This is a genomic window from Nostoc sp. T09, assembly GCF_002154695.1.
Lineage (GTDB): Bacteria > Cyanobacteriota > Cyanobacteriia > Cyanobacteriales > Nostocaceae > Aulosira.
In genome coordinates this window covers 1-57,671 of the sequence record NZ_MTAV01000046.1, presented here as the reverse complement: position 1 = coordinate 57,671, position 57,671 = coordinate 1, and the positions used below count along the sequence as shown (strand labels likewise).

Sequence of the window (57,671 nt, the reverse complement as noted above, 5' to 3'; positions counted from 1 at the left end):
GTATCCAGCAGGATAGGTAATGCTGGTTCTGCAAGTCCTGCTAGGAGTACGCGCTTGCCTTGGTTAGCTAATAGCTTGGCAGCCGCGATCGCAATTTTGGTACGAGCAATGCCGCCTTTGCCCAAAAATGTCAATATCAGGGTCATTACTTGATTTCCAGTTACCGCCGATGTTGTCAACTCCAACTTAGCACTCGGCAAATCTTCTCAGCTTCCGCCTACTGTACGAGTTTAAGTTCATCTTCAAAAAACCAAGTGGAGAAATTGTCTTCAAATTGCACCACTACACCAACACCGCTAGCATCTGTCATTTTGTAGCCGAGGATAATGCCAACTTGACCTAATCTTTTTACAACAGGGGGAGATACGCGATCGCGCAAACGAAAGACCTTAACCTTCTGTCCGATTTCCATGCCTAGATACAATGCAATAAACCAAGTCTCAGTTTAGCTGAATCCGTGGCTCACCTGTAATAGATTTCAAAAGCAACAGGGGGGATGAGGTGGATGCGGGAAATAACAAAAGGGGACGCGGTGACGAAGTCGGAGTCTTGGACGCCACTTGCTACCCTGCGGGAAGCTGCTTTCCGGGCGTCTACAAACCAGGGAGCCCGTCCAACGTAGTGGCTCCGCTTCCCGTCGAGTCCGAACTTCCGTGAGCGAACCAGTAGCGAAGTACTCCTACAGTGAAGCAAGCTACGCGTAGCGTCTCCGTCAGGATAAGGAGCGTCACCCGAAGCAGGACGCAAAGACACGGAGATTTATTTATGTGTTGCCAGATTTAAGAGAAAGGGTATTAGAACTAGAATGCGGATTGTGGCCAACTTATCAGCAGGCAACAGATTTATGGTTGCGTTGGTATAATGCACAAGGTTCGGTGCCGACGCTGGCAGAACAAACAGAACAGGAACGGCAACGAGCAGAGAGATTGGCAGACTATTGTGCGATCGCCGGGAGTTGCTTCAAATGTCTGTCTTGAAGTGAGTAAAACTTAGCAATTAGACCCTTAGATATTTATATTTTATGAAATTTAGATATAAGTAAAGATAATCATATTGACTTTTTAGAATATATATAGTGATGAAAAGATTGCTCACTTTTGGCTAGAGGACATTAGGAACTAATCGATAACTTAACTAGTCTTGCATGAATAGTAAAATATGCTTATGAGTTTAAACTGTAAGCTAAATTTTTTGCTTGAGATTTATGCGAAAAATTGCGCTCCGATAAGATAAAATTCGCGGTTAGCCTGCCTAGTAATATGTAGTGGTGTTCGGGGATGAAGTTTTCGCTTAAAAGTAATGTAACTTGGTTGCAAGTGCAGCGATACGGGGAATTATTACAAGTTTTAGTAGCCAGGACTTTAAAGGTACGCTATCGTGGCTCCTTCTTGGGTGTTTATTGGTCGATGTTAAACCCTTTAATTATGACGGGGTTGTATACTGCGATTTTTGGAGCAACTTTTGCATCCTATTATGGTAATTCTTTAGTCAACTATGTATTGGCAGCGTTTACAGGACTGATTGTGATCAATTTTTTCTCAGCTTCTACTACTCAGGCATTGACTAGTGTAGTTGGAAATGGCTCACTTCTGAATAAAATTCATTTGCCAGTAAGCATTTTTCCAGTATCGATGATTGCAGCAAATGTGTTTCAGTTTTCAGTGGGAACTTTACCGTTACTTGCAGTGATTACTTTAGTAAAGTCTAAGAGTCTAATAAATGTTTTAGCACTAGGTTTTCCCTTTTTAGCACTAGTTTTAGTTTGTACAGGAGTGGGATTTTTAGTAAGCGCTTTGTACGTTTTTTTTAGAGATCTACCTTACTTTTATGAGTTACTTGTGTTTGTAACTTGGGTCAGTAGTCCTGTATTTTATCCAGCCGCTATTGTTCCACCGCAGGTAAAGCAATTTTTAGGATTAAATCCATTATCACCAATTATTGAAAGTTTACGTCAAATTACTTTATCTGGAAGTTCACCAGACTTAAGTTTAATCTCGTATTCACTATTGAGTGGCATAATTATTTTGTCACTAGGATGGACTTGTTTTCACTTGTGGCGACATCAATTTATGGATTTGCTGTAAATGGAAGTAATTCGTCTGGATCAAGTTTCGCTTTGGCGACGAACGCAAGAAGAGTTTTCTTATGACCTCAAGAAAACTTTGCTATCTATTGTTGAAGGTAAATATCGCAAGTCTGCAAAGAAATTAGTACTGGACAAAATTGATTTTGTTGTTGAACAGGGAGAAAAAGTAGGTATTATAGGAGCAAATGGCTCTGGTAAATCAACCCTGTTGAAAATAATTTCTGGAATTCTTAAATCAACAAGTGGAACAGTACGGGTAAGAGGAAAAATTGCTCCGTTGATTGAACTGGGAGCAGGATTTGATCCTGAAATTTCTGTTAGGGATAATATTTTACTGTATGGTGTGTTACTGGGATTTTCTCAGGATGAAATGAGAAAAAGAACACAGTCAATTTTGGAATTTGCAGAATTGCAGGACTATATATTAGTACCAGTTAAGGGTTTATCTTCGGGGATGGTAGCACGCTTGGGATTTGCTATTGCTACAGAAATACAACCAGATATCTTAATTTTGGATGAGGTGTTATCAGTAGGTGATGAAAGTTTTAGGAGTAAGTGCAAACAAAGAATAGATAAGTTTTGGAATTGTGATGCGACAGTTTTAGTAGTTTCTCATGATTTAGGTTTTATCAAGCAGTCTTGTCAACGAGCAATTTGGCTAGATAGAGGTACAATTCGCACTACTGGCAAAGCTAGTGAAGTAGTCGATTGTTATTTAAAATCAGTGTAAATATTGAGCTTGTTTTTTATAAACTGGTATCTTGTCAATTGCTGGCTAAGCATTAATAGCTTGGTTATTTATCTATTGCTGCAAGGCTCAAATCATTAATTATAAATTAATAAATTTGGCATATTCTTAGCAAAATGATATGATACTAAACATTTAAAAACTTGGAATTGTAAACTTGGGCAGGAGTATTAAATTAATGGGTTTTAGTAATTTACTGTATTCAGTTGCACGCCGTGGCAAAGCTTTATTACCACAGAAAATCAAAAATAAAATTACTCAGAAAATTATCGAAACTAGATCTGCAAGTTTTAGTGAAGTTGGGGATATAGAGAGATTTAATCCGTCATTAGAGGATTTACAAGCTAATGAAGAAGTCACTTCTAAGCAAGAAAAATATTTTGGTGAAAAAATAACTTCGGCTACTTGGTTTGTACCTTATATTCCATTTCCATATTATGGGGGAATCTTTACAATATACAGATTCTGTAATTATTTAATTTCTAAGGGTATTAAGGTCAGATTGTCGGTTAGGGACTGTCCTCAAGCAGAACAGAGCGATTATGCAGAGCGCATTTGCAAGACATTCCCAAATCTTGACCAGGCTGAGATTTTCTTTCAAAAAACTATAGACGATGTTTCTAAAATTCCTGATTCTGATATATCCTTTGCAACAGATTGGCCCTCTGCATATTCATCATTATCATTTAATAGAGTCAAGATAAAATACTACTTTATTCAAGACTATGAACCTCTGTGTTACCAAGCAGGAGCAATTTCAGGTTTAGCTGAATTAACTTACCATTTGGGATTTATTCCCATAATAAATACACAGGGTTTGTACGAATATTATAGTAGAAGACACAATCCTGATAGAGGAGTTTACTTTAATCCTTCGGTAGATAGAAATATTTTTCACTACGAAGCTAATAGAGTCGCAAATGAAAGTTTACCTACTAGAATATTTTACTACTGTAGACCTAATTCTGGGCGCAATGGCTTTTCTTTAGGCATATCTACCTTAAAAAGAATTAAGGAAAAATGGGAAGATAGAGTAGATATAGTTTTGGCAGGAAGTGTATATAACGATCCGCTTTTAGATCAATATCCTAATCACTTTAGTAAACTGGGTTTACTGCCTTATGAAAATACAGGAAGCTTGTATAGAAGATGTCACATAGGACTAGTAACTATGTATACTCCTCATACCTCCTATCTACCTCTTGAATTAATGGCTTGTGGTGTATGTGTTGTAACTAACAAATCAGATGCAAAAGATTGGCTAATTCAAGACAATTATAATGGTTTGTATTCAAAACCAATTATTTCGGAGTTAGAAAGTAAAATTGACCGCCTTATAGAGAATCCTAATTTGCGCAAAGAGATATCTAATAATGGTGTGAAATTTTTAAGTAATTTTAGCTGGGATGATGCTTTAGAAAAAGTATATATGTTCCTGACTACGGCATAACATTCCTTTTCAGTTCTGTGTAGTGAGTTTGATTAATCTGAAGCAAGAATGTTGAAAGATTGTCTTCATGTATAAAAAGCTATAGCAATCCTAGGCTTTTGGGAAAGGAAGAAAAGCTGAAAATACTATTCACACATAGTTTTAATTTCCAGTTTTTTTCTCTGTTTGATGGGATTGCTATATAAGTTTAAAACAAAACAATCATCCCTATTCTAACCGTCAAGGTGACAGGCTTGAATAAATTGGAATCTCCTCATTTAATTCTGCTTGATATTTCTCTAGTTACTTATAATTCAGCTAAATGGGTAGAGCAGTTTTTTAGCAGTCTCTTAAAACAAAGTTACCCTATCAATCTAATTAATATTTTAATAACAGACAATCAATCAACAGACAATACAGTTAGATTATGTGAAACAATTGCCGAAAAATATTCAGACTGCTTTTATAGTTTTAAAATATTTGAGCGCTCTAATTTAGGATTTGGTTGTGGACATAACTACAACTTAGCGCAAGGGAATTCTCCCTATTTTTTAGTTTCTAATATTGATTTAGAGTTTGCAGATGATGCTATTTTAACAGCGATAAATACTGCGATCGCAGATGACAGTGATGTAGCTTCTTGGGAATTTCGTCAAAAACCGTTTGAACATCCAAAATATTATAATCCTGTTACTCTAGAGACCTACTGGTCATCTCATGCTTGTGTACTTTTTCGTCGTTCTGCTCTTGAAAGCGTCAAAGGATACGAAGAAAAAATTTTTCTTTATGGAGAAGACGTAGAGCTTTCTTATAGATTGCGAGATAAGGGTTTTCGGATTAAATATTGCCCTGCGTCTGTATGTTGGCATTATACCTATGAATACCCTAATCAATTTAAAAGACTGCAATTTTTAGGTAGTACTTTAGCAAATAGTTATATCAGACTCAGGTATGGCTCTTGGAGACAAATAGTTGTTATACCTTTAATGTATTTAAAATTATGCTTATCAACATCTTTTATTTATAATGTACAACCAGATTTACTTCAGAACCTATGGAAACTATTGCAAAATTCGATATATTTTTTAAGCACACGTAAACAAAGCCAAAAATTATTTCCTATCCACAAGTGGGATTATGGATTAACTAGAAATGGTGCTTTTTATCAGTATCCGCAGCAAGCCCATCCTTCTCTTCCTTTAGTAAGCGTTATTATTCGTACTTATCAAGGAAGACTTTCATATCTCAAAGAAGCTGTAACCTCTGTACTAAATCAAACATACCCTCATATAGAGTTGATAGTTATAGAAGATGGTTCAAATACAGCCCAAGATTACATAGAGCAGCTTGCAAAAAACAGTAAATTAAAAGTAATCTACAAAGCAGAACCAAAGAATGGGCGCTGTCATACAGGAAATTTAGGTTTGTCCCAAACTACTGGTAAATTTATAGTGTTTCTTGATGATGACGATCTATTTTTTGCAGATCATATAGAAGTACTAGCTAATGAATTATTAAGTAATCCAAATATTGCAGCTACTTATTCGACATCTTGGGAAGTTGGTACAAAATTGATTTCCGTAGAACCTTTAAAATATATAGAAATTTCATATAAAACTATTTATCAGCAACCATTTTCTCGAGATTTGTTGTTTCAGCATAATTTTATTCCCATACAGTCTATTTTATTTGATAGAAAATTGTATGATTATCATGGAGGTTTTGACGAAGCTCTAGAAAATTTCGAAGACTGGAACTTATGGACTCGTTACTCTTTGAAAGATGATTTTTTATTTATTGACAAGACTACATCTATGTATCGAGTTCCTGTAACTCTCGATGAGTGGATTGTACGAAAACAATCTTTAGATGCTTATTACACAATTGCTATAGAAAAGCAAAAAAAGTTAAAAATGGCTACATCTATTTCACAAATAGCAAACGAACCAATTAATTTAAATAGCCAAGTTCAAATTGGATTTAAATATAAGTTAAAATCAATTTTCTTAAGATTTATTCTTTTTAAATGGTTATATTACCACTTTACTAATTTCAAGCGTCTGAAAAACTTACAATTCAAGAATAAATAATTTCTATTTTTTAATAGCCATTACTTGTGTTAATTTATCATGGATTATGGTAAAAAAAATTATCTATCCCTTAACAGAGTTTTTCAATTAAAAATTCTTCCTTTGATAAAGTACACCGTATGACTAAATTTTAATGAAATAATGAATCAAGAATCACCAATCTCTGTATCAATTATTATAGTTAACTATAACGGCATCAATGTTTTACCAGATTGCTTGAATTCTATAGAAACATTTGTTAATACATCTAATTACGAAATAATTGTCGTAGATAATGGCTCTAACGATGGCAGCCCAGAATTAATTTTAGAGAAATATCCCTATATTCACCTGATTAAACAACCAGAAAATCGTGGTTTTGGAGCAGGGAATAACGCTGGTGCTAAAGTAGCATCTGGGGAATTTTTATTTTTATTAAACACTGATACAATTCTAATAAGTAATATTTTGCCATATTTGATTGACTTGATGTATGCAAATCCACAAGTAGCAATTATTGGGCCAAAATTATTGAATTTAGATGGAAGCTTACAGATTTCTGTATCCCCAGCATTAGGTATTAAAGGCGAATATCAAGCTCGTCGGCTGCACCAAGCTTATCAAAATGCCTCTAAATTAAATTTTATTGCGCAGAAATTCCAAGAAATACAAGAAGTAGATATTGTTGTGGGTGCTGCTTTCTTTATTCGTTCTAGTCTATTTCATGCTTTAGGCGGGTTTGACGAAAACTTTTTTATGTATTTTGAAGAGTCAGACTTGTGCCAGAGAATACAAAATCAGGGATATAAAATAATCTACACACCTCATGTATCTTTAATTCATTTAAAAGGATACTCAATCCAAAAAACTGCAAGCTTAATGGCTCTTGAATATAGGCGTAGTCAACTTTACTATTATCAAAAACATCGTCCTTTATGGGAGCAGTTAGTATTGCGTTTATATCTTTTTTATAAATTTTTTGGAGAGTTTATCACTACAGCTAATCCTAATTGTTTAAAAATTATTATTTTATTATTTACAGTTAAAAAACCTGCTTTTACAGTATCGTTGTCTAGTCAATAACTGAATTGTTTTTTTATGACTATATTAGCCAATTTATCTTTTGCTCCAACACAACAAACAGGTTGGCTAAGCTATAGTTTAAATTTATTAAAAGTGCTAAAAGATTTAGATATAGACGTATTAAGCCCAATTGAAATTACAGAACTAAAATGTCACCAATCTCCTCTTAATATTACGACAGAGTTTGGTATAAAAGGACATTTAAAGCGCCTGATATGGACACAATTTTATTTGCCAAGGCTTTATCTTCAGCTTAAATCTAGAGTATTATTTTCTCCTATTCCAGAAGCTCCGTTATTTTCTTCTTGCTCTTATATTATTACTGTTCATGATTTAATTCCTTTAAGGTTTCCGCAATATTTTTCCGCAGTACAGAAAATTTATTGCAGTTATTATGTTGCTGCTGTTATCCAACAGTCAGAACACGTTATTTGTAATTCGATAACGACGGCTCAAGATTTAAGTAGTTTTTTGGGAGTTGCAGAGGATAAAATTAGTCCTATTCCACTAGCGTATGACAGTAAAAATTTTACTTTTTTAGATTTACCAAGACAAAATTATTTTCTATATTTAGGACGGCATAATCCTCACAAAAATCTTGAGCGCTTAATTACTGCATTTGCGGCCCTACCTAACAAATATGACTACGAATTGTGGTTAGCAGGGCCAACTGATCCACGTTACACCCCAAATTTAAAAGTACAAGTTCAGGAACTGGGGATAACTAATCAAGTCAGGTTCCTCGATTATGTTTCTTACAACGAATTACCAAAAATCATCAATAGCGCGATCGCGCTTGTCTTTCCTAGTTTATGGGAAGGCTTTGGCTTACCTGTTTTAGAAGCAATGGCTTGTGGTACTCCCGTCATTACTTCTAATATATCTTCCCTTCCTGAAGTAGCTGGCGATGCTGCAATCTTGATCAATCCCTACAATCCAGGAGAAATAACAGAAGCTATACAGGCTGTTGCAAATGATTCAAGCTTGGGATCGCATCTTTCTACTCAAGGTATTGCTAGAGCAAATCAGTTCAGTTGGGAGAAAACAGGACAAGCCACCGCCGAAGTTTTATCACGCTATCTGTGAGTGCTAGGCTAAAGTAAACTTGCTAAATATTTAGCCAATAAATCTTATGGTTGTGCAAACTGCCCCCCGCTTATATTCTATTGAGGAATACTTAACGCTTGAAGAGAGTGCTGAGTACCGCAGCGAATACCGTAACGGGGAAATCGTACCAATGACTGGCGGCTCGATTAATCATAATCAAATTATGATTAATTTAATAATTGCTCTCGGACTTGCTCTTAGACAACAAGATTATCTCGTCTACACTAGCGATCTACGTCTATGGATTCCTCGTTATCGGGAATACACATATCCAGATGTCCTGATAATCAAAGACGAACCCATCTTTCAAGAAGGACGCACAGACACAGTTATCAATCCCAGTCTTATTTTTGAGATACTTTCTAAATCTACTAGTAGTCGAGATAGAGGAGATAAATTTACTTATTACCGTTCAATTCCAGAATTCCAAGAATATATTTTAATTGACCAATATCAATTTCATATTGAACAATTTAGCAAAACATCAGAGGGTAACTGGCTGTTTAAAGAATCTGACGATGAAGATGGAGTTTTAACTTTAGCTTCAGCAAACTGCCAAATTCCCCATCGCCAGATTTACGAACGAGTTAAGTTTGAAAATGAACCAGAGTAGAAATAGAGATTTTTCAGTAATTCATAATTCGTAATTATGAATTTTTTAAGGTGTTCCCACCGCCCCAGAGTAAATCAAACCCCGTTGCATATCCAGCGTTAAAATTGCCCCATCCCGAATTACTTGCGTCGCTTTCTTCACCCCGACAATTACTGGTACACCTAGACGCAAGCCAATTACTGCTGCATGGCTGGTGAGACTTTCTTCTTCTGTAATAATCCCTGAAGCTTTGCGAATTGCTTCGACAAAATCGGCAGTCGTGCGGGGGGCAACTAGAATATCTCCAGGATTAAAGTTACTTGCATCCATACCCGTGTGGGCAACTCTGGCGCGACCGCTTACAGAACCTTGTCCTAATCCAATTCCCTGACCGAGAATTGCTGTTACCACTTCAACTTTAATTAAATCTGTAGAGCCGGAAACACCTTGGAGTGTACCGGCTGTCATCACAACCAAATCACCCTCAGTTAGTAGCTTATTCTCTTGAGCGACATTGATTGCAGCTTGAAAAGTCTGACCAGTAGAAGGTAGTTCTAGGACTAACAGCGGTTTGACTCCCCACACCATTTGTAATTGTCGCGCTACATTCACATGGGGGGTGATAGCCAAAATTGGTGTTTGAGGACGGAACTTAGACACATTTCGAGCAGTTGCTCCAGTTTGGGTTAGGGTCATAATTGCCGATGCACCCAGCTGTTCTGCAATTTGTCCTACAGCTTGACTAATGGCGTTGGGAATGGAACGACGCGTATCTCTTAACTGACGATTGGCGTTTTGCCGTTCTTCCTGTTCAATGCGCTCGGCAATTCTAGCCATAGTTGCTACAGCTTCTACAGGGTAATTGCCTACAGCCGTTTCATTAGAGAGCATGACAGCATCTGTACCATCTAAAATCGCGTTTGCCACATCCGACACCTCGGCACGAGTGGGGCGGGGATTACTCACCATACTATCTAACATTTGCGTGGCAGTGATGATGGGAATTCCCAAGCGATTTGCTGTAGCAATTAGTCGCTTTTGTAGCACCGGAACGTCTTCTGCTGGTAGTTCAACTCCTAAATCACCTCTAGCAACCATAACGCCATCACACAAAGCCAGAACTGCTTCCATTTGTTCAATGGCTTCGTGCTTTTCAATTTTGGCAACTACGGGTACATTCTTGCCTGTGCTGGAAATTAGCTCTTTAATTTCGATGAGATCCTGAGGATTGCGCACAAAAGAAAGTGCTACCCAGTCTACGCCCTGATCTAGACCAAACATTAGATCCTCGCGGTCTTTGTCGGTCATTGCCTTAATGGAAAGGTAAACTCCTGGAAAGTTCACACCTTTATTGTTAGAAAGTTTACCTGCTACGGTAATACGACAATGTAAATCACCTTTATCACGGTTAATTTCTTCAACTAGCATTTCTACTCGCCCATCATCAAGGAGAATTTTTGCTCCTACAGGGACTTCTTCGGCCAAGTAGTCGTAGGTAACACAGCTAATGTCTTGTGTGCCAATGACTGGGCGATTTGTCAAGGTAAAGCGATCGCCTTTTGCTACAACTATAGACCCATTTTCAAACCGCCCCAAGCGAATTTTTGGCCCTTGCAAGTCTTGGAGAATTGCCACTGGCTGATTTAGTTCAAAAGCGGTTTGCCGAATTAAGCGGATACTACGCTGATGGTCGGCATGAGTTCCGTGGGAGAAGTTTAGCCTTAGTGTCGTTGCACCCGCTTCAATGATCGCTTTGAGCATTTCTGGACTGCTAGTGGCAGGCCCAATCGTAGCGACAATTTTTGTGCGGCGTAGAGAATCTCTTAATTGCATAGGGGCTGATTCTAGGATCTATCTAGGAAACCATCGTAAATTAAGGGGCATTTTCATTTCCGTCGCTGCTATATCAATAAGATGGCAGCAGTTAGAAAGGGGAATAAAGGCTAAAATCCCGCTGCGCGGAACTCAACAGCCTAAAATCTTGTGTTCTAGGCTTTTGCGCTGTCTTGAATAGTATATTTATTAATGCCGCGCTGCATTAGTAGTGGGCTAATAAAGACTCCTTTTAACGGGGGCTTCAAAGGAGTAGGATAGACTAGTTATCGTACACTAATCTTGGTTCCATCCATCCCCAGGATGATATCCTTCCATTCAATTCTTAGTATTGCTACACCCCTACTAATAGCAAATACTCAAGTCTTGTTTGGAATCATAGCGTTATTTATCTACACTATCCGCAAAACTGCTGATCAAGCTTGCTATACAAAATTTTATAAAAGTTTATTATTTACTAATCTTTATCGTATATTCGTAATGTTTGATAAAGAAGGAGATCAGAATGCTCACGTCGGAGGCAAAGAAGCCACTGACAGTCCCTCCCAAGGAATTTTTAGCACCTCCCGGTGATTTTAACCCGACAATGCTGCTATTTTTTGCAGCAGTGACGATGCTAGTTCTATCTAACTTTGGTTACTGGCTGTGGGAATGGCCGCACTGGCTATGCTTTAGTGTTAATACTTTGGCCTTGCATTGTTCCGGGACTGTGATTCACGATGCTTGCCACCAAGCTGCCCATCGCAATCGGGTAATTAATGCGATGTTAGGGCATGGTAGTGCCCTAATGCTGGCCTTTGCCTTTCCAGTGTTTACACGAGTGCATTTGCAGCATCATGCCCATGTCAATCATCCCAAAGATGATCCAGATCATTACGTCTCAACTGGCGGACCGCTGTGGCTGATTGCGGTAAGGTTTTTGTACCATGAAGTATTTTTCTTTCAAAGGCAACTGTGGCGGAAATATGAGCTACTAGAATGGTTCATCAGTCGCTTGATTATTGGTGCAATTGTTTATATTTCAGTTCAGTACCACTTTTTGGGTTACATTCTCAATTTTTGGTTTATACCAGCATTTATTGTGGGCATAGCACTGGGATTATTCTTTGATTATCTGCCTCATCGTCCCTTTGAGGAGCGCGATCGCTGGAAAAATGCTCGGGTCTACCCTAACCCAATTCTCAATATCTTGATTCTGGGACAGAATTATCACCTAATTCATCATTTGTGGCCTTCAATTCCCTGGTACAATTATCAGCCTACCTACCATTTAATGAAACCACTGTTAGATGAAAAAGGTTGTTACCAAACTTCAGGATTATTACAAAAGAAAGATTTCTTTGAGTTTGTTTACGATATATTTTTAGGAATTAGATTACATCACCACAAACCAACTGAAATTAACAAAACATAGCGGATGGACTAATGGTTAATGGCCTTTCATCTTGCCCATTAACCATTGGCTGACTCAACCAGTTTTCTGCCTAACTGCTTATTTTTCGGCTAAGAATGTGGCATTAAAATAGCGGTAAAATAAGGTAGTGTAAATTAGGTTATTGTGGAAAAAACCATGAACCGCAAATCCTACCCAACTGACTTAGCTGATAACCCAACTGACTTAGGAAATAGCTCAAAGACGAAGGTTTGGATATGGAGCGCTGTTGGACTTCTAATTACTAACTTAGTTGTAGTCGGGATTGTAGCGTTTTTGATTCACAGAGATAGCGTGCAATCTAAGCCTAATCAACCAGCAACCCAACAAAGGCAACTATAACCGAAGGTTAACGTTACTCCTTTGGCATTTGCAGTCGCAAATCTTGGACTTGAGGAGCAGGAGTAACTATCTGCACAGACCAGTAGCTAACAATCATTAGAACTAATCCAGAAAACACGCCTACTACTAAGCCAATCAGCAAAGCAGGCTTCTTAGAAAAAACAGAAACAGTGGTATTGGATGTCTGATTGCGCTGATGCTCTTTTATTGATGAGGAGATTTCAGACTGCTGTATTGGTTGGTAGATATTAGTTGCTGGTAACAGCGTATCCGATAGTGTAATATCGCTGGGGTAGTCATCCTCATCCCAAGAAACTTGGTTCGTCGTATCCTGCCCAGCTAAAAGCAGTTGATATTCTAGTTTAATATTGACCGATGCCGGAGAAAAAGCTGACTCCTGCGTTGGCATATTTAAATTACTTATTGCTAGGAGCGCCTCCAATACTTCTTTTGCCGACTTATATCGGTCTTGAAAGTGATAGTGCACCATTTTATTCAGTACTGAGGCTAGCCCACTACTAACTTGTGCCAAGTTTTGCCAAATTATCTCACCTGTATTGGAATCTTCTGGCAATTGTGTTGGATGTACACCCGTTAGGGCTTGAATGCCAATCATGCCAAGAGCATAAATATCACTATTCAAGCGTGGTTTACCTCGCTGTTGCTCATTAGGCATATAGCCAGGTGTACCAATTGCAATGGTGGTGTATTGTTCAATTGGGGTAAAGATTGCAGTTTTTTCTTGACCTCTAATTAATTGATTCCAAATTGGCTTAACAGCACCAAAATCAATCAAAATTAATCGATTATCCTGCTTCCTTCTAATAATATTGTTCGGCTTGACATCGCGATGAATCAGCCCATGACTGTGAACAAAATTTAGGATACTCAAGACCTCGTACAAAAGTTGAAAAACTTTGCTTTCCGACCAGCAGCGACCAGGCGACAGTTCGGCACTCAGGGAATGTCCTTCAATGAACTCTTGTACTAAGTAGAATTCAAGGTTATCTTCAAAATCAGCTAAAAGTTGAGGCACCAAGTCATAGTTGCTCAGTTTTTTTAGGGCATCTACTTCTCGTGTAAATAGCCGTCTGCGTATTTCTACGGGAATCGAATATTTACTACTAGGTAAGAAATGTTTGACGACGCGGGTGGGATGATTGGGAAGGTAGGTGTCTTGGACTTTGTATGTTTGACAAAACGCTCCTTGACTCAAAACTTCAACAACCTGGTAACGCTCCCCTAGTAACTTGCTGCTTAACATGTTACGGTATCCCTGACGGTTGTATTAAGTGATTTTACTTAAAAAAATACAATATAGCAGGAATATATAGTTTTCTTAAGGAAATTAACCGTAATTTACTGGAAGTCTTATCTAAACTTTATGAAGAGTGCATTTAGCTGTTGCAAGAAAATTAGAAAATAGAAGAAATGAGCATTCAACCATAAAGTTAAGCTTAAGCTCAATCCTGATTCTATCTTACTGAAAACCAGCTAAATGAGCGGAAGAAAAGCAAAATGACCAATGATAGCAAAAAAAGCGTGCCACTCAGCCAAGATGCCGTACAGATGATTAGAGGACTGATTATTGGCGAATTAGTGACAGTTGCAATCATTGGTGGACTTTGGTTATGGCTGAGACCGCGCCTCCAGGTCGATAACGGTGCTTTTGCTTCCTCTGGTCAAGGTGCAGCAACTACTTCTGCTCTTGCAACTTCAAACTTTAAGACTGTAACTAATGTTCCCATAGGATCGTTCAATTACGGTGGGAGCACAGCATGGGCACCAATCAGACAACTGGTTGATTCTCAGATTCAGATTAGTCGTCCGGAGCTACAGTTGCGCTACGTTAACCCTGCTAGCACTAGCCCTGGTTCAGGCTCTGGTATTCGTATGTTGCTTGATGGGAAGCTAGATTTTGCTGAGTCTTCCCGTCCCCTCACAGATGAAGAAAAAGATATAGCTAGACAGCGAGGCTTCATACTAGAGGAACATCAGGTTGGTATTGATGGGGTAGCAGTAGTAGTCAACCCAGCACTCAAAGTGCCAGGCTTAACTGTTGACCAATTGCAACAGATTTATTTGGGACAAATTACTAACTGGAAGCAGGTAGGCGGGCCAGACCTTGCTATTACTCCTTTCTCTCAACATCCAGAAAATGCCGATGTGGTATTAATATCTGGCAAGCAGGTTTTGGATAAGCAAGCCCTTGGCTCTAATGTGCAGTATGTTTATTCCACAACGGAAGCACTGCGCCGTGTTAACCAAACCCCTGGTGGATTATATTACGCTTCTGCGCGAGGAGTGGTTCATCAATGTATGGTCAAGGCTCTACCTTTAGGTCTTACTTCCACACAGCTAACTTCTCCCTATCAAGAACCCTTTGTACCACCAAATGAGTGCCCACAAAAGCGCAATCAGCTGAACACGGAAGCAATCAAAAATGGTAGTTATCCCATGACCTCTAAATTATTTGTGGTGATTAAACAGAACAAGGGTAAGGAACAACAAGTAGGAGAAGCGTATCTCAGACTTTTAGCAACAGAGCAGGGACAAAAGGCAATTGAGCAAGCTGGGTTAGTGGCAGAAAGAAGCCAAGAACCAATAGCCAGAGGTCAAGTGAATTTAAAGTAGTCTTATTACTTTGTTCCTACACCAATAATATGAGGGCTAACAATCGGAAATGGTGCCTCGAAATGCTGATAATTTACGTTGGAGAACCCAGCATTTTCTATGGCTAGCCAAGTTTCTCGATCTGGATTACAACCATCACCCAACACTTTCCAAATTGGGCGAATTATAGTTTGTAAGCGTCGCAATAAAGTTCCATTGGGTGCTGCGACGTGTTCAATAAATAAGAAGCTTCCACCTGGTTTGAGAATTCTTAAAACCTCTTGTAATGTACTTGCTAAATTTGGAACTGAACACAAAACTAAAGTACTAACAACAGCATCCATACTGTTATCTTCTACTTTTATACATTCGGCTATATCAGTACGAATCTCGATATTTAAACCCAGCTTTACTGCTGCTTGCTGGAGGTAAGGATGCATGGATGGATTTGGTTCAATTCCTATCCAGTGAATATTTTTAGGGTAGTAGAGCAGATTGGGACCAGTTCCTGGGCCAATTTCTAAAACATTACCGTAGAGGTTGGCAAAGAGGGAGCGTTTGCGATCGCCTACTGCTTTCTCATATCCGTCGCTACCTTTAGCCATCATCCAAGCAAATAGGCGTTGTCTACAACTGCCACAAATATGATTTGGTGATTGTCCACAAGCTTGGTTTCTAGTCATTTTTGACTTTCCTAAATGTTTGAGCCTCTCTTACTCATTCCAAATTACAATTTGCTATAAAAAACTAACCTCAGCCAATAGACTTAGGTGATTGTACAAAACCAGCAAAAAGCTTTTTGTTCTAGTCTTTATTTTAGGCTTTGTTCAAATTTTGCCTTTCTGCTAACCAAGTAAATAACACGATACCGCAAAGGTCAGCAGCTAAATCAACTAAATCAAAGGAACGGTAGGGTACAAAGAATTGAATTACCTCGTCAACTACACAAAAAAATATCACAATCATTGGTGCCAGTGGCAGAGAAATATTTAAAATTTGAATTTTACGCTTGTTGAACGCTAAATGGCTTAAAAAAGCTGCGATACCTAACAATAAAAAATGCAAAATTGTATCGTAATGCGGAAATTCTGATAGTTCAGTTGGGATAATTTTCAGATAAGCTGATAGAGAGATGGACATCAAAATTCCAAAGTAAAGCCAAAATGCAAAAACCCAAGGCTGATTAACTTTCATTGTGAGCGCTGAAAACCGTAATATTTATAACTTCAAAAACAACAAAGAGCATTCCATAATTGGGAACGCTCCATTTTTAGAAAAATTATTAAGATAATGAAAACTTCATTTGAAGATTTGACATGAGCCGGATGCCTAATTTATGGCAAAATTAGGCATGAAGATTCACTTGTTCTTGTAACCACGGGTCTACAGGTTGTCCATCTTTACGACGTAATTCAATTTCTACTACCATGACTTCTTTAGAACCAGGGGGAGCAGGTTTTTTATGGAAGATAATGTCATATTCCAGTGGATCGTGATTGCGTTCTTTCAACCAATCCTGCACTTTGGTTGTGGCGAAGAATGATTGCCCTTGCTCAAACATGCGAGTAATCTGCATCTGTAGCGTGTAGGGATTTATGCGACCCATTTTCTACCACCTTTCTAAAATAATTCGTAGGTTTAGCGTTGCCTACCCTACTGGATACATTCATGTTAGTTGTATCACAAGCAAGATTCCTACCCCACAGGATATTAACTCAAACTTCATATTTAAAGCCAAACCATTGTGCGTCTATACAGTATAGGGAAAAAGAAAGTTACTCTTCATCAAATTCCCCAAATACCCTAGAAGAAAGACTTTGCCAAATGAGTTCTCCTTTGGAAGCAAAGCTGCACGAACATAAAACTTGCTACTCAGTACATAATAGACCACGGGGCGATCGCTTTCAACTTTACTTTAGTAAGGGGTTCGGTAAACCTCATAATCTATAGTTGATGAGTACGAGTCAAAGTTAATCTATCTCAAGGGAAAGCGGTAAAACACCTTGAGTACGGTAAACTCCAATACTATATCTATTAAGCAACCGTTACAATTAAAGCTATAAAGCAAGTGGAGGAGCCACCAGGATGCAAGTTACATACGATTCTGATAAGCGTAAATTGCTATCCTCTCTATCTCATGGGGCGATTTTCTTTAGTACAACATTGTTATCGATTGGGGTTCCAATTGTAATTAACTTAATTTCTGATGACCCAGTTGTGAAAAGCAATGCCAAAGAATCGATTAATTTTCACTTCAATGTTTGGTTTTGGGCAACTGTAATTGGAGTACCAATTGCGATTTTGTCTTGGCTGACCTTTGGTTTGGGCGGAATTTTGTTTTTCCCTGTTGTGGCTTTAGGCTTTGCCCTGCACTGGGGACTGACAATTTGGGCGCTGTTTCACTGTCTCACTAACCCAGATCAACCATTCCGTTATCCATTTATTTTTAGAGTTTTTTAATTACGTTGACTACAGATATAATTTATTTTCGCAAAAGGGATTGAGGATATCATCCCTTTTTTTATGAATTATGCGATCGCTCTGTGCGATAACCTGGCTGGAGCGACAGTATCATCTATAAGAGGCTATTTATAAAGTAAATCTAAAGATGGCTAGCTCAGAGAAATTGCAAAGATAGGATACTTTTAAAACGGTACAACTACTTAGAAAGCAATGGCTCGAAAGGCTTATTCTACAGACCTTAGTGACTTAGAATGGGAAATTCTCGCTCCATTAATTCCACCAGCAAAATCTGGAGGACATCCTCGCACAACTGATATGCGGGAAGTATGTAACGCCATCTACTACCACTTAAAAACGGGATGTCAATGGGAGATGCTGCCAGGAGATTTCCCTCCAAGCTCAACGGTATACAGCTACTACCGCAAATGGCAGCGCAAGGGTGTTTGGGAAAAATTAAACCATACACTGCGCGGTCAAGTTCGCTCAAAGTTAGGTAAATCAACACAACCAACAGCGATCGCCGCAGACAGTCAGTCGGTAAAAACGACTGAAAAAAGGGGGATGTTTACGGCTTTGATGGTGGCAAGCTAGTTAAGGGAAGGAAACGTCAAACGATAGTAGATAGTCTAGGACTATTGCTCAAAGTGGTTGTAAGTGAAGGCAATGCCCCTGAAAGAGTACTGGCAGCATATGCTTTGATGGAATTACTGGAGGAACGACCAGAATTATTGGAAAAAGTTGAAGTCATGTGGGTTGACTCAGGCTATGACGGTGACAAGTTTGCCCTGGCGGTATGGCTGATGATTCAAGCTCATGTTGAGGTCATACGCCGTACTGATAAAAGGTTTGAGGTTTTACCCAAGCGTTGGGTAGTAGAAAGAACATTTGGCTGGTTCAACCAGTATCATCGTCTCAGTAAAGATTACGAACGTCTTCCTGACATGAGTGAAGCTGCTATATATGCTGTTATGACTCGTATTATGCTACGTCGTCTAGTCGCCTAAAGATTTACTTTATAAATGGTCTCTAAGTGATGAGGCGGAATATGATATAACAAGCCTAATGACAATAAGTGTATTTACTAATTGATGTGTAATAATTAGTTCCATAAGTTTAGGCTAATTTCATAATAACTTTATAAAGTTTCATGAGCTTTAAATTTCTTTTATTGAAATCAGGCAAATATTAGAAACCCCAATATCTCATTTTTATAATATTGAATTTTTAGTAAAGATAGCATATTTACAAAACCTAGCATATATACAGTTGATTTCTAAAATAGATGAATCTATTGTCAATATATAGAGTTTGTAATGTTTTTATTAATTATGAAGTTTGGTGCATTAATATCTACTCTTATCGTCACAACAGGTGTTGCTCTGGCTACAACTTCTGTGCCAGCTGCTGCTGTAACTTTTGGCTTTAACAATATTGCTGGGGGTGATACAGTTGGTGATGCTTATAAGTCCGACTTTTCATTTGATGTAACTCAAAGTGGTAGTGATAAAGTTCTGTTCAAATTTTTAAACAACAGTTCTGGTACTAATGCACTTAAACAATTTGCCTTCAGTGTTGACAATAGTATATCTAGCCTTCTATCTAATATGATGGTCGATATAGGTAATGTTGGCATTGTAGATTTCGATGCTAATCCCCAAAATTTATCCCAAAGTAATAATATTTCTGGATGGGATGGTACAACTTTTGGCGGAGGAACATCTGGCGCTAACAAAAATTCAGTGCAATCAGGGGAGGCTTTAGGCGTTAGTTTCAGCGCTAACTATAATAATGTTCTTGCTGCTTTGAGTGCAGGTAAATTACAGGTAGGTATTCATGTGGGTAGTCTGCCAGGGGGAGCTAGTGATACCTACGTAAGTAATAGCTACTATGTTCCTCCAGGAAACCCCCCTGTTATCACTCAACCTGTTCCTGAATCTGGCAGTATCCTTGGCGTTATTGCTTTTGGAATTGGTGGCTTGTTGATACGGAAAAGGGATAAAAATATTCAGTTAGAAACAGTAAAGCTGGATTAAAGGTAAATTCAGAATTACGAGTTTTGAGATTTTGCAACTGTCTCAATCAAAACACTGTTATAAATCCATGAATTCTACCAGTTTTAAAAAAGAATGCAAACAATACATGAGGTAGGGGCGCAAAGCTTTACGCCCGTAAACTAGCTGCCCCTAAAAGCAGAGAACTCTTAATGGAATTTCCTATTAAGAGTTCCTTTTTTGTTAATAACATTATTTATTTCATGTATTATGCGATCGCTGTTGGTGTACGACGCAGAGCAATCTTCCTAGTGGGGATGCTATCCTTCGCTGTAGGTTGAGTGAAGCTCGAATACACTTGCCATAGCTAATTAAGCTAATGGAATTTGCAGATTTTCTACTTTGATCAAACTTTTGAGTAACGCTACTACTCCAATTTGGGCAGAAACGGCACTAGCATCCCATTGACCATCGCTTTTGTACTTACCTTGGGTGTAAAAATTAGTGCCTGACCATAAGTAAGAAGTCAGAACTTCTGGATGGTACTGCCTATAGCCAAAACCATTATATTTCTCTATCTGCCAAAGCTGTGCGGCTAGGCTCCAGTCTTTTACTCTGTCGAATTCTTGAAAAATTAAAGCATCTATTGCACTCTCTTCCCACGTATATCCTATTTCCCAGCCGTTGATTGGTTCGGCAATTGGTCTACCTGATGGTACGTTGAATGTGCGTTTTTTTAGGGAGTCACCGTTATGCAGATGTTTGGTGAACTTCAGGGAGGATTCCATGTTGTGGATGACTGCAATAAAGTACCAGGGCACATTAATTTCTCGCTGCACGGCTTGATATCGACGGCGATTTAAGCGGATTTTCGCCACTATCTCTTGAGTCTGGTTCAAATTCTCAGGTTTGATTTCACAACTATTCCAAAGTTTCTGATATTCCGGTTTGAGATCGCGAAGGCGAAGTGATATTTCTGTGGTCATTTCTCTAGGCACTAAGTAATAGCACTGGATTTTTTAGTGCCATAAAGCTAACTTATTTTTCTAAATTTGAAATTTATTGATACAAAAAATTAAATTTTTTGGAGGGATGAGTCAGTGACTAATGCTACGATCTCCAAGAGTTCGGCTCAATCTCAAAAAATGTAAATTGATTGATACAAAAATTAGTTTTTTTGATAATAATAGTCTTCCGCTATTACTTAGTTTTATAGCGATAATTGAATTTACATTACGTAACTACGGAAATATTGTATTTAATCACATTCTTCCAATACACTATATAAGTGCTTTTTCTGGATTAAATATGTACTTATATATACTAATATTGTATATGATAAGTAAGAATTTTGACGAGAATTTTTATCCAAGGGTATGTTCTCAAACAGAATTATTCTACACAACTATGTTTGTACCTACCTAACAAATAGATAAATGGAGGCAAGTACGGGATGAAACTACAAGATTTCTTAGGAAAACAAGAGAAATGGAACTTCGAGGCAATTGGTCAGGATACAGAATTAACTCGTCAGATTCAGGTACTTTTAATTGGCTTAGGACTATTAGATCCTCCAGCAGATGGTAAATTTGGACCAGTCTCAGCAGCGGCTCTGAAAACATTTCAAGAATTAACTAAGTCTGGAGAAAATGATTATTTAGGAGCAGCCACAGCCAAAAATCTCATTGAAACTAAACCAGATGAACTACCTGAACCACCTTTAAAACTCAGCAATAGCATTGCCAGCAGAATTGTAAAATATTTGCTTAAGAAAGATTATCAGGTATTCACAGGAGTTAGAAAATACAACATTGTTTATATAGAGGGCATGAATGAAGATTGGGATCTCAATAGTGATACACCTAATCAATTTAACGATCGCAGGGTTGTCATTGAAATAATAGAGGGTGTTCCCAAAATTGTGAACCATTGGCAAGCTACTACTGAGCCAGGCAGCTATTATACCTACAATCCTATGAATCCAGCAGGAGCTGCCAGAATTAAGTTTGGGCAATATAAAGCTTGGGCAGTAGGCTACCACGGCAATGCAGACCGCCACGAAGCTTTAATACAAGTTGCGCCGATTACTGTTCACCGAGATTTCAACAAAGATTTTCAACGCACCGGCGATAAACTTGACACAGGTCTTTTCCAAGTTAATCAACACTGGGGCTATGATGCTCCAGCAAATGATATTAAAAATGCGAGTGCAGGTTGTTTAGTTGGGCGTAGGCGAGAAGGACATCGGGAATTTATGGCAATTATTAAACAAGACCGCCGCTATCTAGCTAATAATGACTACGTCTTCTACACTTCAGTTATTCCTGGGGATGATTTATTGAAGAGTTTCCCAGGATGAGGTTTGGCATCTTAATTTTGCTGTAATTTGACTTCTTTAAAATTTCACAATATTTGCCCACCCTACCAGGTCAATCAGGTAAGGGTGGGCATTGCTTATTCGATCTATCCCCTGGATAAGAATGCGATCGCATATTGAACCTAGATCAAGTAGTATTAGCTATTAATCCATGACTGCTGCTTTGCAAGAAAACTTCTACAAGTTTTACGACAAACGCCTTGTCCCACTATATGGATGAAGTGGAGTATTTATGTGATGCTTTTGCTTCAGTCAAGCCAGGACGCATTTAAATTATGGATGGTGGTAGTTAATTTCTTTGGTAACTCTGCAACAATTACGCACTGCTATGGCAAAGGTTTGGTGATGATGCAGCTAAATGTTACTGAGGTGCAAGGTAATAGTGCACTTCGCTGGGAATATCTACTTTTCCCCACTTTAGAGGCAGCTCATATCTACCTGGAATAACAACCTAATAAAACCGAGATGATGGTCATCCCTCTAACTTGGAAGATATTTTCGTAGAACTAACAAGACGCCAGTTAGATTAACCTCATCCTCCTAAATCTCGCAGTAATGCTTCTACCCTGGCGACGCCATCGAAGTCATTGCGTCGCTGGTATAAGTCACGAGCTTTATTTAGCAAGTTGCCAGCTTGCTTGGCTTGCCGTCTTTGCTTATACATTGAACCCATTAACTCATAAGTTTGGGCATTATTGCGATCGAGGTTGATTGCTTGTTCGTATGCCCAGCCAGCTGCTTGGTAGTCTCCCAGACGGGCCTGAGTGACAGCTAATCCCAAATAAGCATTAACATTGTTGCGGTTTAGTTGAATAGCACGACGGTAAGCTTCTTTCGCCCCAGCTGTATCACCCATATTACCTTTGATGTAGCCCACAGCGTAGTAGAAATCGCCATTGTTGGGATTGATGGCAAGAGCACGACGATAAGCTGCTAGTGCTGCTTGAAAATTTCCTTGTTGAGCATATAAGTAGCCAATGCCCGAATGAATCTTCGCATTCTTGGGTTCTAGTCCTGCTGCTTGTTGATAAACGGAAATTGCCCCACTATAATCACCAGTATCGACCAACCTGCGCCCTTCTTCTAGCATTTGCTTTACTTCTGGATTTCTAGCTTGTGCTAACAAGACTTGAGCTTGAGCCGCTGGAGATAGAGTGGCGGCGAAACAGCCCAATAACAAAATGCTTACTATAAGTGAGATCCGTTTGTACATAGTAAATTTCCTGAGATGAGAGCGAACTTTTTTCTTGTACATTAAAACAGAAATGTTGATTTTTGAAAACTGTATTTTTTCACTTTTATAAAATATTAATAATCTCTTATAAGTACTGCCAGTACTGGTGCTATAAAACCCGAGTTTTTACTGAAGTTTTAAGTAAGAAGTAGCTGAAGGAAAGTATATTCCACAGTATGGTGAGCCAAAATGCTTTGCTAGCATAATAGGTTAAATTTATACATTACATATAAATTTAAGTAATATAAAACAAATCAAATTTGCAATATTCTCTTAAAGATAGAAACAGGTGTAATTGATATTTTGGCGGCAGCGTTAGCCTGCACATGGGAATGCATTTTACTCATAAATAAATTCAAGCAGCCTGTATCCAATTTTCAAGAGCTGTTGACCTTTGCATTCATCCTCATCTGGTGATTATCTGGATTAGATCGATTTAAACTCCAAAATGTTCCCTCACTTCCTGCTCTCTGCACATGGCTATAACTGATATAAAAATTTATAAGCGTATATATACAATCCCATTTGAGTTGTGAAATTGTGTATGGAGGCTGGCAATAGCTAACAGGCAATAAAGAGTATATTTTTTCACGAATGATTTAGGATTGTTATAGTTAATCAACTCACAAACTATTTATGAGGCTAAATTATGATTTTGACTACAACTGATGTCATTCAAGGAGCAGTTATTCAGTCATATCTGGGCATTGTAACGGCGGAAGTCGTATATGGCAGCAATTTCCTACGGGATTTTTTGGCTAGCATTCGCGATATTGTCGGTGGACGCACTGGCAGCTATGAACGTTTGTTTGAGCAAGGCCAACGCAAGGCATTACAAGAGCTAGAGCTACGAGCACAGCGTTTAGGCGCAGATGCTGTGATTGGCATTGAAATTGATACAGGTACAATTAATGTTGACCAGTCAGGAGTGCTATTACTGATTACTGCCACAGGTACTGCTGTGAAGATGCGTTAGTTTTTATATGCTGATAAATCTAAATGTCATTTTTTGCTATAAGCAAATAAATAATTATCAGTAAATTTTCTAAATTAAATCTTTTTTATTAAACAGTAACTACCTAAGACAAATTCAGGACTTACGCAAAATTATGAAAAAACGTAAACGTGTTGGCGAAGCCGTTCTCTTACCCCTACGCTTAAGCAAGCTACGCGTAGCGTCTCCGCAGGAGAAGGGTAGGACACAAAGGAAAGAGAGTTTCAGAGAGTTCTTGGGTAAGTCCGAAAATTAATAATTATTTGTTTTCAGAGTATAATTAATTTCATTTTGATAATCTAGCTAATACATTTAAAACTTAAGTATTAATATTTAATTAAGTAGGCAATAATTTTAAAGAAAATTTATTTCTATACATAGTTTGACTTAGCTTGGACAAAAGAATAAGACAAAATTTATTACTACTAAAGATAGAGTATATAACTCTTTCTGCTGATAGATAGAAAAAATTATATTTAGCAATTTAATCTTAATCACAAGCAAAAATATACCTAGAAAAAATTTTGCTGAAGCAGTAAAGGAGAAAATAGTTTATGTCATATGCAAATCGGGTAGGAGACCAAGTTATTCCTCCTGAGCCTGTGGTGGGGGGTCGAGTTGCTGAATACCACGACCTTGTGCGTTGGGGTCCAATTATTTCTGGTGTGTTGGTTGCCTTAGTTACGCAATTAATTTTAAGTGCATTGTTTGGTGCGATCGGCGCTGGCAATGTTGCCGGTTCAGGAGCACCGAGAAGTGTTGCACCTAATGTTGCTAGTAACGTCGGTCTTTGGTCAACGATTGGTTTGTTAATTTCCCTGTTTACTGGTGGTTGGGTAACAGCGCGTGCTTGTGGTCCGATGAACCGCAACACAGCATTACTTAACGGCGCAATCCTTTGGGCAACAACTTTAGCCCTTAGCTCTTGGCTATTAGCAAGCGGGGTATCGGGTGCTTTTGGTGTAGCTGCTTCTAACGCAGCAGCAGTTCTGAACCAAACACAACAGCCGATTGGCAATGTGCCACAAAATATACCAAACGTATCTGCTCAACAAGCTCGTGATATTGCTGCTGCAACCTCTAGAGGCTTGTGGTGGTTTGTATTCGGTTCTTTATTGGGTTTAGCCGCGTCGTTGATAGGAGCAGTTGCTGGTGCTCGTAAACCTAGAACTAATACTTACAATCCTTAAAAAGTTGTCTGGAAAAGCACACTTCATTAGATTTTAATAGCGCCTTTTTTAAGGTGCTTTTTAATATCTAAAGACTGATTTGCCGATCGCGATCGCCTATTGCTTTACCATCTTTTTTTATAAAGGCGAGCTTGATAATTATCAAGAGTTGGGAATGCATAATCTTCCCATAGCCCCACCTATGGCACAATAAAGAACGGTAATAAGAAAAATATTGATAAGGTAATTTAGTGAGTCTTACTGCTCAAACCACAGCGAGTACGCGACGTGTGGTATTCCCGTTTACAGCAATTGTCGGTCAGGAAGAAATGAAACTGGCCCTGCTGTTGAACGTGATTGACCCCAAAATTGGTGGTGTGATGATTATGGGCGATCGCGGCACCGGCAAATCCACAACTATCCGGGCCCTTGCCGATCTGCTACCGGAAATCTCTGTTGTTGCTAATGACCCCTTCAGCAGTGACTCCAATGACCCCGATTTGATGAGCGATGAAGTCCGCCAACTGTTAGAACAAGGGGCAGAAATCCCTGTAGTTCTCAAAAAAGTGCAGATGGTAGACTTGCCTTTAGGAGCCACAGAAGACCGAGTTTGCGGCACAATCGACATCGAAAAAGCTTTATCTGAAGGTGTGAAAGCCTTTGAACCGGGACTTTTGGCAAAAGCTAACCGGGGTATCCTCTATGTAGATGAAGTTAACTTACTAGATGATCACCTAGTAGATGTGTTGCTTGACTCAGCCGCTAGCGGTTGGAACACAGTAGAACGGGAAGGGATATCTATCCGTCACCCGGCACGTTTTGTGCTTGTCGGTTCTGGTAACCCGGAAGAAGGTGAACTACGTCCCCAACTTCTTGACCGTTTTGGGATGCACGCAGAAATCCACACAGTGAAAGAACCAGCGTTGCGAGTGCAAATTGTCGAGCAACGGGCAGAATTTGACCAAAATCCGCCCGCATTTGTCGATAAATACAAACCCCAGCAAGAAGCATTGCAACAGCAAATCGTCAACGCGCAGAACTTGTTACCTGAAGTTACAAGCGACTACGATCTGCGAGTCAAAATTTCGGAAATTTGTTCGGAACTAGATGTGGATGGTTTGCGAGGTGACATTGTTACTAACCGCGCCGCCAAAGCCTTAACCGCCTTGGAAGGACGTACCGAAGTCACAGTTGATGACATCCGCCGTGTAATTACTCTCTGTCTGCGTCACAGGCTGCGGAAAGACCCCTTAGAGTCGATTGATTCTGGCTACAAAGTAGAAAAAGCTTTTGCGCGGGTCTTTGGTGTGGAACTACCGGAAAATAATACTGCACAAAAAAACGGCACGGGTCAAAAGTTAGGGGCCAGGAGTTAAGCATTTTTAGTTATGAGTTATGAGTTTTGCATCAAAAATAGCTTCATAACTCCTAACTCCACACTCTTAACTCAGCACTCTTAACTCAGCACTTGTTATGAGATATTGGCATTTTTGGTTAAACAGTTTTATTTTATCTAGCCAATACAATCCACCTCGGTTTGTAGAGTTATTAATGTTAATGCTAGCGATCGCCATGCTAGGAATTGCCACTATTATGCCAGATAGACCTTACATGGTACTGGGCTTGAGCTTAGTAGTGGGGGCATCTATTTCAATTTTAGTTAGAGAAGCGATCGCTCCCTCACCCCAAACGAAAATTACCCAACTCACAGCATTGATATTGCTCTTTATTAGCCTGTATGGCTTTGCTGACTTGTTACAAACTCTTTAATTAGTCAAAACCATCCCTTGACTATTAACTCCATCCTTGCATCTCCACTAGTTCCATAGACAATTCATTAATTTGTTCTAAGTCTGGTTTATGGGGAAGGGTTGATTGTTCGTAAGCAGTTTCCATTTTAGCAACCAATTCTTCCGCCATTTTCATCACCTGATCATAAGAATATGCACCTTGAAGAATAGCTTTTAAATCTTCTACATCACCAGCTATTCTTCTATCAACAGTCACTTCTCCTCGTTGCAAGATTTCGAGTCCACTGCGTAGCAGTCTAATGCAGTGCATACCATGCTTCAGGTCAAAACCCGACTTTCTTTCCATTTCTGCCCTAGCTGGATTTCGATTTTCCTGCCATGATAAGTAAGCTTTCCATTCTCTTAAAGCTACTTGATAAGTTTGGCTTTTTTGAAGTAGGCGAATAAAATCTTTGCGACTATTAGTTAGCTTTTGTGTGTATTCCAGTGTTTCATCGGGTAAAGTATATTGTTTAAGTACTCCTTTGAAATCAATATCTGCTGTCAGCAGTTGATATAATTGTTCAGCTTCTTCTAGAAACTCAATCCGTCCTCTAATTAACAGATAAAGATATTCTAGAAAAGCATTTAGCTCATCTTTAATTAGTGGTAATTCGTCTTCTATTCCAAAGTCAGATGGTAGTGGCTTTTTCTGAGGTGGATTTAATAGCCACTTCCGATGAGTTTCCATTTTTTTAATTTGAGCAAAAGCATAACCAGAGTAGGTATGTTTTACTTTCTTAGTTAAAAATAGCTGTTTGTGCTTAATTAAATGCTGCCCTACATTTGTTAGTACAGGATAGTTATGTAACCACAGCAATTCTAAAACATTAGGATTAGCTCCAGCTAATAAATGAAGAATTTTTCTTAATTCATAGATAACTGTATCTTTATTGTTATCCAAAAAAGGAAATATTCCTGGTTCATCCCAGCCATTTTCTTTTTGTTCTATGCGATCAAATCCCAAGTAATATTTTTTAGGCGCAATAAACACACCCCGATAATCAAAGTCAGAATCAGGACGATTTAATCCATAGCCGTGGCTACCTGCTAAACCAATCAATATTGTTCTTTGTTCAACTTCGATTCTTCTCATCTTAGGTAATTAAAATATAGCCATCCTAACTCATGAGCGATTGGGGCGCTATAAGAGTTAATTATCGGCAGGCTTTGACAAATTAAGCAAAAAATTCTTTCTTCTTTGTTGCACCTAAACAGAGTCATAGAGAAAATCTGAGCAACGAGATTTGCTGCTCAGACTTTTCGGTGCTGTTCTGTGTCTCAACTAACTACACCAGCACAAATCTCTATTTCGCCAATCTAGTCAAAATTTTTTGAGAAAATCTGATGTTTTTTTTGCAAACCTACACAGCGATCGCTCAAACAGCTTTGAGAGCAAGACTTTAACCCAAAAGCTGTCTTGAAAAGTTTGCTCAAGTCGGGAGATCCGCCCACGCAACTGGCTCCGCAACACACTGGCTCAACTTTTCGCAAAATCCAAAATTGGTATAAGGTATTGACTCTATACCTATTAATAAAATAATATTTTAGATTGTCTGTCTAATTCCTGCTCGGATCAGGTAGACATACCGCAAAAGCTGGCAAAAGCGCTAAATCGCATCTCTACAGGAGACACAAGCCAGCTACCTGTACGGCAACCTCAAGGACAATTCCATGACTTACGCAATTATTGAAACTGGCGGCAAACAAATAAAAGTTGAGGCTGGTCGATTCTACGATATTGAGCTACTGACTGCCGAACCAGATGAGAAAGTTACAATAGACAAGGTATTACTAATACAACACGACGGCGAAGTCAACATCGGACAGCCACTAGTGGATGGGGCGACTGTAGAAGGGACAGTGGTACGACATTTTAGAGGTCGTAAAGTCCTGGTATACAAAATGAAGCCGAAAAAGAAAACCCGCAAAAAGCGCGGACATCGCCAGGAAATCACTAGACTGATGATTAACTCTATTAACCTCAATGGTGCTGTGTTAGTAGCCCAAGCAGCAACAACCGCTGAAACTTCTTCTGAAGAAACCGCTGCTGAATAATCAATAAAAGTTAAATCACAAAGGGAAATTATGGCTCATAAGAAAGGAACAGGTAGTACACGCAACGGTCGTGACTCGAATGCTCAACGTCTAGGTGTAAAACGCTACGGCGGTCAAGTTGTCCGAGCTGGAAACATTTTGGTACGTCAGCGTGGTACGAAATTTCACCCCGGTAACAATGTCGGCATTGGTAGCGATGATACTCTATTTGCTTTAATTGATGGCGTTGTAACCTTTGAAAGAAAAGGTAAAACCCGTAAGAAAGTTAGTGTTTACGCACCAGCTGCGGTTGCTGAGTCAACCGCTAGCTAAACAAATAGGGTGGGTAATGAATTGCCCACCCGACAACATTTATTTTCAATGGATAAACAAGTGGCGAACTAATACCATTTGCATTCCTGCGCCCAAGGCTAAACCTGCTAATGAAAGCACAGATGTGATCCAAAAGGCTTTTCCTTGCTTAAACCCAGCTGATTGAAAGTCTATTCTCGCCAAGATAGCCGCAGCAACGATTAGCAAGGTGTCAAGAAACATCCGAAACCAGGCAAGCATTATAAAGAACAAGAAAGCTGCGAAAACTGAAAATAAAAAAGTCCTAGTACTTGATTTAAATACGGTACTAGAAACTTTTGTCATATTAGTCCAGGGGACAGTTAAGCTTCCCACAAAAAGCAAGATACCCAGTACAGTTATTGCCCAGACAAACAAAGGAGCTTTTGTCTCGGATATCACCCAGCCTAAAGTACTGTAGCTAAGTAGTAATAGTGTCAGGGAAACCCAAGGAACTCGTTGCACAATCAACATGGGTTAAATATTTGGTAGCAAGTCAAGCTATTGTTCCACAAGTATGTGAGGTAACTAAAAGCTTGATTTTGGAGAGTGGGCATATTTTCTAATAGTCTTTTCCCCTCAATCCGATCCTTTATGTAGGACTGTTTTGTTCTGTGGGTATGAGCTGATCGCAGAGTCAAGGAACGTTTGAAGTCAGTGGTATAGATTTTTAATCTAATGCCGTAGACTATATCTTTATCATCTTATATTTTCTAGCTTCTAGCAATCGTTGATTATGCTGTTGTCAAAATAACCAAACAAATTTACAGAAAATTCGCAGACAAATTAGTTAAATTTTTTCTTAAACATTTGTAAACTGTTAGCAGCCGAGTAGCCGCGTGTCACATCTTGTTAAGGAATTATCATGAGACAACTTGTTATTGCTGAGCGCGTATGCCTTATTGGTCATATCGTGTCGATGGTGTTTGGACTTGTAGGCATACTACTAGTCGTGCCGAATGCTGAAGTAATTATGAACCTAACCGAGGTTGGACAGACCGTCATGCAGTGGAGTATGGCTGGAGGCGGTGTGGTTTATATGATTTTGGGTGCGGCGGCGGTCTTTTTATATGCCTACCGGACGTTGGGATTGGGTCGCGCATTGGCATTTATGCTGCCATCAGTGTTTATTTCCCTAGGAAGTGAACTGTCGGGAACCAGCACTGGCTTTCCTTTTGGTCACTATAGTTACTTAAGTGGACTGGGCTATAAAATAGCAGGTTTAGTTCCGTTCACAATTCCCTTGTCGTGGTTTTATGTGGGATGCGTCTCTTACCTCTTGGCGCGTGCTGGTTTAGAGGTAGATAAAAAACCCAGCTTGTTGCGTCATACAGGTGCGATCGCTTTGGGTGCTTTATTATTAACTTCTTGGGATTTTGTGCTCGATCCTGCTATGAGCCAAACTTCCCTTCCCTTCTGGTATTGGCAACAACCAGGTCCTTTCTTTGGAATGCCCTACCAAAACTTTGCTGGCTGGATGGGTACAGGAGCACTCTTTATGACTGTGGCAGCATTACTGTGGCGAAATAACCCGATTAAATTAGAGCGATCGCAGCTCAATTTACCTTTGGTAGTTTATTTAAGTAACTTTGGCTTCGCTACCGTTATGAGTTTAGCCGCTGGCTTCTCCATTCCTGTATTACTAGGTTTGTTGCTGGGTGTGGCTCCGGCTGTAGCACTTTGGTGGCAAGGTACAAATGGGCAAGCCCTGGCTGTAGAATCTGCAACTCAGGAAATTTCAGTAGCACAGGTCAAAGTGGCTTTGAAGTAGGAAACTGGGAATTAGGGAATGGGAAAGGGACAAGGAGGACAAATGCCCCATGCCCCATGCCCCATGCCCAATTCAAGGACGAAATATTTTTACACTGGATGATGCTTTGATATCAGTTAGCACTCTATCGGTTTTATTACTATTACTTCAATTACCAGCCACAGCGATTCTACTATCACGCTTGGTAAAGGGGCCAAGACGCTATCCTCCTATCCAACCCCAACAACCAACACCAGACAATTTGGGTAGCGTCAGCGTCGTGGTTCCAACGCTCAATGAGGCTTTGCGTATTAGCCCACTTTTAGCAGGCTTGAGTCAGCAAAGTTACGAACTCCGGGAAGCGATCGTTGTAGACAGTAGATCTCACGATGGTACACCTGACTTGGTAAAAGCTGCGCAACAGCAAGACCCTCGCTTTCGCTTATTTACAGATGATCCCTTACCCCTTGGTTGGGTGGGTCGTCCGTGGGCTTTACATAATGGCTTTTTGCAGACTGCTAAAGAAAGTCAATGGTTTTTAGGGATGGATGCCGATACTATACCTCATCATGGCTTGATAGCTGGGTTGGTGCAAACAGCCGAAGCACAAGGTTATGACTTGGTATCGCTTTCACCTCAATTTATTCTTAAATATCCAGGAGAATGTTGGCTACAACCAGCATTGTTAATGACTCTGCTTTACCGATTTGATCCGGCTGGTGTCAATACAGAACAGCCAGAACGGGTCATGGCTAATGGGCAGTGCTTTTTATGCCGTCGTTCAGTTTTAGCTGCGGTGAACGGTTATACAAGTGCCAGTAGTTCTTTTTGTGATGATGTCACCTTAGCCCGGTATATTGCGGCTCAAGGATTTAAGGTGGGCTTTTTAGATGGCGCGAAGGTGCTGAAGGTGCGAATGTATGAGGGGGCTATAGAGACATGGAAAGAATGGGGACGCAGCCTCGACCTCAAAGATGCATCTCCCCGCGCTCAGATTTGGGGGGATTTATGGCTACTCTCAGCAGTGCAAGGTTTACCTCTGCCAATTTTACTAACTTATTTCTTAGTTGCCCCCCAGTTTGTTCCGCTTCCCCTGCTACTGTTGTTGGGGCTAAATGTATTTCTGCTAGTGATTCGCTTTGCCATGCTATTAGCGATCGCACCTTCCTATGACCGCACAACTGCTAAAGGTGGCTGGTTGTTCTGGCTTTCACCTTTAGCAGATCCTATAGCTGTGCTGCGAATCTTTCTATCTGCTTTTCGCACTCCACGCGAATGGCGGGGGAGAAAGTATAGTCAATAGTCAATAGTCAATAGTGATTGGGCATTGGGCATTGGGTATTGGGCATTGGGCAAGAGTCAAGAGTCAAAGGTCAATAGTTATTTCTCCCTTATCTTCCTTGTCTTCCTTGTCACATTTCTCCCCACACTTCCCACACTCCCCACACTCCCTTGTCCCCCTGCTCCCCTGCTACTCCTCCTCACCTCCTACCCGATCGCCGCGTTCTAGCTCCCAGAGAATTTGATTACCTTCACGTCGTACCCGTGAGACGATCCAGTTTCGCCAGCGCCATTGGTCTCCGCGACTGGTAACAGCGCTAGCGTGAACATCCATAAGGTCGGCGAGTTCCGAACTGGTGATCAAATAGCCTTTGGTGGCGATTTCGTCAGCAATACGTAGAGTTTCGACGAGGTCGCGTAGTTGTGCCACTCTCATTTCAGGTGGTTTAGCATCAATCGGGGCAGGAGAAGTTGCGATAGTTGGCTCCATAATAGTTACATGTGATGCAAGAGTACTGATTTCTTGTTTCCTTGTGTCAATTATTGTAGAGGTTGCTGGAGATTCAGTTACTTCTGCTACATTTATTTGATTTGTCTGTGGTAAAGATTGGCGAGAATCTGTCAGGGAAGATTGTTTGAGAGATGGGACTTTGCCACTAGCAAAAGCACGAGCAATCACATCGCAGCGCTCGTTACCTACGTTACCAGAATGACCCCTAACATATTCCCACTTTACTGTATGGCTATTAAGTTCGTCCAAAGTTTCTAAAAGGTCTTGGTTTTGCACGGGTTTGCCATCTGCTTTTTTCCAACCTTTCTTTTTCCAACCTTTGATCCATTTGGTAACGGAGTTGATTAGGTATTCGCTATCGGTATACAGCGTGATTGGTTGAGTTTGTCCAGATGTGTGCAGAAATTGGAGAGCTGCGATCGCAGCTTGCATCTCCATTTTATTGTTGGTTGTGTGGGAAGATGCATCGCCTATTTCGTGAACTGAGCCATCACTGAAGTAGACGACAACACCCCAACCCCCAGGGCCAGGATTTCCTGTACAAGCGCCATCGGTGTATATGCTTTGGATTGTGCGTTGGGACATGGTGAACTAACCGCGTTGGTACGTTAAGTAATTTAGCGGCGAAAGATGCGAAGAACTATATATGTTAGCGCAGCAAAAATCAAGTGGATGAAAATGCAACGCCGATGAAATGTGAACTAGCTTGATAATTGATGGTTGTAGAAATCTAATAAATCTAATGTACTATTTTGATTTGGAATTTGAGGCCTTCTCAATTAGATAAGATAATAACAAGGTAATCGTACCAGCAGCGAAAGAGAAGATAGCAATTATCGCATCACGGGGGAGAATGCCGTCTAATCGGCTACCTTGGATGGTGGAAACTGGAAAATCTTTATCTAGGCCTATTTTAAGCTGTTGAGTTTTACCAGCAAAGCGAACTTCTAAACCTTTTTTGGGGACAATCTGAAGATGGCGGATCAATTCTATATTTAAAGGAACATCAGGTTTTTCTGACATGAGAAATTGATTTTGTTTAATTTCTCGTTCCTGCTCTGCCATGCGAACTTTGCCTTCAACAATAGTAGAAATAGCCAAATCATCCCTAATATCACCACTTCTTTCTAAACGCTGAAATTTCACATCTTTGGTGGCAATTTTGCCGCGAAACCATTGCACATCATTATCTTCTGGCAGTTTAGATGTGGTGAGATAAATAGTGTTATCTTGATTAATTTTTAAATTTAATTCTTTATTATCAGGATTCAAATTAAATTCTAATGGTGCTTGCTCATCTGGATTTTTGGGTAAATTTGTCCCAGGTAATTTATAACCTTCTAAAATAATTTTAAGTGGCTGTTCTCCTAAATAAATTTGCAAGCTATTGGGTTGATTGCCTAACTCTGGTGTGGGTTGAGGTTGCAGAGAAAAAGCCAGTCTCCGGCGGTAAAAGTCGTAACTCAAGCCCATTACTTTAGTATTGGGTTGTAGCCTGAGTTCGTTGAGGTCTATTTCACTGGTTTCTTTTGAGTTGGCTGGAGTGATAATTAATCTACTTTTGCTATCAGTTAGTTCCACTTTGAGGGTGTTTAACTGATTAAGTTGTGGCGAGGATGCGCTGGTAAATTTGCCTGTGAAAGTTAAAGATTGAATGCCTTCGCTTTCTAAGCTACTAATATGGCGTATTGATTGGAGAAAAAGTTTAGGTTGCCGATCGTCATAGGTAAAACTCATTTCTTCTACTATGAGATTACCTTCAAAGATATGAGTACTAGGAAGGAGGGCAGCAAGGCTGATAAGACCACAGGTTATAAGTAAAAATAAAACAAAAATGACTAGCTTTTTGCCAGCTAAATATTTTTTTAAATGGCTGAAACTCTGGCGAATGTAATTGATGCTGGCAGAGACAAAGCGCACCAATATAATGATGAAATTCTTCATGCCTCGTAGTAACCAGCTAGTCTTTTGTCTCAGTGCCATGATTTATTTCAGCCAGTTAGGGTTGTGTTCAAAGTTAAAACGCCGCTCAAATTTTTCCGATGGTCTACCAATTCTTTCTTGTTCGGCTATCACATGAACTTCATAGCGACCGGATGGCGCTTTGCGTGCATTCCAGGTAAAGGCTATTTCTCCATCTCGGGCATTATTAAGAGAACTGCTGTGGACAACTGTGCCATTACGCAGAATTTCAAAAGTGGAGAATTTTGACCGATAGGAAGTATAGAATACAAATTCATATTGTCCTGAGGGTTTTCCAATAGTTACAGGTAGATAAACTGAGTTGACTTCAGCTAAGGCGCGTAGACTGTTTGGTGGAACTTTGGCTTTATTTAAAACCTCTGGTTTTAAGGTAAAACTAAAGCGACCCTGACTTGGCTTCAAAGATAGGTTATCTAATAGATAATTTTTGCTCAATGATTGTACTTTTAACTCTGGGGTGCTGTTACCGAGGCGGGGAATTACTAGGGTGAGGAGGTTGGGATAGCTGGTAATACCACGAGTAACAATGGAAATTAAGTTAATGCCACTCACAACATCTCTAGATTGAATACCTTCGCAACGGTTGTTCTCCCGGCGAATATAGGCAGTTGTTTGAGGATTGCCATTAGGACAAGCTTGGGCTGGAAGGGTGCTAAGGCTGAAAACAAATAAACTCGTGAATAGAAATTGATATTTCATAGTTAGGGTATTCCCCATTTCCGCAGTTTTTCAATTACTACATTCATGTCATAGGCGAAACCAAAGCCACCCGTGGCAGGGGTTTGAGATGCAATTAGAATTTTAGTAGCATCCTGTAGTTGCTGATTAGAATCATTAATCTGCACTACAATACCGATAACTTGTTGTTTCTCTTTATCAATGATTGGCCCGCCAGAATTACCTTCTGCAAGGGTGGCTGTGATTTGTAGTTTGTTTTCTTGAGATATGACATTGCTAATCTTGCCAGATTCGGTAGTCCAGTCAGCGCCATTGCTGGGATGACCAATTACGATGACTTCAGTAGTACGCCGCACACTCCCGGAATACATTGGTAAGGGCTGGATATCTTCAGGAATATCTGTAACTTCGAGTAAGGCTAAATCTATGGAGTCATTGGTATTTGTAATTTGCAGAATTTTAGCTTTGTAGCGGGGGAGAAACTTACCGCGAGGCGGTTGGCTGTAAAATTCCAACTCAATTTTTTCGCTGGGGCGTTTTGTGCGTTGTGCATCGGTGATTACATGGCGGTTGGTGAGAATCCAGGCTGTGTTTCCCTCACGTTTCACTACCCAACCAGCACCAATATTATTTCCGGTGGGAATTTCGGCAACAATCCGCACAACAGAACGCAAGACACCAACTAAAGGTTCATCTTTGGGACTAGGCAACCATTGGCGATCGTCTACGATTGCTAAAGGTGGATTCCGTCGCAATGCCAACAGTCGTTCTGCTTCCTTAAGATTGTTTTGGGCTGTTACATAATTCGGGCCTAAAGCAATTGCCTGTTTAAACTCTGCGATCGCTTCTTTTAACTTCCCTTGCTGTTGGAACGCTACGCCTAAACCATTGTGAGCGAAAGTATGGGCAGTGGGGTAAGTTCCAAATTTATAATTTGGTAGGTTAAGAGCTTGTCGATAGTTGGCGATCGCTAGTTCTACTTTCTTCTGCTGATGCAGCATAATCCCCAGAAAAGCATAAGCAACAGAGCCGTTGGGGTTGAGTTGAATGAGTTTTTGCATAGCAGCGATCGCTTCTTCTGGTTTTTTCTGCCCATATAAAATAGCTCCGAAAAAAGCGTAAGTATTAGTATCTTTAGGATTAAGTTGGATAGCTTTTTCATAGGCAGCAATCGCTACTTCTAGCTTTTTATGCTCATATAATGCAGCCCCCATAACAAGGTAAGCATTAGCATTTTTGGGATTAAGTTGGATAACTTTTTCGCAGATAGCGATCAATAGTTCTGGATTCTTCTGCCCATATAGCAAAATTACCATACCTATGTAAGTATCAGCTTTTTTGGGATTAAGTTGGATAGCTTTTTCGTAGATGGCGATCAATAGTTCTGGATTCTTCTGCCCATATAGTAAAATTAGTACAAATACGTAAGAATCAGCTTTTTCAGGATTAATTTGAATAGCTTTTTCATAGGCAGCGATCGCTTGTTCTGGTTTGTTTTGCTCATATAATACAACCCCCAGAGCAAGGTAAACATCAGCATTTTTGGGATTAAGTTGGATAGCTTTTTTGTAGGCAGCAATCGCTTGTTCTAGTTTTTTCTGAGAAAACAGCGCATCTGCCATACCTACATAAGCATCAGCATTTTTGGGGTTGAGTTGGATGGCTTTTTCGTAGGCAGCGATCGCTTGTTCTAGTTTCTTCTGCTTATATAGTGCACAACCCAGATTGTAGTAAGCAACAAAATTGTTAGGATCTATTCGCAAGACTCTATGCCAAATTGCTTCAGCTTCTGAATATTTTCCTGCTTCTTGGACTGCATTGCCTTGTTGAAATAGCTGTTCAACAGTGGTCTTGGTAGATGCTAATTGAGGTGTTGTAGCCAGAGATACGCTTAAAAATGAGGCAATTATTTTAGGATCTATCACAGTCCACCCCAATAAATATAAAATCTATATTTTTAAATATATAAACTAGTTTTTGATAAAACTATGGGGCTTATTATTCTCAATTTATACTTGTGTATATAGTGATTAAATACCGTCATAAAAATAACTAAAAAGTAGAATTAATATTTTTTATGATTGTGGGATTTTCTGGTAATTAAATGTCTTAAAATATTACGCACTTAAGTTGTATATTTACTCATGAGTGTTATCATTATTTTTTGCTATTTGTATTTCAAATTACAGTCTTAACGCAAAAATTTACAATCCAAACACGCATCAGCCCACAAGCCAAGCGTTGCCATCAGCTTTTGTGGTTTTTCTAGAAGAAAAAGTTTTATGCTTGGCGATCGCCATCACTCATTACTTCATCAAAAAAACATATAAAGTCTAATTTAGTCATCAAAATTTTGATTTTCTGGCTTATTTTAGTATTTTTAGAAGGCAAAATGCCTTATTGCCTACTCATTAAGCCTTAACACCTTCTCAAAATGCCTTACTACCTTCTCATTTTGGTGTTTTCCGCAAGTAAAATGCCTTATTGCCTACTCATTAAGCCTTAATGCCTTCTCATTTTGGTAAATCACGCACTCATTGTAGTGTTTTCCGCAGGCAAAATGCCTTATTACCTACTCATTAAGCCTAAACGCTTACTCGTTTCGGTAAATCACGCACTCATTTTGGTGTTTTCCGCAAGCAAACAGATATATTGCTTTCTCAAACTCTACAGTTTGATCGCACTCATGGCTAGATTTGCACACCTCCAGCTTGAAAAATCTGTTCGGCGGTTAAATTCAATTCCGGGAAGGTGGGTGAGATAATGCGTTCACCACCAAGGAACTGCTGGATTTGGTATTCTCCCTCGACTAACGAGTAAATCGAGATAGTCGGTTGTTTAGGATTGCCAATAAACCGCTTACCGCCTAAAGCGGCATAATCTACAATCCAGTATTCGGGAATTCCCACTGTTTCATAAGCAGCCACTTTTGTTAGATAATCATCACGCCAGTTAGTGCTAACCACTTCAATCAACAACGGTATAGATTCGGCATGGCTTACAGTAGAGTCTTTTTTCCAGAGTGGTTCATTGACTAAATTGGGCCGATTTAATAACAGCACATCTGGCGAGTAAGCTGATTCACTCTCCAATGGTTTAACCAACGCTGTTTTGGGAATGAAGTAGGGAAGTTTTAGTCGCCCAATTTCGATAGATATATTTAGTGCCAAAAAACCTACAACTTCTTCGTGTTCACCTGTAGGCTGGGACATCTCTACAACGACTCCATCATGCAGTTCATAACGTTTTCCAGAGTTATCTGGGTATTTAGCAACGAATTCATCGAATGTAACTAGTTTGCGTAAGGTTTGAGCCATAAATTTATTGCCTTCTATATCGCTTCATTTGTGATTTGTCATTTCTCCCTTCCCTCATCCCCCTTCCCTTGTCCCCTGTTCCCCGTTCCCTTCTTAAATGCTTGCAATCAAAACATCATGATCTAGTATTGTTGGGTATTCTCTAAAAATGCGATCGCCTGAGACTGATGATTGAAGTTGAGCATCTAAGTAAAATATACGGTTCTACCCCAGCAATTTCTGATGTGACTTTTAGCGTCGAACCTGGGGAGATTTTAGGGTTTTTAGGGCCGAATGGCGCTGGTAAAACTACTACTATGCGGATTTTAGCGGGTTATTTACCAGCAACCAAGGGCACGGCGAAGATTGCAGGCTTTGATGTCCATGAGAATTCTCTATCTGTGCGGCAACGGATTGGTTATTTACCAGAAACACCGCCGTTATATCCAGATATGACGGTGGAGGGATTTTTGCATTTTGTTGCCAGAATTAAGGGAGTATCCGCAGGCGATCGCAATAATAAAGTGACAGCCGCGATCGCCCGCTGTAATTTAGACGATAAGCGTAAGGTAATTATCCGCAAGCTTTCTAAAGGATATCGTCAAAGAGTGGGGATTGCTCAGGCGATCGTTCACGATCCACCAGCAATCATTTTAGATGAACCGACGGTAGGACTCGACCCCCGGCAAATTATTGAGGTGCGGAATTTAATTAAAAGCCTCGCCGGAACTCATACAATCATTCTTTCTACCCACATTCTCCCAGAAGTGAGTATGACCTGTAGCCGTGTTGCCATTATCAATCGCGGTAAAGTAGTCGCCACTAATACACCAGAAAATCTCATGACACAGTTGACAGGTGGTTCTGGATATGAGTTAGAGATTGAGGGAGAAGCTGCCCTAGCAAAGCAAGTACTGCAAAATATATCTGGTGTGAGTCTGGTAGAATCAATTCCGACGGCGGGGAGTCATCACCCACCGCAAGAAAACCGCGCTTATTTGCGGGTAATATCGCAACCGGGAACCGAACCAGGAAAGCATATAGCCACAACATTGGTGCGTGCGGGATTCGCTTTACATGAAATGCGGCGTGTCAGCGCTACCTTAGAAGATGTGTTCTTGCAACTGACAACAGAAGAAAAGAATTTAGAGTCTATAGAAGACTCAGCAGTCACACAAGGAGAAGCCGCGTAGATGGGTATAGTACTGAGTAATATTATCGCCATTTATCGCCGGGAATTGCAGAGTTATTTTGTATCGCCTTTGGCTTATGTAATTGCTGGCATATTCTGGTTTTTATCTGGGTTGTTCTTAATCATGATTTTGCTAGGGCCAGACGGGATTTTGCCAACAATCACCGCCTTAGATTTACAAGGACAACAAATGGGCGTACCAGTACCGCCAATCGATGTTCCTTATGAATTTGTGCGAGCGTTTTTAGACCGTATGGGGTGGCTATTATTATTTGTGCTGCCAATTCTCTCAATGGGGCTTTATGCCGAAGAACGTAAGCGTGGCACTTTAGAACTATTAGCAACGTCACCAGTCACAAACTGGGCGGTAGCTGTTGGTAAATTATTAGGGGTGCTGACTTTTTTTGTCACAATGATTGTGCCCTTAGTAGTAATTGAAGCGTTTGTTATTAGTAGCTCAAATCCACCAATGACACCTGCAATTCTTTTGTTAGGTCATTTAGGATTAATCTTACTAGCAGCAGCAATTTTATCTTTGGGAATGTTTATTTCATCGTTAACAGACAGTACAATTCTCTCGGCAGTCTTCACCTTTGCAGTCATTTTACTGCTGTTATTCGTTGATTTAATTGCTAAAACCTTCCCTGGTCCTATTGGAGAAGCTTTGAGCTACATCTCCTTGCTGAGACATTTCAATACTCTTATTCAAGGCATTTTTGATACCAGCGCCATACTTTTATTTGTTAGTTACATTTTTTTGGGTGTCTTTCTGACATCTCAATCAATTGATGCATTACGTTTTCAGCGTCAATAGTCATTTGTCCTTTGCCATTTGTCATTATTTTTTAAATAGATGGAGCTAAATAAACACAACATATTCCGTTATTGCCTGAAAAGCAAAGCAATCCTCCATCCTTGCAATTGCTGCGCTCCACTTCTTTACAGTCGCAATGACATTTGATATTTAGTTCCAGCTATATTATCCAGGACAAATGACCAATGACCAATGACTAATGACCAATGACCAATGACAATTAACAAATCACATGAAAATCGTTGCTAAAAAGAAACTTTGGAAATATCTGTTTTGGCTTGGCCCTTTTCTATTAGTTGCGGGCTTAACTTCTGGGTTAGTTGCATCAAATTGGGGGCCAATTTCCATAGCATTACTATTTACTGGAATTGTGGTCATTGGCTTGTGGATAATTGTGCAAAGTCAGGAAAGTCAATGGTGGGGGCGACGTTCAACCCAAGCAGGGACTAATGCTTTAGTTGCAACCATAGCAGTATTGGCAATTTTAGGGCTAATTAACTTTTTGGGTACTCGCTACCACTACCGTGCAGATTTAACAGAAACGCAGTTATTTACCCTTGCACCTCAATCGCGGGAATTAGTGCATAATCTAGCACAGCCAGTAAAAGTCTGGATTTTTGATGTGACTCAGAATTCCCAAGACCGGGATTTGCTAGAAAATTACAACAGGCAAAGTTCAAAGTTTCAATTTGAGTATATCGATCCGCAAGCTAGACCAGGATTGGCAGAAAAATTTGGTGTTAAAGATTACGGAGAAGTTTATTTAGAATCTCAAGATAAAAGACAGTTAGTGCAGGTGGTGAATCAAAATGAAAGACTGTCAGAAGTGCGGTTAACTAATCGCCTGCAACAAATCACTACTGCTAACTCAGCTAAAGTTTACTTCTTGCAAGGTCACGGCGAACGCCAACTTACAGCTGCTGAGGGTGGAATTTCTCAAGCAGCGCAGGGATTAACTGATAAAAATTTCACAACCTCACCATTGAATTTAGCGGAACAGTCCAAAGTTCCTAATGATGCTGCGGCTGTGGTAGTAGCAGGCCCCAAACGTGGATTGTTTGACGGTGAAGTGAAAGCCTTACAAGAATACCTGAATCGAGGCGGTAACTTACTGCTGATGATTGACCCTAGTACCGACCCCAAACTCGATAACTTACTTAAAGACTGGGGTGTTCGCCTGGATAATCGTTTAGCCGTTGATGTTTCTGGGGGAGGTGCAGGACTTGGCCCAGCAGTTCCTTTAATTACAGAATACGGACAACATCCAATTACCAAAGATTTCGGCAAGGGTATTTCTTTTTATCGCTTGGCTAGACCGTTGGAAATTACGCCAGTAAATGGTGTCGTGTCTACACCTCTGCTGCAAACTAAACCTTATCCCAACAGCTGGGCAGAAAGCGACTTACAAAGCGAAAAATTAGAGTTTAACCCCGATAAAGACTTGAAAGGTCCGCTAACTTTGGGCGTGGCTTTGGAGAAAAAACTCCCAGCGCCATCAGCAAGCCAACCTAATCCCACACCTTCGCCATTACCATCACCCACAACTCAAGGTCAAGCGACACCTTCGGCATTACCATCACCGATAGCCAGAGATCAAGGGACACCTAAAGCGAGTCCTTCTCCTACACCTTCTGCACTACCATCACCAACCACCGCCAGTCAGGCTAACCCAACTTCTACTCCTTTACCCAGTCCCACTAATTCTGCACTTCCAACCGAGAAGCCAGCTGAAAAAACTGCCACTGCATCAAGGTTAGTGGTGATCGGAAATTCGGATTTTGCTACTGATGGCTTGTTTCAACAACAACTAAATGGCGATGTATTTCTCAACTCAGTAACTTGGCTGAGTCAACAGGATCAGCAACCCTTATCAATTCGCCCCAAAGAAGCGAAAAACCGTCGCCTTAACATCACAGCCGCCCAAGCCAGTCTTTTAACATTATCCTCTCTACTACTTCTACCCCTAATTGGGTTATTAGGAGCATCTTTGATTTGGTGGAAACGACGCTAAGAAGAGGACGTAGGGACGCAGGGACGCAGGAAGGGGGATGAGGGAGAAAAAATGACTCTTGCCTATTGCCCAATGACTAATGACAAATGACAAATAACAAATGACCAAAAAATGAAATTTTCGCGAACGACTTTAATTTTGCTATTGCTAGCGCTGGGTTTGGGTGGTTTTGTTTACTTTCATGAAATTCGCGGGGCGACTCAGCGAGAAGAAGTTAAGGAGAAAAAGCAGCAAATTTTCGCTTTTACAGCAGATGATGTGCAGTCTTTGTCAATCACAACTCAAAAGGTTTCTTTGTCTTTGGAACGTAACGCCCAGGAAAGCCAGCCCAAGTGGTTGCTCAAATTCCCGGTATCAGAGCCAGCGAATGATGCTATTGTTTCTTATTTGATGGATTTGTTAGTTAAAGGAAAGAGCGATCGCTCTTTATCCATCCCACCTAGTCAAAAAGCAGATTTTGGCTTAGATCAACCCCAAGCAACTATCAATATCAGCCTGAAAAATCAGCAAAGCCATCAATTACTGTTAGGGAAGCCTAACTTTAACCGCAGTTTCTTATACGCGCAAGCTGACCCAACTGTAAAACCCGATGGTAATATAGATGTGCTGTTGGTATCTACAGATTTTGAAAACGCAGTGAATCGGGACATATCTGAGTGGAAACAACCCGCAGCTAATAGCGATAAAACATCTACTCCAAGTCCTGGTGAACCAACTCCACCACCCAGCAAATAACTAGCAAGGGAGTAGGGGGACAAGGAGGACAAGGGGGATGAGAGAGAAAAAATGACTCTTGACTCTTGCCCCATGCCCAATGCCCAATGACCAATGACAAATGACAAATGACAAATCCAACAGCAACATTGCTCATTTCTTGCCCCGATCAACGGGGGTTAGTGGCGAAAATTGCTAACTTTATCTATGCCAACGGCGGCAATATCATCCATGCAGATCAGCATACAGACTTTGCCGCTGGGTTGTTTCTCACCCGGATTGAATGGCAATTACAAGCGTTTAACCTGCCACGGGATTTAATTGGGCCAGCATTTAATGCGATCGCTCAACCTTTAGGCGCTAAATGGGAACTACACTTTTCTGATACCGTACCGCGCATTGCTATTTGGGTCAGCAAGCAAGACCATTGTTTATTTGACTTGATTTGGCGACAACGTGCTAAAGAATTTGTAGCAGAAATACCTTTAATTATTAGCAACCATACTAATTTAAAGGGGGTAGCCGAGCAATTTGGTATTGATTACCAACACATTCCCATCACCAAAGATAACAAAGCAGAGCAGGAAATTAAGCAATTAGAATTACTGCGCCAGTACAAAATAGATTTAGTTGTATTGGCTAAATATATGCAAATTGTTAGTGCAGATTTTATTAAAAGCTTTCCCCAGATTATTAATATTCATCATTCATTCTTGCCAGCTTTTGTCGGAGCTAATCCTTATCACCGAGCTTTTGAACGCGGAGTTAAAATTATTGGTGCAACGGCACATTATGCCACTGCTGATTTAGATGCCGGACCAATTATTGAACAGGATGTAGTGAGAGTTAGCCACCGCGATGAAGTTGAGGATTTAATTAGAAAAGGCAAAGATTTAGAGCGAGTTGTGTTAGCCAGAGCAGTGCGATCGCATTTGCAAAACCGCGTATTGGTTTATGGAAATCGAACAGTAGTCTTTGAGTAATTTGATATATAGGAATCAGATTTGATTACTGAAAAAATCTAAGTATGTGTAGGGTGTGTTATGCCGTAGGCTAACGCACCTTGGCCTTAATCTGGTGCGTTAAACTTCGTTATAACGCACCCTACTGGAATGTTTCAGCTAATTTAGTGCTTTAGTTTTTGCCTATTCCACTACGTATTTTTCAAAAATCAAATATGAATCCTATATATCTGAGTTTGTAAGAATTATTTTTAACAAAACATCAATTAAGCATTTGTTTAAAACACTCAAAGAATATATATTAAATTACTATGGACGCTATGCTGATAGTTTCAATGGCAGTTGAAGTATAAATGTGGTCCAGCCCTGACCGCTTGTAACTTCAATTGTGCCTTGAAGATGTCCCACTAGCTTTTTCACTAATGCCAACCCCAATCCTGTGCCGCTATCTTGCTGAGGATTGCTTTGAGCCTTCTGGTAATCAGGGTCAAAGATAGTAGATTTTTCTTTTGCCTTACTTTTGAGAATGCGGTAAAACGGTTCAAAGATTAAAGATTTTTCTGTTGTCGGAATCTCAACACCAGAATTGCTAATGATAATTTCCACACGTGGAATTTCAGATTGTGCATCTTTATCGATCGGGTTCTTTGTAGCGTCTGCAAGTTGGGCATTTAGCATAATCTGCTCACCAGCAGGAGTATATTTGTAAGCATTGTTGAGCAACTCTGATACAATCCGGGTGAGAAGATTAAAGTCTGAAAATATAGGTGGTAAATCTGGAGCAACGTTAATTTCTAGAATTTGTTGTTGAGCTTGAGCCAATTCTTGAAAACTCTCGGCAACGTGAGGAAGCCAGTGTTGAAGATGAATCGAAGTTAATTCCCAGGGATAAATATCAGCATCAACTATACGCATTTGTAGTAAATCATCGACAAGATTTAGTTCTTGTTCACACTGGTCACGTAAAATATTTAAATATTGGGTTACAGATCCAGATATAGAAAATCTTTTTGAATTCAAAATACCCTGCCGATCCAGAAGATTTTCTAGCATTGAGATTGCCATTTTGATGTTTGACAAAGGCGTTCTCATTTCATAAGAGGTGGTTGCCAAAAAATCTTCTTTCAACTGGTTTAGCCGTTGGAGTTCTGCCATTTGAATTTCTAGTTGTTTGGCGCGTTCAGCAGCAATATTACGTTCTTCGGCTAGCCTTCGTTGCGAGTCATCCCTAAAAACCATAACTGCTCCTGCTACTGCACCATTGTTGTCTCTCAAAGCAGTAGCGCTATCAGCTATTGGAGTTTTTGCTCCGTTTTTGGTAACAAGTAGGATGTGATTATCGAGATAGATGGGGTTTTGGGTTTGCAAAGCTAAAACGATCGGATTTTCTATAGGAAGCTGAGTTTGTTCATCAATGAATTGGAAGACTTCGGTTAACATTTTGTCTTTAGCTTCATCCAATCGCCACCCTGTTAATGCTTCAGCTACTTGATTCAAGTATTTGACATGTAACTGAGGATCTACGACAAGCACTCCGTCCCCCATTCCCCGCAGGACAGTACTTAAAAATTGCTCGCGTTCATAACGATTGAGCGCTGTTTGGATAGCGACGTAGAGTTCTTGCTCTCTGATTGGTTTGAGAATATAACCAAAGGGCGATGTTAGCGTTGCCCGCTCTACAGTGCTTTTGTCTGAATGTCCTGTAACGTAGATTATAGGAATTTGCAGATGATTCCAAATTTGCTCTGCTGCTTGGATACCGTCTATCTCGCCCCGTAGCCGAATATCCATGAGAATTAAGTTGGGTTGCAACTCGGTTGCTTTTTCAATAGCTGCTGTTGCAGAATCCGCGATATCTACAACTGTGTATCCAAGGGACTCTAAACTTTCTTGTAAGTTAATTGCCAGGATATACTCATCTTCAACAATAAGGACTTGAATATTCTTAGATTTCTCTGTATTTGAGGATATGCTTGTCATAATTCATGTCCTGCTTCTTGCAAAAGAAATTTTAAATTCTGTTCCCTGTTGGCAGTGAATTTCGATGGTTCCCCGTAACTGCTTTATCAAACCGTAGACAAGAGTGATACCCAGAGTTTTAGTCTTTTTACTATCAAAATTAGCAGGTAGCCCAATGCCATTATCTCGAATAATGAGCATCAAATTACGTTGGTGCTCCCTCTCTATTAAAAATTCACACTCTTGATAGAAACGTAGCTGGATTTCACCTTGACGATTACAAGGAAAGGCATATTTTAAAGCATTGGAAACTAATTCATTAATAATTAAGCCACAAGGAATTGCGGTTTCAATATCCAAGCTAACATTATCAACTTGAATACTCAGTTTCACAGAACCTGAACTGACATTATAAGAATCAAATAAATGAGTTGTTAAATCTGGAATGTACTGAGCAAAATCAATATTTGCTAAATCTTCAGAACGGTAGAGTTTTTCATGCACCAAGGCAATCGATGCTATTCGGTTTTGGCTATCGCTTAGAATTGCGGTTGCTTGAGGATCTTGTGTACGTCTGCACTGCATCTGTAGCAAACTGCTGACAATTCCTAAGTTGTTTTTCACCCGATGGTGAATTTCTTTAAGTAATACTTCTTTTTCCTTCAAAGAGGCTTTGATTTTTTCTTCTGCTTCTTTGTGCTCGGTAATATTTTGTTGAACAGCAACAAGGACAGTTCCATACTCAGGATGTTCAAACACTGACGCGGTAGCACTACACCAGAAGAGAGTACCATCTTTCTTCACATTGCGAACCTCATAGGTTGCTTCACCTTGTTGAAGAACAGCAGAGTTAATAGCTTGATTAACCGCTTTAGCCGAGGTGTGTTCATCTGCATAGTTCACAATTGACACATGCTTACCGATTAATTCACCAGCATCATAGCCAAACATCTGCTCAAATTTAGGGTTGGCATAGACTATGATTCCATCAGTAGCTCGCACTAAGCAAATTCCCTCTGCCATGCTGCGAGTGATAACTGCTTGCAGCTCTAGCATTTTTTGAGCGCTTTTGTGTTCAGTAATATTGACGCTACTACCAACGATGCGGTATGTGCGTAAGTTTTCGTCTCGCAGCGGAGTTAGGGTAGTGATCCACCAGCTTTCCTGCTTTCCTTTAAAAGGTAAGCATTCTTCATAGGTAATGGTTGTGCCTGCGTCAATGCAATCTTGATAGTGTTGCCGCACAACTGCTGCTACATTTGCAGGCAGAAAATCCTCTGGAGTTTTACCTTGCACATTGTGACTACAAAAACCTGTGAGATGTTCGTGAACTGGGTTAACACTTACAAAACGAAAATCATCATCTAAAACATCTACAACAAAAATCGACTGTCCCACCCCATGATAAATACTGCGTAAAAAGTTTTCCTGCTCCTGAAGTGTTTGTTCTGCTAGTTTACGATCGCTAATATCAAATGCTACTCCTTGCAGAATTGGCGTTTTGCCATCTGGTGCAAGCACAAGGCTGGCTTGATCCTGAACCCAAATCATTTCGCCGTCAGCCGTGAAAAGGCGATATTCCAAATTCACAGATTCTTCAGTTGCAATTGCATTTTGCACACTTTCTATGACGCGATCGCGATCGTCAGGATGCACATACTCCACCCAACTGTTAAATAAGCCAGCATTCCACTGTTCGGGAGGAATATTGAGCATTTTTTGAATTTGGGGGCTAATATAACTAAATTCGGTAGTGGCGGTGATGGGTGAAGTGTAGATCACTCCCGGAATTTGTTCGATTAAAGTTCGGTATCGTAACTCGGCTTGTTTGAGCTTTGCTTCTGATTCTATGCGATCGCTGACATCCTGGGCAGTTCCGTAGAGACGACTAACTCGTCCATCGGCGTTGAATTCTGCATGTCCAATCGCTTCAAAATAGCGATGAGAGCCATCTGCTTGAGGTACACGGAGAATCAGTTTGTAGGATTCGCCAGTTGCGATCGCCCGTTCGACAGCTTGGTGCAATTTTTCTCGATCTTCAAGGTGGTACAGTTGGAGAACTTCTTCATAGTTTGGTTCTCCTAGGTCTGGATCTCGATTGCAGAGGTGGAAAAGCTCCTTTGACCAATTAATTTTGCCACTTGCAATGTCAAACTCCCAATTACCAAAACGGGCAACTCGCTGAGATTCTGCCAACAAAGCTTCACTTTTACGTAGCGTTTCTTCAGTGTTTTTGAGGTTAGTTATATCTACCATCAATCCATCCCAAGCGACGCGACCATCTTGTAATTGGCGTGGCGTAGAACGAAAATGCAACCATTTAAGTTTACCGCTGGGTGTCCGAATTCTCTGTTGCATATCAAATACAGACAAATTTCTGAAGGACTCATCCATCGCTGCTTGTACACGAGGGAGATCTTCTTGAATAATCTGTCTATAAAGCAAAGTTGAATCTCTTAGTGCATCTTCTACCGACACTTCCATTAGCTGTTCAATTCCAGCACTTAGATAAGAATAGTACTTACGATCGTTAAGTTCGCGAATAACTTTATAAATTGCGCCATTAGGCAGATTATCCCCAATCCTGCGCAACATGGCTTCACGCTCTTGCAAGGCGAGTTCTGCGTGTTTGTGAGCAGAAATATCTTTGACAAGCACAAATCTCGCTGGCTTTCCTCGCCAAGTGATGAGATGTCCATTAATTTCGACATCAATCACAGTACCGTCTTGCAGACAGTGTTTTGTTTCACCGACATAGATTGAGTCAGAGAAAAGGCTAAAATCTGACACAACTCGTTGAAAATCAGCAACTTCCTCACAAGGACGAATATCTCTAACTGTCATTGACAGAAATTCTGCCTCCGAGTAGCCATATTTGTGGATTGCTGCACGATTCACAGCCAGAAAGCTAAAAGTTTCCGCATCAAAAATCCACATAGGATTGGGATTACTTTCAAACAGCAATCGATATTGAGCTTCCGATTCCACTAACGCTGTTTGCATCTGTTTGCGCTCAGTCACATCTGCGAGGGAACCCACCAATCGCACGGGATTTCCTTGCTCATCCCAGACAGCCTTGGCCCGGGAGCGAAACCACCCGTAACTGCCATCTTTGCGGCAAAGACGATACTCAACGTTATAGTCTGGAGTTTGCCGTTGCAGATAGGCCTGTTGTGCAGCAATTACCCGTTCATAATCATCAGGATGAATGCGAATGCGCCACTCATCATCCAGATTGCTAAGTTCGTCACGTTCATAGCCCAACATCTCAAACCAACGCTCAGATCGGAAGGTTTGATTAGTAGTGATGTTCCAATCCCAAATTGCTTCATTAGTACCTGCGATCGCAAATTGCCAGCGTTCTTCGCTGTAACGCAGTGCTTCCTCAATGTGTTTGCGTAAGCGAAGCTCGTCGTAGACATCGCTGATATCATTACTAGCTTGTGATGCTTGATAACTGGCTTCCTTTTGCGCAAGCAACTCACTCATGTGTTTTCTTTGCGCCACTTCCTGTTCCAACTCTGCTGTTTTGGCTTCAAGGGTTTGGCAGAGTCTTTCCATCACTTCGTGCAAAGTAACAATACTTATTACTTGTCCGCAACTATCAACTATGGATAAGTGGTCAATACCATGCTGGCGAAATAGTTGCACAACAGCGGGGAGATTCTCTGCATCCTTTTGGCTCAAGCTAATTACAGGTTGATCCATCTGAGTTATTCCTCCTTAAACAAACAGAAGAGGCGGAAATTAAGAGTAACAGCTACTACTGCGTAGCAATAGGAACTTAAGGCGATATCAGTAATGTCAAATTTTTTGCCAAAAACACTGTTTCTTCAGAATTTCCTCAGAATTTTGATTTAGACTTTCCTGCTAGAGTGCGATGCCTTGTTGGGATTAAACTCTCAACTTCTACTATTTCTAGTAGATAACTACTCTCTGTGTTCTCTTAAAAAAGCAGAATAGCAATTAGTTCAACAAAAACATAGATAAAGTATCAATTCTGTTACAAGGTAATAAATTTATGTCAATTCAAGTTGGGATGCAGAAGACGACGCCTAGCTTAATTTTTTCCTATCAAAACGTGGGTTTGTTAACCCAAAAGCAAACCAATTTTTCTAAGCAAAAAGTCGAATGTCCTCTATGTGGTTATGACCGAACTCGTAAACACGGCAAAACAAGTAAAGGTAGCCAACGCTACTTCTGCCCAAGTTGTCGCCAAACCTTTAGCGAGACTTTAAATACGCTTTTTTACCGTCGTCAAGTAAATAACGAAGACGTGCAGATTGTTTTGCAGTCCTATGCAGAAGGCATGAGCTTCCGAGCTATAAGTCGTATTAGTGGCTTAGCTTACAACACCGTAGCCAGAATTATTCAGGCTGCTAACCAGAAGGTGCATATATCGAAACCAGAGGTTGAGTAACGTCTAGTTTGGCTAAAAACTATCAAAAAATATGCCCCATGTCCTTCAAGAGTGCTGAGTTACTCACTTGTTGACTCAGAACTCATAACTCGCTACTGTTTTGCCCCATGCTGATTTTCATGCATCATGGTGAGTTTTCTAATCCAGGTGAGTGGTAGTTGGCATTACTAGATCAATAAACCCGAAGATGGGCTAATAATGAAGAAAGATTAAGTTGCATTGATCAAACTCGCAATGAGCCAAACTGCCCTAAATTTAATTGCAATATCTATTTTCCTGATGACCCTATCCGCGTTGCTGGGGCCATTATTGAACATTTCGCCAACAATACCAGCAATTGCTACCTTCACTATCTTGGGAATAGCTACTTTCGACAGTTTCAGCTTCCAAGGAAAGGGAGGTTCTCTGATTTTAGATTGGATTGCTGGCTTCTCTAGCGAACATCGCGATCGCGTTATCCACCATGAAGCCGGGCATTTTCTAGTTGCACAGCTATTAAATATTCCCGTTACTGGTTACACTCTCAGTGCTTGGGAAGCCTGGCAACAAGGGCAACCAGGGCAAGGTGGTGTTATTTTTGATGATGGCGAATTAGCGTCTCAACTAGAAGTAGGCAAAATTGGCGCTCAAATCTTGGATCGCTACTGTACTGTTTGGATGGCTGGGATTGCTGCGGAAAATCTAGTTTTTCAAAATGCTGAAGGTGGATCTGACGATCGCCGCCAGCTTGCAGAGGTATTGACAAATTTAGGATTTACTGATGGCAATCGTCAACAAAAACAACGGTTTCATGCGCTACAAGCCAAAAACCTATTACAAGAAAATTGGTCAAGTTACGAAGCTTTAGTTAAAGCTATGCGGCAACGCGCCTCAGTGGCAGAATGCCAGAGTGCGATTGAGAGTGCACAGTTAACAGACAATCAGCATAATTAAGCTAGATAACGGTAGTGAAAGTACCTGCAAGGTTGAGTAAATATAGATTTTGCTGTAACGCACCAAATTAAAAAAGTGAGTTACAGCGCTTTTAATTCAACACTTAAAACCGTGTTTATTTGTGCGCCGAACCCACCCTGTGAACTTAAAATTTTTTTTGATAAATAAGTTTCAAGAAGAAGCAGCAGCTTTAAGATACTGAACATGGGATAAGTGATCCCAACCAATCACTTTATTTCTTCCAGTAGCTTTAGCTTCTAATAAACATTGATCGGCACGATGCAGCAGACTGATGCCTTGCTCGTCATCATCACTCTGTAGAGAAGCAGTACCTAAACTAATCGTGATGTTAATAGTATGTTGATTGTTGATTGCAAATGGTTGTTCGCTAACTATGCGATTCAGACGACGCGCTACAATCGAAGCTTCTTCACCAGTAGTATTGGCTAAAAGAATCACAAATTCTTCGCCACCATAGCGGAAAGGAGTATCTTGAAAGCGCAAATTATGTCGGACACGAATACACAGCAACTGCAACAGGCGATCGCCAACTAAATGACCGTAAGTATCATTAACTTTTTTAAAAAAATCAACATCTAAAATGATTAAACTAAAAGGAAGTGATTGCTCACGGGCTTTTTGAATTTGCCTAGGTAAGTCCCACTCCAAAGCACGACGATTATTGAGTTCCGTCAAAGAATCAGCTAGGGCGATCGCAGATAATAAATCATTTGTCCGAATCAAATCACGATACTTTTTCGCTTTACGCAACCCAACTGTTAATTGAGCTAGTATCAGGCGCTGGTTAGCTGTCAACTCTGCCAATGTATAATCTGTTTTTCCTTCAGGAAGCTGCCAAATATAAGCGTCGGCTCCTTGCTTTAATGCCGAGGAAGTCATCTCCAATTCCCACTCCCAGCCATATTTGCCTCTATCAATTATCTGCTGAGAACGATCTTCCAAAAGAATACAGTATATCCAAGATAGCTTTGGTTGGTCTTTCAACCAGCTACACAGTTCCATACTGCCATCTAGGCTAGCCTGCACAACTATAATGTCGGGTGGCGTCATTGTAATATGGGAAACTGCCTGATCGAGATTGGCAATAACTTCTACGCTAAAAGCGGTTGCATAACGGATCTGATCTGGAAGTGTGGTGAGAAATTTCTGACTCCCGAAGACCAGAATGGAAATATTCATTGTTTTGCTTTTTGCCCTCTTTCAACTTTAAAAGTATGACCTTGTAACAATGCTGTTCTTACTTAATTAATACTGAATACGTCGGTATTTCTGGTTAGGGAAAATTACTCTTGATTTAACCGTTTTACTGCTAAATCTATAATTTATTTGCAATTTTAATCTCCTTTTAAGGATTTACCTCAACTATAGTTACTAGTAAATGAACTTATGAACATACTTTCTACTTTTTCATATTTTTTTTAAAACAGTAAAAATACTGAATATTCCTTCTTGAAACAAAAGTCTTTATGTGTTTTCCAGGTATCGGTCATTAGGAACATTTATGAACCCAATGGTTGATAATACTAAGCATATAATGAAGCAAAAAAATTACTAAAATTGAATATTTAAAATTTTATAAAATTTATATTTCCCAGTAATAACCGATATATTTGCTAATCTAAAAAATTAGATCTCCCTTAAAATACTGAATCAAGCTACTTAAATAGAATATATTTGTACATCGGTGCAGGAGAAAGGAAAGCCTCATGCAGCAAGTGTTAAGCGATAGTGTTAATAAATGATAAACCGAAGCCTTATGAATATATTTTATTAGTTATATCTTCATTAAAAGATTGAAAATCATTCAGTAATTATACATAACTATTGAATAAAAACCCTAACATTAACCGAGATAAATTTGGTTAAATACGCGATTGTCCGCTCTATCAAGAAACGGACAATACAGCAACACTTTATGGAAATGTAAAAAGTTTTGAATCTAACTTGTAAACAAAGTTAGAACATGATTAATAACCTGCAATTTTGTAACCAGCAGCAACAATTATCTGCTTAATAGTCTCCTCAGATGCTGCGGATTCTACGGTAACAGTTTTAGCATTGACATCTACATCCACTTTTGCATCAGGTTCCATTACATGAATGGAGTCGCTAATTTTTGTCGCACAGTCTTCACAAGCAATGTTCGGTACATCTAGTTTTAATGCCATTACTTAACCTCAGAAAAAAATTTAATCTATTCTTAACGATTAATCTTATCTTCTGCGGTGAGATTGCTCATCCTACCAGAGTTAGGTGATTTTGCTAGTACATCGATACTTTCCTAGCCAGATTGACTGGCAGCAAGATTTCCGGAGATGTCAAAATATATAAATATAAAGGTATATCTGCAAATATACTTAGTACTGCTAAACGTAAGTCAAAATACCCTGCGGGTTGTAGAGTAGCCGTCTTTGGGCATCTACAAGAGACTCTGATCTCAAGCTTATAGGCGTGTTTTCTCGCTCACCCTCAGAGGTATTAGACCTTGATTTTCGCCAAGCTTTACTAAGGGATTAACTCGGAAGCAAAAAACTGGTAGCACAGATGTCCTTGACTGCGGCATACTTTGTCTGTAAAGCGAAGTAACGATCCTCTGTCGGCCTTCCCAAGTTTATTGAGATTAAATTTGTAAAAACCCATGTCTTCAAATCCCCAGTACCGGGCTGCGCCCCGCTTCGCTAACAGCGGTAACGAAATTCGCACCTTATTCCTGAACTTCTTTGCTGAACGAGGACACCAGATTCTCCCAAGTGCTTCTCTTGTGCCTGAAGACCCGACCGTACTGCTGACGATCGCGGGGATGCTACCATTTAAACCTATATTCTTAGGGCAACGCACGCCGGAATTTAAGCGGGCTACTACATCCCAAAAGTGCATCCGCACCAACGATATCGAAAACGTCGGACGCACCAAACGGCATCATACTTTCTTTGAGATGCTGGGTAACTTCAGCTTTGGAGATTATTTTAAAGAACAAGCGATCGCTTGGGGATGGGAAATCTCTACTCAAGTTTTTGGCTTTTCCCCAAACAACCTTGTAGTTAGCGTTTTTGAAGAAGACGACGAAGCCTTTGCGATTTGGCGCGATCAAATCGGCGTACCAGCAGCAAGAATCAAGCGCATGGGTGCAGACGATAACTTTTGGGTATCTGGCCCGACTGGCCCCTGTGGCCCTTGTTCTGAGATATATTACGATTTCCACCCCGAACGCGGCGACGACAGCATTGATTTAGAAGACGATTCGCGGTTTATCGAGTTCTACAATCTCGTCTTCATGCAATACAATCGGGATGCAGAAGGAAATTTAACACCACTGCAAAACAAGAACATCGATACTGGCATGGGTTTGGAGCGAATGGCGCAAATCCTGCAAAAAGTACCGAATAATTACGAAACTGATTTAATTTTCCCGATTATCCAAACAGCGGCGCAAATTGCGGGAATTGAATATCACAGCAGCGACGAGAAAACTAAAGTCTCGCTGAAAGTGATTGGCGATCACGTTCGCGCTGTCGTCCACATGATCGCTGATGAAATCCGCGCCTCCAACGTCGGACGGGGTTACATATTGCGGCGATTAATTCGGCGGGTGGTGCGTCATGGGCGATTAATTGGCATTTCTGGCGAATTTATTACCCAAGTTGCCGAAACTGCGATCGCTCTTTCGGAATCAGCTTACCCCAACGTGCGGCAACGGGAAGCCGCAATTAAAGCTGAACTGCAAAGAGAAGAAGCCAATTTCCTACGAACTCTCGACAGAGGCGAAAAACTGCTGGAAGAAATTATTCAACAGGTAAAACAGCAAGGAAAAACCTCAATTAGCGGTGAAAGTGCTTTTACTCTTTACGACACCTACGGCTTCCCCCTAGAACTGACGCAAGAAATTGCCGAAGAACAGGGGCTAGAGGTTGATGTTGAGGGATTCAATGTCGAAATGCAAAAACAGGTAGAACGTGCCAAAGCAGCACATGAAACCATCGATTTAACTGTGCAAGGTTCCCTCGACAAACTAGCAGAACATATCCACGCCACCGAGTTCTTAGGTTATACCCAACCAGCAGCGACAGGGAAAGTTGAGGTATTGCTAGTAGCTGGTGTTGCTCAAGAAGAAGCAGAAGCGGGGACAGAAGTACAAATCGTCCTCGACAAAACGCCATTCTATGCCGAATCTGGGGGACAAATAGGCGATCGCGGTTATATCTCTGGTGATGGCGTTGTCGTTCGCGTCGATGACGTGAAGAAAGAATCAGATTTCTTCATCCACTTCGGACGCATTGAACGCGGTACAATCCGAGTAGGAGATACTGTAACTGCTCAAATTGATCGCGCTTGTCGGCGTCGTCTGCAAGCTAACCATACAGCAACTCACCTGCTACAAGCGGCGTTAAAGAAAATTGTCGATGAAGGGATATCGCAAGCAGGTTCTTTGGTTTCCTTTGACAGATTGCGCTTTGACTTCAACTGTCCCCGTGCTCTAACAGCAGAGGAAGTCCAGCAAATTGAGGAACAGGTGAATACTTGGATTGCTGAGGCACACTCTGCAAAAGTGGAAGTATTACCTTTAGCAGAAGCCAAAGCTAGAGGTGCTGTTGCCATGTTCGGGGAAAAATATGGTGACGAAGTGCGGGTGATTGACTTCCCTAGCGTGTCAATGGAACTGTGCGGCGGTACTCATGTCAGCAATACTGCTGAGATTGGCGTATTCAAGATTATCTCCGAGGCTGGTGTCGCTTCTGGAGTGCGGCGAATTGAAGCCGTTTCCGGCCCAGCGGTGCTAGATTATCTTAACCTGCGGGATAAAGTCGTCAAAGATTTAAGCGATCGCTTTAAAGTTAAACCCGAAGAACTACCAGAGAGAATCACAACTCTGCAAAACGAACTCAGAACCAGCCAAAAACAACTGGATGTATTGAAAGGACAATTGGCGATCGCAAAATCTGATAGCCTACTGCAAACAGCCGAATCTTTAGGGGATTATAAAATACTCGTCGCTCAATTAGATGACGTTGATCCCGAATCCTTGAAAACCGCAGCCGAACGCTTATTACAAAAACTCGGTAACGGTGCGGTGGTGCTGGGTTCAGTTCCCGAAGTTGACAAAGTTAGCTTAGTTGCAGCCTTCAGTGCAGACGTGAATAAGAAGGGTTTGCAAGCAGGTAAATTTATCGGTGCGATCGCCAAAATTTGCGGCGGTGGCGGCGGTGGAAGACCAAATTTAGCCCAAGCAGGCGGACGCGATGCGAGTAAGTTACCAGAGGCGTTAACGCAAGCGTTGAGCGATTTGAAGTCAGCGTTGGATTAATTGCTTGTAGAGAACGCATTGTCAATAAGATCCCCGACTTCTTAAAGGATACAGCTGGCGAATAGGGGGTAATACCCTACAAAAGTCAACAAGCTTTGGTTCTG

General features: G+C 40.4%; 51 protein-coding genes and 1 pseudogene (1 of these 52 running past the window's edge). 32 read left to right on the top strand and 20 right to left on the bottom strand.

The features are described 5' to 3' along the window. Both BV372_RS11765 and BV372_RS11760 read right to left on the bottom strand, forming a co-directional pair. On the bottom strand, positions 1-146 hold the beginning of the coding sequence (locus BV372_RS11765; RefSeq protein ID WP_086686691.1) for an ArsA family ATPase. The gene continues 955 nt to the left of window position 1, outside the view; 146 of the gene's 1,101 nt are visible here — the first part of the coding sequence; the start codon lies at positions 144-146; its stop codon lies beyond the left edge, outside the window. Between the two features lie 71 nt (positions 147-217). Then, complete coding sequence (locus BV372_RS11760) at positions 218-412, bottom strand: DUF2862 domain-containing protein (RefSeq protein WP_086686690.1); 195 nt, start codon at positions 410-412, stop codon at positions 218-220. A gap of 355 nt (positions 413-767) precedes the next feature. Between BV372_RS11760 and BV372_RS11755 the strand changes: the two genes are divergently transcribed. The 8 genes from BV372_RS11755 to BV372_RS11720 all read left to right on the top strand — a co-directional run bounded on the left by BV372_RS11755 (position 768) and on the right by BV372_RS11720 (position 9,135). After that, positions 768-977, top strand: coding sequence for a hypothetical protein (locus tag BV372_RS11755; protein ID WP_179198058.1), 210 nt, complete (start codon positions 768-770; stop codon positions 975-977). A 300-nt stretch (positions 978-1,277) separates the two neighbouring features. After that, positions 1,278-2,084, top strand: coding sequence for an ABC transporter permease (locus tag BV372_RS11750; RefSeq protein WP_086686689.1), 807 nt, complete (start codon positions 1,278-1,280; stop codon positions 2,082-2,084). Further along, positions 2,085-2,816, top strand: coding sequence for an ABC transporter ATP-binding protein (locus BV372_RS11745; protein WP_086686688.1), 732 nt, complete (start codon positions 2,085-2,087; stop codon positions 2,814-2,816). It abuts the gene before it with no gap. Positions 2,817-3,012: 196 nt separating this feature from the next. Then, complete coding sequence (locus BV372_RS11740; RefSeq protein WP_086686687.1) at positions 3,013-4,284, top strand: glycosyltransferase family 4 protein; 1,272 nt, start codon at positions 3,013-3,015, stop codon at positions 4,282-4,284. 233 nt (positions 4,285-4,517) lie between these two features. Then, positions 4,518-6,353, top strand: a complete 1,836-nt coding sequence (locus BV372_RS11735) for a glycosyltransferase family 2 protein (protein ID WP_143845068.1) — start codon at positions 4,518-4,520, stop codon at positions 6,351-6,353. A gap of 141 nt (positions 6,354-6,494) precedes the next feature. Further along, a complete protein-coding gene (locus BV372_RS11730; RefSeq protein WP_086686685.1) occupies positions 6,495-7,415 on the top strand; it encodes a glycosyltransferase family 2 protein in 921 nt (306 codons plus the stop codon). A gap of 15 nt (positions 7,416-7,430) precedes the next feature. Continuing rightward, positions 7,431-8,501 (top strand): glycosyltransferase family 1 protein, encoded by a 1,071-nt coding sequence (locus tag BV372_RS11725; protein WP_086686684.1) that lies wholly within the window; start codon positions 7,431-7,433, stop codon positions 8,499-8,501. A 46-nt stretch (positions 8,502-8,547) separates the two neighbouring features. After that, positions 8,548-9,135, top strand: a complete 588-nt coding sequence (locus tag BV372_RS11720; protein WP_086686683.1) for a Uma2 family endonuclease — start codon at positions 8,548-8,550, stop codon at positions 9,133-9,135. Positions 9,136-9,180: 45 nt separating this feature from the next. On the opposite strand, the gene pyk is transcribed toward BV372_RS11720, so the two are convergent. Next, positions 9,181-10,947, bottom strand: coding sequence for a pyruvate kinase (pyk, locus tag BV372_RS11715; protein ID WP_086686682.1), 1,767 nt, complete (start codon positions 10,945-10,947; stop codon positions 9,181-9,183). Between the two features lie 505 nt (positions 10,948-11,452). On the opposite strand from pyk, the gene crtR reads away from it, so the two are divergent. Together crtR and BV372_RS11705 are read left to right on the top strand one after the other, a co-directional pair. Beyond that, positions 11,453-12,361 (top strand): beta-carotene hydroxylase, encoded by a 909-nt coding sequence (gene crtR / locus BV372_RS11710; protein ID WP_086686681.1) that lies wholly within the window; start codon positions 11,453-11,455, stop codon positions 12,359-12,361. Positions 12,362-12,517: 156 nt separating this feature from the next. Beyond that, positions 12,518-12,721: a hypothetical protein gene (locus BV372_RS11705; RefSeq protein ID WP_086686680.1), complete on the top strand. Its 204-nt coding sequence runs from the start codon at positions 12,518-12,520 to the stop codon at positions 12,719-12,721. A gap of 13 nt (positions 12,722-12,734) precedes the next feature. Here BV372_RS11705 and BV372_RS11700 read toward each other — a convergent pair whose 3' ends face one another. Then, the gene (locus tag BV372_RS11700; RefSeq protein WP_086686679.1) at positions 12,735-13,985 is read right to left on the bottom strand and encodes a serine/threonine-protein kinase; all 1,251 of its coding nucleotides are present in this window, start codon (positions 13,983-13,985) and stop codon (positions 12,735-12,737) included. A 254-nt stretch (positions 13,986-14,239) separates the two neighbouring features. Between BV372_RS11700 and BV372_RS11695 the strand changes: the two genes are divergently transcribed. Next, positions 14,240-15,355 carry a PstS family phosphate ABC transporter substrate-binding protein gene (locus BV372_RS11695; protein WP_086686678.1) on the top strand — a complete coding sequence of 372 codons (1,116 nt, stop codon included), beginning with the start codon at positions 14,240-14,242 and terminating at the stop codon, positions 15,353-15,355. 5 nt (positions 15,356-15,360) lie between these two features. Here BV372_RS11695 and BV372_RS11690 read toward each other — a convergent pair whose 3' ends face one another. From BV372_RS11690 to BV372_RS11680, 3 genes are all read right to left on the bottom strand, one after another. Then, positions 15,361-16,017 carry a class I SAM-dependent methyltransferase gene (locus BV372_RS11690; protein ID WP_086686677.1) on the bottom strand — a complete coding sequence of 219 codons (657 nt, stop codon included), beginning with the start codon at positions 16,015-16,017 and terminating at the stop codon, positions 15,361-15,363. Positions 16,018-16,150: 133 nt separating this feature from the next. Further along, positions 16,151-16,528: a VanZ family protein gene (locus BV372_RS11685; RefSeq protein WP_086686676.1), complete on the bottom strand. Its 378-nt coding sequence runs from the start codon at positions 16,526-16,528 to the stop codon at positions 16,151-16,153. A 151-nt stretch (positions 16,529-16,679) separates the two neighbouring features. Next, positions 16,680-16,940 (bottom strand): hypothetical protein, encoded by a 261-nt coding sequence (locus tag BV372_RS11680; RefSeq protein ID WP_086686675.1) that lies wholly within the window; start codon positions 16,938-16,940, stop codon positions 16,680-16,682. Between the two features lie 479 nt (positions 16,941-17,419). Between BV372_RS11680 and BV372_RS11675 the strand changes: the two genes are divergently transcribed. The 3 genes from BV372_RS11675 to BV372_RS11665 all read left to right on the top strand — a co-directional run bounded on the left by BV372_RS11675 (position 17,420) and on the right by BV372_RS11665 (position 19,830). Then, positions 17,420-17,794, top strand: coding sequence for a DUF4870 domain-containing protein (locus BV372_RS11675; protein WP_086686674.1), 375 nt, complete (start codon positions 17,420-17,422; stop codon positions 17,792-17,794). A gap of 213 nt (positions 17,795-18,007) precedes the next feature. Further along, a protein-coding gene (locus tag BV372_RS11670) for an IS5 family transposase (RefSeq protein WP_143845066.1) occupies positions 18,008-18,801 on the top strand; the annotation gives its coding sequence in 2 pieces (ribosomal slippage) (positions 18,008-18,347 and positions 18,347-18,801; 795 coding nt in all). 309 nt (positions 18,802-19,110) lie between these two features. Continuing rightward, positions 19,111-19,830 (top strand): hypothetical protein, encoded by a 720-nt coding sequence (locus BV372_RS11665; RefSeq protein ID WP_086686673.1) that lies wholly within the window; start codon positions 19,111-19,113, stop codon positions 19,828-19,830. A 329-nt stretch (positions 19,831-20,159) separates the two neighbouring features. On the opposite strand, the gene BV372_RS11660 is transcribed toward BV372_RS11665, so the two are convergent. Further along, positions 20,160-20,774 (bottom strand): hypothetical protein, encoded by a 615-nt coding sequence (locus BV372_RS11660; protein ID WP_086686672.1) that lies wholly within the window; start codon positions 20,772-20,774, stop codon positions 20,160-20,162. A gap of 467 nt (positions 20,775-21,241) precedes the next feature. On the opposite strand from BV372_RS11660, the gene BV372_RS11655 reads away from it, so the two are divergent. Both BV372_RS11655 and BV372_RS11650 read left to right on the top strand, forming a co-directional pair. After that, positions 21,242-22,147, top strand: a complete 906-nt coding sequence (locus BV372_RS11655) for a peptidoglycan-binding protein (protein WP_086686671.1) — start codon at positions 21,242-21,244, stop codon at positions 22,145-22,147. Between the two features lie 221 nt (positions 22,148-22,368). Then, positions 22,369-22,695: pseudogene (locus tag BV372_RS11650) on the top strand (ABC transporter ATP-binding protein); the annotation flags it as partial. 2 nt (positions 22,696-22,697) lie between these two features. On the opposite strand, the gene BV372_RS11645 reads toward BV372_RS11650, so the two are convergent. Continuing rightward, complete coding sequence (locus BV372_RS11645) at positions 22,698-23,378, bottom strand: lipopolysaccharide assembly protein LapB (protein WP_086686670.1); 681 nt, start codon at positions 23,376-23,378, stop codon at positions 22,698-22,700. A gap of 670 nt (positions 23,379-24,048) precedes the next feature. Between BV372_RS11645 and BV372_RS11640 the strand changes: the two genes are divergently transcribed. The 4 genes from BV372_RS11640 to BV372_RS11625 all read left to right on the top strand — a co-directional run bounded on the left by BV372_RS11640 (position 24,049) and on the right by BV372_RS11625 (position 27,332). Continuing rightward, positions 24,049-24,375: a YbjQ family protein gene (locus tag BV372_RS11640; protein WP_086686669.1), complete on the top strand. Its 327-nt coding sequence runs from the start codon at positions 24,049-24,051 to the stop codon at positions 24,373-24,375. Between the two features lie 572 nt (positions 24,376-24,947). Beyond that, positions 24,948-25,583 carry a hypothetical protein gene (locus BV372_RS11635; protein WP_086686668.1) on the top strand — a complete coding sequence of 212 codons (636 nt, stop codon included), beginning with the start codon at positions 24,948-24,950 and terminating at the stop codon, positions 25,581-25,583. A gap of 230 nt (positions 25,584-25,813) precedes the next feature. After that, a complete protein-coding gene (gene bchI, locus BV372_RS11630) occupies positions 25,814-26,938 on the top strand; it encodes a magnesium chelatase ATPase subunit I (RefSeq protein WP_086686667.1) in 1,125 nt (374 codons plus the stop codon). 97 nt (positions 26,939-27,035) lie between these two features. Further along, a complete protein-coding gene (locus BV372_RS11625; RefSeq protein ID WP_086686666.1) occupies positions 27,036-27,332 on the top strand; it encodes a hypothetical protein in 297 nt (98 codons plus the stop codon). Positions 27,333-27,356: 24 nt separating this feature from the next. On the opposite strand, the gene BV372_RS11620 is transcribed toward BV372_RS11625, so the two are convergent. Continuing rightward, entirely contained in the window at positions 27,357-28,448 is a 1,092-nt protein-coding gene (locus BV372_RS11620) for a DNA polymerase beta superfamily protein (RefSeq protein WP_086686665.1), read from the bottom strand. Positions 28,449-29,026: 578 nt separating this feature from the next. Here BV372_RS11620 and rplU point away from each other — a divergent pair. Next, complete coding sequence (rplU, locus tag BV372_RS11615; RefSeq protein ID WP_086686664.1) at positions 29,027-29,410, top strand: 50S ribosomal protein L21; 384 nt, start codon at positions 29,027-29,029, stop codon at positions 29,408-29,410. Positions 29,411-29,440: 30 nt separating this feature from the next. Then, positions 29,441-29,722, top strand: a complete 282-nt coding sequence (gene rpmA / locus BV372_RS11610; RefSeq protein WP_086686663.1) for a 50S ribosomal protein L27 — start codon at positions 29,441-29,443, stop codon at positions 29,720-29,722. Between the two features lie 45 nt (positions 29,723-29,767). On the opposite strand, the gene BV372_RS38190 is transcribed toward rpmA, so the two are convergent. Beyond that, complete coding sequence (locus BV372_RS38190) at positions 29,768-29,962, bottom strand: hypothetical protein (protein WP_306298966.1); 195 nt, start codon at positions 29,960-29,962, stop codon at positions 29,768-29,770. Between the two features lie 643 nt (positions 29,963-30,605). On the opposite strand from BV372_RS38190, the gene cruF reads away from it, so the two are divergent. Together cruF and cruG are read left to right on the top strand one after the other, a co-directional pair. Further along, positions 30,606-31,511, top strand: coding sequence for a gamma-carotene 1'-hydroxylase CruF (cruF, locus tag BV372_RS11600; protein WP_086686661.1), 906 nt, complete (start codon positions 30,606-30,608; stop codon positions 31,509-31,511). A 49-nt stretch (positions 31,512-31,560) separates the two neighbouring features. Beyond that, the gene (gene cruG / locus BV372_RS11595; RefSeq protein ID WP_179198056.1) at positions 31,561-32,793 is read left to right on the top strand and encodes a 2'-O-glycosyltransferase CruG; all 1,233 of its coding nucleotides are present in this window, start codon (positions 31,561-31,563) and stop codon (positions 32,791-32,793) included. A 168-nt stretch (positions 32,794-32,961) separates the two neighbouring features. On the opposite strand, the gene rnhA is transcribed toward cruG, so the two are convergent. The 5 genes from rnhA to BV372_RS11565 form a co-directional block, all read right to left on the bottom strand. Next, on the bottom strand, positions 32,962-33,867 hold the full coding sequence (gene rnhA / locus BV372_RS11590) for a ribonuclease HI (protein ID WP_086686660.1): 906 nt from the start codon (positions 33,865-33,867) through the stop codon (positions 32,962-32,964). 162 nt (positions 33,868-34,029) lie between these two features. Beyond that, positions 34,030-35,265, bottom strand: coding sequence for a hypothetical protein (locus tag BV372_RS11585; RefSeq protein WP_179198055.1), 1,236 nt, complete (start codon positions 35,263-35,265; stop codon positions 34,030-34,032). A 3-nt stretch (positions 35,266-35,268) separates the two neighbouring features. Then, positions 35,269-35,964: a hypothetical protein gene (locus BV372_RS11580; protein WP_086686659.1), complete on the bottom strand. Its 696-nt coding sequence runs from the start codon at positions 35,962-35,964 to the stop codon at positions 35,269-35,271. A 2-nt stretch (positions 35,965-35,966) separates the two neighbouring features. After that, a complete protein-coding gene (locus tag BV372_RS11575) occupies positions 35,967-37,868 on the bottom strand; it encodes a serine protease (protein ID WP_143845064.1) in 1,902 nt (633 codons plus the stop codon). A gap of 765 nt (positions 37,869-38,633) precedes the next feature. Beyond that, positions 38,634-39,260: a Uma2 family endonuclease gene (locus BV372_RS11565; RefSeq protein WP_086686657.1), complete on the bottom strand. Its 627-nt coding sequence runs from the start codon at positions 39,258-39,260 to the stop codon at positions 38,634-38,636. A 167-nt stretch (positions 39,261-39,427) separates the two neighbouring features. Between BV372_RS11565 and BV372_RS11560 the strand changes: the two genes are divergently transcribed. The 5 genes from BV372_RS11560 (at position 39,428) to purU (ending at position 44,953) form a co-directional block, all read left to right on the top strand. Continuing rightward, complete coding sequence (locus BV372_RS11560; RefSeq protein ID WP_086686656.1) at positions 39,428-40,432, top strand: ABC transporter ATP-binding protein; 1,005 nt, start codon at positions 39,428-39,430, stop codon at positions 40,430-40,432. Next, positions 40,433-41,245 carry an ABC transporter permease gene (locus BV372_RS11555; RefSeq protein ID WP_086686655.1) on the top strand — a complete coding sequence of 271 codons (813 nt, stop codon included), beginning with the start codon at positions 40,433-40,435 and terminating at the stop codon, positions 41,243-41,245. Positions 41,246-41,477: 232 nt separating this feature from the next. Continuing rightward, a complete protein-coding gene (locus BV372_RS11550; RefSeq protein WP_086686654.1) occupies positions 41,478-43,256 on the top strand; it encodes a Gldg family protein in 1,779 nt (592 codons plus the stop codon). Positions 43,257-43,367: 111 nt separating this feature from the next. Beyond that, the gene (locus BV372_RS11545) at positions 43,368-43,991 is read left to right on the top strand and encodes a DUF4340 domain-containing protein (protein WP_086686653.1); all 624 of its coding nucleotides are present in this window, start codon (positions 43,368-43,370) and stop codon (positions 43,989-43,991) included. A gap of 107 nt (positions 43,992-44,098) precedes the next feature. Continuing rightward, entirely contained in the window at positions 44,099-44,953 is an 855-nt protein-coding gene (gene purU, locus BV372_RS11540; RefSeq protein ID WP_086686652.1) for a formyltetrahydrofolate deformylase, read from the top strand. 297 nt (positions 44,954-45,250) lie between these two features. On the opposite strand, the gene BV372_RS11535 is transcribed toward purU, so the two are convergent. Both BV372_RS11535 and BV372_RS11530 read right to left on the bottom strand, forming a co-directional pair. Then, positions 45,251-46,912 (bottom strand): response regulator, encoded by a 1,662-nt coding sequence (locus tag BV372_RS11535; RefSeq protein WP_086686651.1) that lies wholly within the window; start codon positions 46,910-46,912, stop codon positions 45,251-45,253. A 3-nt stretch (positions 46,913-46,915) separates the two neighbouring features. Beyond that, positions 46,916-50,599, bottom strand: a complete 3,684-nt coding sequence (locus BV372_RS11530; protein WP_086686650.1) for a PAS domain-containing protein — start codon at positions 50,597-50,599, stop codon at positions 46,916-46,918. Positions 50,600-50,912: 313 nt separating this feature from the next. On the opposite strand from BV372_RS11530, the gene BV372_RS11525 reads away from it, so the two are divergent. Together BV372_RS11525 and BV372_RS11520 are read left to right on the top strand one after the other, a co-directional pair. Next, positions 50,913-51,311: a hypothetical protein gene (locus BV372_RS11525; RefSeq protein WP_086686649.1), complete on the top strand. Its 399-nt coding sequence runs from the start codon at positions 50,913-50,915 to the stop codon at positions 51,309-51,311. Between the two features lie 234 nt (positions 51,312-51,545). Then, complete coding sequence (locus BV372_RS11520) at positions 51,546-52,244, top strand: ATP-dependent Zn protease (RefSeq protein WP_086686648.1); 699 nt, start codon at positions 51,546-51,548, stop codon at positions 52,242-52,244. 171 nt (positions 52,245-52,415) lie between these two features. Here BV372_RS11520 and BV372_RS11515 read toward each other — a convergent pair whose 3' ends face one another. Then, a complete protein-coding gene (locus BV372_RS11515; RefSeq protein ID WP_086686647.1) occupies positions 52,416-53,444 on the bottom strand; it encodes a diguanylate cyclase in 1,029 nt (342 codons plus the stop codon). A 788-nt stretch (positions 53,445-54,232) separates the two neighbouring features. After that, complete coding sequence (locus BV372_RS11510) at positions 54,233-54,433, bottom strand: heavy-metal-associated domain-containing protein (protein WP_086686646.1); 201 nt, start codon at positions 54,431-54,433, stop codon at positions 54,233-54,235. A 470-nt stretch (positions 54,434-54,903) separates the two neighbouring features. On the opposite strand from BV372_RS11510, the gene alaS reads away from it, so the two are divergent. Further along, positions 54,904-57,567, top strand: coding sequence for an alanine--tRNA ligase (gene alaS / locus BV372_RS11505; protein WP_086686645.1), 2,664 nt, complete (start codon positions 54,904-54,906; stop codon positions 57,565-57,567). Positions 57,568-57,671: the final 104 nt, after the last annotated feature.

What these genes read in the sequence shown, in the direction of transcription:
- BV372_RS11760 (WP_086686690.1), bottom strand. Translation starts at nt 412, where the DNA reads ATGGAAATCGGACAGAAGGTTAAGGTCTTTCGTTTGCGCGATCGCGTA.
- BV372_RS11750 (WP_086686689.1), top strand. Translation starts at nt 1,278, where the DNA reads ATGAAGTTTTCGCTTAAAAGTAATGTAACTTGGTTGCAAGTGCAGCGA.
- BV372_RS11745 (WP_086686688.1), top strand. Translation starts at nt 2,085, where the DNA reads ATGGAAGTAATTCGTCTGGATCAAGTTTCGCTTTGGCGACGAACGCAA.
- BV372_RS11740 (WP_086686687.1), top strand. Translation starts at nt 3,013, where the DNA reads ATGGGTTTTAGTAATTTACTGTATTCAGTTGCACGCCGTGGCAAAGCT.
- BV372_RS11730 (WP_086686685.1), top strand. Translation starts at nt 6,495, where the DNA reads ATGAATCAAGAATCACCAATCTCTGTATCAATTATTATAGTTAACTAT.
- BV372_RS11725 (WP_086686684.1), top strand. Translation starts at nt 7,431, where the DNA reads ATGACTATATTAGCCAATTTATCTTTTGCTCCAACACAACAAACAGGT.
- BV372_RS11720 (WP_086686683.1), top strand. Translation starts at nt 8,548, where the DNA reads ATGGTTGTGCAAACTGCCCCCCGCTTATATTCTATTGAGGAATACTTA.
- pyk (WP_086686682.1), bottom strand. Translation starts at nt 10,947, where the DNA reads ATGCAATTAAGAGATTCTCTACGCCGCACAAAAATTGTCGCTACGATT.
- crtR (WP_086686681.1), top strand. Translation starts at nt 11,453, where the DNA reads ATGCTCACGTCGGAGGCAAAGAAGCCACTGACAGTCCCTCCCAAGGAA.
- BV372_RS11705 (WP_086686680.1), top strand. Translation starts at nt 12,518, where the DNA reads ATGAACCGCAAATCCTACCCAACTGACTTAGCTGATAACCCAACTGAC.
- BV372_RS11700 (WP_086686679.1), bottom strand. Translation starts at nt 13,985, where the DNA reads ATGTTAAGCAGCAAGTTACTAGGGGAGCGTTACCAGGTTGTTGAAGTT.
- BV372_RS11695 (WP_086686678.1), top strand. Translation starts at nt 14,240, where the DNA reads ATGACCAATGATAGCAAAAAAAGCGTGCCACTCAGCCAAGATGCCGTA.
- BV372_RS11690 (WP_086686677.1), bottom strand. Translation starts at nt 16,017, where the DNA reads ATGACTAGAAACCAAGCTTGTGGACAATCACCAAATCATATTTGTGGC.
- BV372_RS11685 (WP_086686676.1), bottom strand. Translation starts at nt 16,528, where the DNA reads ATGAAAGTTAATCAGCCTTGGGTTTTTGCATTTTGGCTTTACTTTGGA.
- BV372_RS11680 (WP_086686675.1), bottom strand. Translation starts at nt 16,940, where the DNA reads ATGGGTCGCATAAATCCCTACACGCTACAGATGCAGATTACTCGCATG.
- BV372_RS11675 (WP_086686674.1), top strand. Translation starts at nt 17,420, where the DNA reads ATGCAAGTTACATACGATTCTGATAAGCGTAAATTGCTATCCTCTCTA.
- BV372_RS11665 (WP_086686673.1), top strand. Translation starts at nt 19,111, where the DNA reads ATGTTTTTATTAATTATGAAGTTTGGTGCATTAATATCTACTCTTATC.
- BV372_RS11660 (WP_086686672.1), bottom strand. Translation starts at nt 20,774, where the DNA reads ATGACCACAGAAATATCACTTCGCCTTCGCGATCTCAAACCGGAATAT.
- BV372_RS11655 (WP_086686671.1), top strand. Translation starts at nt 21,242, where the DNA reads ATGAAACTACAAGATTTCTTAGGAAAACAAGAGAAATGGAACTTCGAG.
- BV372_RS11645 (WP_086686670.1), bottom strand. Translation starts at nt 23,378, where the DNA reads ATGTACAAACGGATCTCACTTATAGTAAGCATTTTGTTATTGGGCTGT.
- BV372_RS11640 (WP_086686669.1), top strand. Translation starts at nt 24,049, where the DNA reads ATGATTTTGACTACAACTGATGTCATTCAAGGAGCAGTTATTCAGTCA.
- BV372_RS11635 (WP_086686668.1), top strand. Translation starts at nt 24,948, where the DNA reads ATGTCATATGCAAATCGGGTAGGAGACCAAGTTATTCCTCCTGAGCCT.
- BV372_RS11625 (WP_086686666.1), top strand. Translation starts at nt 27,036, where the DNA reads ATGAGATATTGGCATTTTTGGTTAAACAGTTTTATTTTATCTAGCCAA.
- BV372_RS11620 (WP_086686665.1), bottom strand. Translation starts at nt 28,448, where the DNA reads ATGAGAAGAATCGAAGTTGAACAAAGAACAATATTGATTGGTTTAGCA.
- rplU (WP_086686664.1), top strand. Translation starts at nt 29,027, where the DNA reads ATGACTTACGCAATTATTGAAACTGGCGGCAAACAAATAAAAGTTGAG.
- rpmA (WP_086686663.1), top strand. Translation starts at nt 29,441, where the DNA reads ATGGCTCATAAGAAAGGAACAGGTAGTACACGCAACGGTCGTGACTCG.
- BV372_RS38190 (WP_306298966.1), bottom strand. Translation starts at nt 29,962, where the DNA reads ATGCTTGCCTGGTTTCGGATGTTTCTTGACACCTTGCTAATCGTTGCT.
- cruF (WP_086686661.1), top strand. Translation starts at nt 30,606, where the DNA reads ATGAGACAACTTGTTATTGCTGAGCGCGTATGCCTTATTGGTCATATC.
- cruG (WP_179198056.1), top strand. Translation starts at nt 31,561, where the DNA reads ATGCCCCATGCCCCATGCCCAATTCAAGGACGAAATATTTTTACACTG.
- rnhA (WP_086686660.1), bottom strand. Translation starts at nt 33,867, where the DNA reads ATGTCCCAACGCACAATCCAAAGCATATACACCGATGGCGCTTGTACA.
- BV372_RS11585 (WP_179198055.1), bottom strand. Translation starts at nt 35,265, where the DNA reads ATGGCACTGAGACAAAAGACTAGCTGGTTACTACGAGGCATGAAGAAT.
- BV372_RS11580 (WP_086686659.1), bottom strand. Translation starts at nt 35,964, where the DNA reads ATGAAATATCAATTTCTATTCACGAGTTTATTTGTTTTCAGCCTTAGC.
- BV372_RS11565 (WP_086686657.1), bottom strand. Translation starts at nt 39,260, where the DNA reads ATGGCTCAAACCTTACGCAAACTAGTTACATTCGATGAATTCGTTGCT.
- BV372_RS11560 (WP_086686656.1), top strand. Translation starts at nt 39,428, where the DNA reads ATGATTGAAGTTGAGCATCTAAGTAAAATATACGGTTCTACCCCAGCA.
- BV372_RS11555 (WP_086686655.1), top strand. Translation starts at nt 40,433, where the DNA reads ATGGGTATAGTACTGAGTAATATTATCGCCATTTATCGCCGGGAATTG.
- BV372_RS11550 (WP_086686654.1), top strand. Translation starts at nt 41,478, where the DNA reads ATGAAAATCGTTGCTAAAAAGAAACTTTGGAAATATCTGTTTTGGCTT.
- BV372_RS11545 (WP_086686653.1), top strand. Translation starts at nt 43,368, where the DNA reads ATGAAATTTTCGCGAACGACTTTAATTTTGCTATTGCTAGCGCTGGGT.
- purU (WP_086686652.1), top strand. Translation starts at nt 44,099, where the DNA reads ATGACAAATCCAACAGCAACATTGCTCATTTCTTGCCCCGATCAACGG.
- BV372_RS11535 (WP_086686651.1), bottom strand. Translation starts at nt 46,912, where the DNA reads ATGACAAGCATATCCTCAAATACAGAGAAATCTAAGAATATTCAAGTC.
- BV372_RS11530 (WP_086686650.1), bottom strand. Translation starts at nt 50,599, where the DNA reads ATGGATCAACCTGTAATTAGCTTGAGCCAAAAGGATGCAGAGAATCTC.
- BV372_RS11525 (WP_086686649.1), top strand. Translation starts at nt 50,913, where the DNA reads ATGTCAATTCAAGTTGGGATGCAGAAGACGACGCCTAGCTTAATTTTT.
- BV372_RS11520 (WP_086686648.1), top strand. Translation starts at nt 51,546, where the DNA reads ATGAGCCAAACTGCCCTAAATTTAATTGCAATATCTATTTTCCTGATG.
- BV372_RS11515 (WP_086686647.1), bottom strand. Translation starts at nt 53,444, where the DNA reads ATGAATATTTCCATTCTGGTCTTCGGGAGTCAGAAATTTCTCACCACA.
- BV372_RS11510 (WP_086686646.1), bottom strand. Translation starts at nt 54,433, where the DNA reads ATGGCATTAAAACTAGATGTACCGAACATTGCTTGTGAAGACTGTGCG.
- alaS (WP_086686645.1), top strand. Translation starts at nt 54,904, where the DNA reads ATGTCTTCAAATCCCCAGTACCGGGCTGCGCCCCGCTTCGCTAACAGC.